General features: G+C 35.1%; 64 protein-coding genes and 1 tRNA gene. 54 read left to right on the forward strand and 11 right to left on the reverse strand.

Features of this window, described 5'->3' with window-relative positions; translation table 11 throughout:
- Positions 1-83 precede the first annotated feature (83 nt).
- The 4 genes from glyA to EKM79_RS06930 form a co-directional block, all read right to left on the reverse strand.
- Positions 84-1,313: a serine hydroxymethyltransferase gene (gene glyA / locus EKM79_RS06915; RefSeq protein ID WP_125567246.1), complete on the reverse strand. Its 1,230-nt coding sequence runs from the start codon at positions 1,311-1,313 to the stop codon at positions 84-86.
- A gap of 13 nt (positions 1,314-1,326) precedes the next feature.
- A complete protein-coding gene (locus EKM79_RS06920; RefSeq protein WP_125567247.1) occupies positions 1,327-2,145 on the reverse strand; it encodes a DNA/RNA non-specific endonuclease in 819 nt (272 codons plus the stop codon).
- A gap of 143 nt (positions 2,146-2,288) precedes the next feature.
- Complete coding sequence (htpX, locus tag EKM79_RS06925; protein WP_125567249.1) at positions 2,289-3,206, reverse strand: zinc metalloprotease HtpX; 918 nt, start codon at positions 3,204-3,206, stop codon at positions 2,289-2,291.
- 11 nt (positions 3,207-3,217) lie between these two features.
- Complete coding sequence (locus EKM79_RS06930) at positions 3,218-3,766, reverse strand: LemA family protein (protein WP_125567251.1); 549 nt, start codon at positions 3,764-3,766, stop codon at positions 3,218-3,220.
- Between the two features lie 184 nt (positions 3,767-3,950).
- Between EKM79_RS06930 and EKM79_RS06935 the strand changes: the two genes are divergently transcribed.
- From EKM79_RS06935 to EKM79_RS06955, 6 genes are all read left to right on the forward strand, one after another.
- Positions 3,951-5,069: a serine hydrolase domain-containing protein gene (locus EKM79_RS06935; protein WP_125567253.1), complete on the forward strand. Its 1,119-nt coding sequence runs from the start codon at positions 3,951-3,953 to the stop codon at positions 5,067-5,069.
- Positions 5,070-5,254: 185 nt separating this feature from the next.
- Complete coding sequence (locus tag EKM79_RS06940) at positions 5,255-6,079, forward strand: aldo/keto reductase (RefSeq protein ID WP_125567256.1); 825 nt, start codon at positions 5,255-5,257, stop codon at positions 6,077-6,079.
- A 236-nt stretch (positions 6,080-6,315) separates the two neighbouring features.
- Positions 6,316-8,088 carry an oleate hydratase gene (locus tag EKM79_RS06945; RefSeq protein WP_125567258.1) on the forward strand — a complete coding sequence of 591 codons (1,773 nt, stop codon included), beginning with the start codon at positions 6,316-6,318 and terminating at the stop codon, positions 8,086-8,088.
- A gap of 164 nt (positions 8,089-8,252) precedes the next feature.
- Positions 8,253-8,402, forward strand: a complete 150-nt coding sequence (locus EKM79_RS12405; RefSeq protein ID WP_281273215.1) for a DUF5945 family protein — start codon at positions 8,253-8,255, stop codon at positions 8,400-8,402.
- Positions 8,403-8,487: 85 nt separating this feature from the next.
- A complete protein-coding gene (locus tag EKM79_RS06950) occupies positions 8,488-8,868 on the forward strand; it encodes a VOC family protein (RefSeq protein ID WP_125567260.1) in 381 nt (126 codons plus the stop codon).
- A 23-nt stretch (positions 8,869-8,891) separates the two neighbouring features.
- Positions 8,892-10,655, forward strand: a complete 1,764-nt coding sequence (locus EKM79_RS06955; protein WP_125567262.1) for a hypothetical protein — start codon at positions 8,892-8,894, stop codon at positions 10,653-10,655.
- A 209-nt stretch (positions 10,656-10,864) separates the two neighbouring features.
- Here EKM79_RS06955 and EKM79_RS06960 read toward each other — a convergent pair whose 3' ends face one another.
- The 4 genes from EKM79_RS06960 to EKM79_RS06975 form a co-directional block, all read right to left on the reverse strand.
- Positions 10,865-11,995, reverse strand: coding sequence for a tyrosine-type recombinase/integrase (locus EKM79_RS06960; RefSeq protein ID WP_164506032.1), 1,131 nt, complete (start codon positions 11,993-11,995; stop codon positions 10,865-10,867).
- Between the two features lie 126 nt (positions 11,996-12,121).
- Entirely contained in the window at positions 12,122-12,751 is a 630-nt protein-coding gene (locus EKM79_RS06965) for a hypothetical protein (RefSeq protein ID WP_125567266.1), read from the reverse strand.
- A 59-nt stretch (positions 12,752-12,810) separates the two neighbouring features.
- Entirely contained in the window at positions 12,811-13,215 is a 405-nt protein-coding gene (locus EKM79_RS06970; RefSeq protein WP_125567268.1) for an ImmA/IrrE family metallo-endopeptidase, read from the reverse strand.
- On the reverse strand, positions 13,208-13,534 hold the full coding sequence (locus EKM79_RS06975) for a helix-turn-helix domain-containing protein (RefSeq protein WP_057766040.1): 327 nt from the start codon (positions 13,532-13,534) through the stop codon (positions 13,208-13,210). Before EKM79_RS06975 ends, EKM79_RS06970 begins: the two co-directional genes overlap by 8 nt.
- 275 nt (positions 13,535-13,809) lie before the next feature.
- Here EKM79_RS06975 and EKM79_RS06980 point away from each other — a divergent pair, with 275 nt between their 5' ends.
- Genes EKM79_RS06980 through EKM79_RS12480 form a run of 4 tightly spaced genes read left to right on the forward strand, consistent with a single transcriptional unit; the run spans position 13,810 to position 15,274 of the window.
- Positions 13,810-14,013, forward strand: coding sequence for a helix-turn-helix domain-containing protein (locus tag EKM79_RS06980; protein ID WP_125567270.1), 204 nt, complete (start codon positions 13,810-13,812; stop codon positions 14,011-14,013).
- Positions 14,014-14,031: 18 nt separating this feature from the next.
- The gene (locus EKM79_RS06985; protein WP_125567272.1) at positions 14,032-14,808 is read left to right on the forward strand and encodes a phage antirepressor; all 777 of its coding nucleotides are present in this window, start codon (positions 14,032-14,034) and stop codon (positions 14,806-14,808) included.
- A 3-nt stretch (positions 14,809-14,811) separates the two neighbouring features.
- A complete protein-coding gene (locus EKM79_RS06990; RefSeq protein WP_125567274.1) occupies positions 14,812-15,135 on the forward strand; it encodes a DUF771 domain-containing protein in 324 nt (107 codons plus the stop codon).
- Positions 15,136-15,148: 13 nt separating this feature from the next.
- The gene (locus EKM79_RS12480) at positions 15,149-15,274 is read left to right on the forward strand and encodes a hypothetical protein (RefSeq protein ID WP_274596047.1); all 126 of its coding nucleotides are present in this window, start codon (positions 15,149-15,151) and stop codon (positions 15,272-15,274) included.
- Between the two features lie 85 nt (positions 15,275-15,359).
- Here EKM79_RS12480 and EKM79_RS06995 read toward each other — a convergent pair whose 3' ends face one another.
- Positions 15,360-15,617, reverse strand: coding sequence for a hypothetical protein (locus tag EKM79_RS06995; protein WP_125567276.1), 258 nt, complete (start codon positions 15,615-15,617; stop codon positions 15,360-15,362).
- Positions 15,618-15,797: 180 nt separating this feature from the next.
- On the opposite strand from EKM79_RS06995, the gene EKM79_RS07000 reads away from it, so the two are divergent.
- The 40 genes from EKM79_RS07000 (at position 15,798) to EKM79_RS07175 (ending at position 42,863) form a co-directional block, all read left to right on the forward strand.
- Positions 15,798-16,052 (forward strand): hypothetical protein, encoded by a 255-nt coding sequence (locus tag EKM79_RS07000; RefSeq protein ID WP_125567278.1) that lies wholly within the window; start codon positions 15,798-15,800, stop codon positions 16,050-16,052.
- Positions 16,053-16,067: 15 nt separating this feature from the next.
- Positions 16,068-16,238: a helix-turn-helix domain-containing protein gene (locus EKM79_RS07005; RefSeq protein ID WP_125567280.1), complete on the forward strand. Its 171-nt coding sequence runs from the start codon at positions 16,068-16,070 to the stop codon at positions 16,236-16,238.
- Positions 16,213-16,407: a hypothetical protein gene (locus EKM79_RS07010; RefSeq protein WP_125567282.1), complete on the forward strand. Its 195-nt coding sequence runs from the start codon at positions 16,213-16,215 to the stop codon at positions 16,405-16,407. The genes EKM79_RS07005 and EKM79_RS07010 overlap by 26 nt, the downstream gene beginning before the upstream one ends.
- Positions 16,408-16,461: 54 nt before the next feature.
- Positions 16,462-16,941, forward strand: coding sequence for a siphovirus Gp157 family protein (locus EKM79_RS07015; RefSeq protein ID WP_125567284.1), 480 nt, complete (start codon positions 16,462-16,464; stop codon positions 16,939-16,941).
- A complete protein-coding gene (locus tag EKM79_RS07020; RefSeq protein ID WP_125567286.1) occupies positions 16,942-17,700 on the forward strand; it encodes an AAA family ATPase in 759 nt (252 codons plus the stop codon).
- Complete coding sequence (locus EKM79_RS07025; RefSeq protein WP_125567288.1) at positions 17,639-18,994, forward strand: DEAD/DEAH box helicase; 1,356 nt, start codon at positions 17,639-17,641, stop codon at positions 18,992-18,994. The genes EKM79_RS07020 and EKM79_RS07025 overlap by 62 nt, the downstream gene beginning before the upstream one ends.
- A 21-nt stretch (positions 18,995-19,015) precedes the next feature.
- Positions 19,016-19,540 (forward strand): DUF669 domain-containing protein, encoded by a 525-nt coding sequence (locus tag EKM79_RS07030; RefSeq protein WP_125567290.1) that lies wholly within the window; start codon positions 19,016-19,018, stop codon positions 19,538-19,540.
- Between the two features lie 11 nt (positions 19,541-19,551).
- Positions 19,552-21,882, forward strand: a complete 2,331-nt coding sequence (locus tag EKM79_RS07035; protein ID WP_125567292.1) for a phage/plasmid primase, P4 family — start codon at positions 19,552-19,554, stop codon at positions 21,880-21,882.
- Between the two features lie 442 nt (positions 21,883-22,324).
- On the forward strand, positions 22,325-22,672 hold the full coding sequence (locus EKM79_RS07040; protein ID WP_125567294.1) for a VRR-NUC domain-containing protein: 348 nt from the start codon (positions 22,325-22,327) through the stop codon (positions 22,670-22,672).
- Positions 22,673-22,693: 21 nt separating this feature from the next.
- Positions 22,694-23,182, forward strand: a complete 489-nt coding sequence (locus EKM79_RS07045; RefSeq protein ID WP_125567295.1) for a helix-turn-helix transcriptional regulator — start codon at positions 22,694-22,696, stop codon at positions 23,180-23,182.
- 10 nt (positions 23,183-23,192) lie between these two features.
- Complete coding sequence (locus EKM79_RS07050) at positions 23,193-23,471, forward strand: hypothetical protein (RefSeq protein ID WP_125567297.1); 279 nt, start codon at positions 23,193-23,195, stop codon at positions 23,469-23,471.
- Positions 23,468-23,653 (forward strand): hypothetical protein, encoded by a 186-nt coding sequence (locus tag EKM79_RS07055; RefSeq protein WP_125567299.1) that lies wholly within the window; start codon positions 23,468-23,470, stop codon positions 23,651-23,653. The genes EKM79_RS07050 and EKM79_RS07055 overlap by 4 nt, the downstream gene beginning before the upstream one ends.
- A 100-nt stretch (positions 23,654-23,753) precedes the next feature.
- The gene (locus EKM79_RS12225; protein ID WP_164506033.1) at positions 23,754-23,930 is read left to right on the forward strand and encodes a hypothetical protein; all 177 of its coding nucleotides are present in this window, start codon (positions 23,754-23,756) and stop codon (positions 23,928-23,930) included.
- Positions 23,931-23,985: 55 nt separating this feature from the next.
- Positions 23,986-24,420, forward strand: coding sequence for a transcriptional regulator (locus tag EKM79_RS07060; protein WP_125567301.1), 435 nt, complete (start codon positions 23,986-23,988; stop codon positions 24,418-24,420).
- Between the two features lie 505 nt (positions 24,421-24,925).
- Positions 24,926-25,102 carry a hypothetical protein gene (locus tag EKM79_RS12230; protein ID WP_164506034.1) on the forward strand — a complete coding sequence of 59 codons (177 nt, stop codon included), beginning with the start codon at positions 24,926-24,928 and terminating at the stop codon, positions 25,100-25,102.
- Positions 25,103-25,336: 234 nt separating this feature from the next.
- Positions 25,337-25,681: an HNH endonuclease gene (locus EKM79_RS07065; RefSeq protein ID WP_125567303.1), complete on the forward strand. Its 345-nt coding sequence runs from the start codon at positions 25,337-25,339 to the stop codon at positions 25,679-25,681.
- A 135-nt stretch (positions 25,682-25,816) separates the two neighbouring features.
- Positions 25,817-27,073 (forward strand): phage portal protein, encoded by a 1,257-nt coding sequence (locus tag EKM79_RS07070; protein WP_125567305.1) that lies wholly within the window; start codon positions 25,817-25,819, stop codon positions 27,071-27,073.
- Positions 27,063-27,767 (forward strand): hypothetical protein, encoded by a 705-nt coding sequence (locus EKM79_RS07075; RefSeq protein ID WP_125567307.1) that lies wholly within the window; start codon positions 27,063-27,065, stop codon positions 27,765-27,767. Before EKM79_RS07070 ends, EKM79_RS07075 begins: the two co-directional genes overlap by 11 nt.
- A gap of 2 nt (positions 27,768-27,769) precedes the next feature.
- Entirely contained in the window at positions 27,770-27,946 is a 177-nt protein-coding gene (locus tag EKM79_RS12235; RefSeq protein WP_164506035.1) for a hypothetical protein, read from the forward strand.
- Between the two features lie 59 nt (positions 27,947-28,005).
- The gene (locus EKM79_RS07080; RefSeq protein WP_125567359.1) at positions 28,006-29,403 is read left to right on the forward strand and encodes a terminase large subunit; all 1,398 of its coding nucleotides are present in this window, start codon (positions 28,006-28,008) and stop codon (positions 29,401-29,403) included.
- Between the two features lie 72 nt (positions 29,404-29,475).
- Positions 29,476-29,937 carry a capsid assembly scaffolding protein Gp46 family protein gene (locus EKM79_RS07085; RefSeq protein ID WP_125567309.1) on the forward strand — a complete coding sequence of 154 codons (462 nt, stop codon included), beginning with the start codon at positions 29,476-29,478 and terminating at the stop codon, positions 29,935-29,937.
- A 4-nt stretch (positions 29,938-29,941) separates the two neighbouring features.
- Complete coding sequence (locus EKM79_RS07090; protein WP_125567310.1) at positions 29,942-30,835, forward strand: phage major capsid family protein; 894 nt, start codon at positions 29,942-29,944, stop codon at positions 30,833-30,835.
- A 2-nt stretch (positions 30,836-30,837) separates the two neighbouring features.
- Positions 30,838-31,146, forward strand: coding sequence for a hypothetical protein (locus tag EKM79_RS07095; RefSeq protein WP_125567312.1), 309 nt, complete (start codon positions 30,838-30,840; stop codon positions 31,144-31,146).
- Position 31,147: 1 nt separating this feature from the next.
- Positions 31,148-31,564, forward strand: a complete 417-nt coding sequence (locus tag EKM79_RS07100) for a phage Gp19/Gp15/Gp42 family protein (protein ID WP_125567315.1) — start codon at positions 31,148-31,150, stop codon at positions 31,562-31,564.
- Positions 31,527-31,865: a hypothetical protein gene (locus tag EKM79_RS07105; protein ID WP_125567317.1), complete on the forward strand. Its 339-nt coding sequence runs from the start codon at positions 31,527-31,529 to the stop codon at positions 31,863-31,865. Before EKM79_RS07100 ends, EKM79_RS07105 begins: the two co-directional genes overlap by 38 nt.
- Positions 31,858-32,097 (forward strand): hypothetical protein, encoded by a 240-nt coding sequence (locus EKM79_RS07110; protein WP_125567319.1) that lies wholly within the window; start codon positions 31,858-31,860, stop codon positions 32,095-32,097. Before EKM79_RS07105 ends, EKM79_RS07110 begins: the two co-directional genes overlap by 8 nt.
- Entirely contained in the window at positions 32,097-32,429 is a 333-nt protein-coding gene (locus EKM79_RS07115) for a hypothetical protein (protein ID WP_125567321.1), read from the forward strand. The genes EKM79_RS07110 and EKM79_RS07115 overlap by 1 nt, the downstream gene beginning before the upstream one ends.
- 12 nt (positions 32,430-32,441) lie before the next feature.
- Positions 32,442-33,005, forward strand: a complete 564-nt coding sequence (locus EKM79_RS07120; protein WP_125567323.1) for a phage tail tube protein — start codon at positions 32,442-32,444, stop codon at positions 33,003-33,005.
- Between the two features lie 20 nt (positions 33,006-33,025).
- Positions 33,026-33,289 (forward strand): hypothetical protein, encoded by a 264-nt coding sequence (locus EKM79_RS07125; protein WP_125567325.1) that lies wholly within the window; start codon positions 33,026-33,028, stop codon positions 33,287-33,289.
- 11 nt (positions 33,290-33,300) lie between these two features.
- On the forward strand, positions 33,301-33,669 hold the full coding sequence (locus tag EKM79_RS07130; protein WP_125567327.1) for a DUF5361 domain-containing protein: 369 nt from the start codon (positions 33,301-33,303) through the stop codon (positions 33,667-33,669).
- The gene (locus EKM79_RS07135; RefSeq protein WP_125567329.1) at positions 33,669-36,371 is read left to right on the forward strand and encodes a phage tail protein; all 2,703 of its coding nucleotides are present in this window, start codon (positions 33,669-33,671) and stop codon (positions 36,369-36,371) included. The genes EKM79_RS07130 and EKM79_RS07135 overlap by 1 nt, the downstream gene beginning before the upstream one ends.
- Positions 36,372-36,375: 4 nt before the next feature.
- Positions 36,376-37,128, forward strand: a complete 753-nt coding sequence (locus tag EKM79_RS07140) for a hypothetical protein (RefSeq protein ID WP_125567331.1) — start codon at positions 36,376-36,378, stop codon at positions 37,126-37,128.
- The gene (locus tag EKM79_RS07145) at positions 37,125-38,822 is read left to right on the forward strand and encodes a phage tail spike protein (protein ID WP_125567333.1); all 1,698 of its coding nucleotides are present in this window, start codon (positions 37,125-37,127) and stop codon (positions 38,820-38,822) included. Before EKM79_RS07140 ends, EKM79_RS07145 begins: the two co-directional genes overlap by 4 nt.
- Positions 38,823-38,832: 10 nt before the next feature.
- Entirely contained in the window at positions 38,833-38,970 is a 138-nt protein-coding gene (locus tag EKM79_RS12240; protein ID WP_164506036.1) for a hypothetical protein, read from the forward strand.
- On the forward strand, positions 38,942-39,208 hold the full coding sequence (locus tag EKM79_RS07150) for a hypothetical protein (RefSeq protein ID WP_125567335.1): 267 nt from the start codon (positions 38,942-38,944) through the stop codon (positions 39,206-39,208). The genes EKM79_RS12240 and EKM79_RS07150 overlap by 29 nt, the downstream gene beginning before the upstream one ends.
- Complete coding sequence (locus EKM79_RS07155) at positions 39,209-40,831, forward strand: phage tail protein (protein WP_125567337.1); 1,623 nt, start codon at positions 39,209-39,211, stop codon at positions 40,829-40,831.
- Positions 40,831-41,235, forward strand: a complete 405-nt coding sequence (locus EKM79_RS07160) for a hypothetical protein (RefSeq protein ID WP_125567339.1) — start codon at positions 40,831-40,833, stop codon at positions 41,233-41,235. The genes EKM79_RS07155 and EKM79_RS07160 overlap by 1 nt, the downstream gene beginning before the upstream one ends.
- Positions 41,236-41,322: 87 nt before the next feature.
- Positions 41,323-41,616, forward strand: a complete 294-nt coding sequence (locus EKM79_RS07165; protein ID WP_125567341.1) for a hypothetical protein — start codon at positions 41,323-41,325, stop codon at positions 41,614-41,616.
- Positions 41,617-41,910, forward strand: coding sequence for a holin (locus tag EKM79_RS07170; protein ID WP_125567343.1), 294 nt, complete (start codon positions 41,617-41,619; stop codon positions 41,908-41,910).
- On the forward strand, positions 41,910-42,863 hold the full coding sequence (locus tag EKM79_RS07175) for a peptidoglycan recognition protein family protein (RefSeq protein WP_125567345.1): 954 nt from the start codon (positions 41,910-41,912) through the stop codon (positions 42,861-42,863). The genes EKM79_RS07170 and EKM79_RS07175 overlap by 1 nt, the downstream gene beginning before the upstream one ends.
- Positions 42,864-43,040: 177 nt before the next feature.
- Here the strand turns inward: EKM79_RS07175 and EKM79_RS07180 are convergent.
- Together EKM79_RS07180 and EKM79_RS07190 are read right to left on the reverse strand one after the other, a co-directional pair.
- Positions 43,041-43,113, reverse strand: a tRNA-Glu gene (locus tag EKM79_RS07180).
- Positions 43,114-43,388: 275 nt separating this feature from the next.
- Positions 43,389-44,066: a CPBP family intramembrane glutamic endopeptidase gene (locus tag EKM79_RS07190; protein WP_125567350.1), complete on the reverse strand. Its 678-nt coding sequence runs from the start codon at positions 44,064-44,066 to the stop codon at positions 43,389-43,391.
- A 93-nt stretch (positions 44,067-44,159) separates the two neighbouring features.
- On the opposite strand from EKM79_RS07190, the gene EKM79_RS07195 reads away from it, so the two are divergent.
- The 4 genes from EKM79_RS07195 to EKM79_RS07210 all read left to right on the forward strand — a co-directional run bounded on the left by EKM79_RS07195 (position 44,160) and on the right by EKM79_RS07210 (position 49,568).
- On the forward strand, positions 44,160-45,881 hold the full coding sequence (locus EKM79_RS07195) for an ABC transporter ATP-binding protein (RefSeq protein WP_125567352.1): 1,722 nt from the start codon (positions 44,160-44,162) through the stop codon (positions 45,879-45,881).
- Positions 45,881-47,761, forward strand: coding sequence for an ABC transporter ATP-binding protein (locus EKM79_RS07200; RefSeq protein WP_125567353.1), 1,881 nt, complete (start codon positions 45,881-45,883; stop codon positions 47,759-47,761). Before EKM79_RS07195 ends, EKM79_RS07200 begins: the two co-directional genes overlap by 1 nt.
- Positions 47,762-47,880: 119 nt before the next feature.
- Positions 47,881-48,519: an NAD(P)H-binding protein gene (locus EKM79_RS07205; RefSeq protein WP_125567355.1), complete on the forward strand. Its 639-nt coding sequence runs from the start codon at positions 47,881-47,883 to the stop codon at positions 48,517-48,519.
- A gap of 65 nt (positions 48,520-48,584) precedes the next feature.
- Entirely contained in the window at positions 48,585-49,568 is a 984-nt protein-coding gene (locus EKM79_RS07210) for a serine hydrolase domain-containing protein (RefSeq protein ID WP_125567357.1), read from the forward strand.
- Positions 49,569-49,663: the final 95 nt, after the last annotated feature.

A 49,663-nucleotide genomic window follows, 5' to 3' on the forward strand; every position in this document is an offset into this window, starting at 1 on the left:
AAAAGAACCATCAGAGAAATCCCATTAGATTTCTTTGATGGTTCTTTTTTTAGAGTCTAGAGTTTTGTCCCAGACTCTTTTTTTTATTTAATAAGGTGCTTATCAGTAAGTGCCTTTGTACGAGCATCTAATTCTTTTAGTTTATCAGCATCATCATGACATTTGATTGCTTCAACGATGATTTGTGCAACCTCGGCACAATCTTCCTCATCAAAGCCACGAGATGTGATAGCTGGTGTTCCTAAACGAAGACCTGAAGTGTACTTAGGTGGCAAAGGATCATTAGGAATAGCTTCTTTGTTAGATGTAATATGAATACTATCAAGTAAGTCTTGAACTTCCATACCATTCAATTCAGTTTCGGTTAATACAACGTTAAGAAGATGATTATCAGTACCACCAGTTAGGACCGACAAATTTTCTGAATCATTAATAACTTTTGCCATAGCAGCAGCATTTTTAATAACTTGCTCAATATAATCTTTAAATTGAGGTTGTAGATCTTCACCGAAAGCAACTGCTTTAGCAGCAATAACATGTTCAAGTGGTCCACCTTGTGTTCCGGGGAATACTGCTGAATTAATCTTTTTACCTAGTTCTTTCTTAGCAATAATCATTCCACCACGTGGACCTCTTAGTGTCTTATGTGTTGTTGTTGTAACAATATCAGCAACACCGACTGGAGTAGGGTGTAGTCCGACCGCCACTAGTCCAGCAATGTGTGCCATATCAACCATTAGCAATGCGCCAACTGAATCAGCAATTTCTCTGAATTTGTTGAAATCAATAGTACGACTGTAAGCTGAAGCACCAGCAACGATTAGTCTAGGTTTAACTTCTTCAGCAATTTTTTGAACATTATCGTAATCAATAAATCCTTCATCATTAACTCCATATGAGTGGAATTGATACATTTTACCGGAGAAATTAACCTTTGAGCCATGGGTTAAATGTCCACCAGCGTTAAGATCCATACCTAAAACTGAATCACCAGGTTTTAATACTGCTTGATATGCGGCAGCGTTTGCTTGAGAACCTGAATGAGGTTGAACATTTACATATTCGGCATTGAATAGCTTCTTAGCACGTTCAATTGCTAGAGCTTCAATTTGGTCGATGTATTCACAACCACCGTAGTAGCGGCGACCAGGATATCCCTCAGCATACTTATTAGTTAGAACAGAACCTTGAGCTTTTCTAACGTTATCAGAAACGATATTTTCAGAAGCAATCAATTCGATATTACGGTTTTGACGATCTTCTTCTTTACCGATTAAATCAAAAATTTCTTTATCACCTGAACTATATTGCATTCAAAACATCTCCTTAATTATTGTTAACCACACTAGTACCATTGGAATAATTAATCGTTACTCCATTTTCTATGTTAAAAATGTAAACATTAAAAGTAACTTGATTATCGTTATTTCCTTGACTATCAAGTGACTCAGCCATCATCTGAACTCCTCTAGCAACCAACTCGTTTCCTCGATAAATCGGTTTGACACGATATCTTATGAAATTACTTGGATTTTGTTTCAAATAATAAGCTATGTCATTTTCATGTTTCAACATTTCTGGAGAATTTAGTGATCTTGTGCCTGTCATTAAGTTCTTAGGATTGTTGTTTTGACCGGTTAACTGATAACCAATCAAATGAGAACGATTATATAACCAACCACTTTTGAGCCTTTTATTGTGCCAGCCTGTAGGATTGACATATAAAGGTTCGCGTTTGGCAGTAGGCATTAAGCTTTTATTTAATAGTGCATCTGCTTGAATTGCACGATTCAAGTTATCTAAGTTAGCGAAACTTTGCCATGCACCATTTGCAATACTCAAATCTGACTTATTAAATGTAGGCTTATTGTTGTTAACTTCGATCTCTTGTTGGTTGTGATAATCTTGGTAATTAAGACTTGCTAGATTGGTAGTGGAACTAGTTGTCGTTTTTTCTTCCTGTTTAGGATTATCGCCCAATAGGGAAGAATTACCTTGATAATTTTCGTAGATACCTGAGCCACCGACTACAATTAATAATAATCCTAATGAAACTAGACGACGGTGAACCCTTCTTTTGGGTTTCGTCATAAATGTGGTAAATAGAACAATGACCCCTAACAGGGTCAGTAGTAACATATACATAAAATTTCCCCTCAACTCAAAGATTTATAAAAAATCTTCAATTGTCATTTTATCATATAACAGAAGTATTTCTTAGCCAGAACATTGGTAAATTAGTAATTCGATATTCAAATAAAAAAGATTCAATCATTATGGATTGAATCTCACATGAAAGTCTTTTTCAATGCTTCGATACGATCATCCAATGGTGGGTGAGTATCGAATAACCCTGAAAAATGTTTTTTCTTCTTATTTGGGTCATCAATATATAGTGCGGAACTGGCATCGTCAACTTTTTTCATCGGTTTTGTACTTGCTTTTAATTTTTCCAAGGCATTTATCAATCCTTGAGGATTACGAGTCAATTCAGCACCAGATACATCGGCAAGATATTCACGATTACGAGACACAGCTAACTGGACTAAGCTTGCAATAAAAGGACCTAGAATCATAAATATAATTCCAATTAGCCATAGTGCGGCTCGAATCGCGAACCAACCACCATTATTAGAATCTCTGTCATCGCGGTCAAATGGTAATACGAAACGATACGCATTACCAATTAGATAACTAAGAAAAATGATTGCGGAAGATAGCGCTAGTGAAATTGTTGAAACACGAATGTCATAGTTTTTAACGTGGGATATTTCATGTGCAAGAACACCTTCAAGTTCCTCACGGTTCATCATTTTGTACAATCCACTTGTTACGGCCACGGCGGCATGTTCTGGATCTCGTCCGGTTGCAAAGGCATTAGGACTGTCATCCTTGATGATATAAATATCGGGTAAAGGAATATTTGCGACCATTGATAGATCCTCAACAATGTGCCATAAGTCGGGGGCCTCTTCAGCTGAATTTAGTTTTTTGGCACCATTCATTTGCATTACAATACTGGTAGATTGAAAGTAAGTTATCAGTGTATAAACTAGGGCAACAATTAAAGCAATTATAATGCCACCCCAAATATTGTCCATAAAGAATTCGCCAATGAAGCTTCCAATACCAGCCAAAATAATGAAGAAAATTGTAAAAATTAAATATGTTTTACGTTTATTCCTATCAATTTGCTGGTAGATCATAATTTAACTCCCTAGAATTTAACTTTAGGGGCTTCTTTTTCCGCTTCAGGAATTTGCAAGAAGTCCATTTCTTTAAATCCATGAATTTTTGCAACAATATTTCTTGGAAATGTTTCAAGTGCAGTATCATATGCCTGAACTTGACTGTTGTATGCTTGGCGTGCGTAAGCAACTTTATTTTCTGTATTAGACAATTCTTCCATTAATTTGCCGAATTCTTGATTAGCTTTTAAGTCAGGATAATTTTCTGCAAGAGCAAACACTTGTCTTAATACACCAGTCAATTGGTTATCAGCATCTACTTTTTCTTGTAGTGAGTCAGCATTAGCAACGCTGTTTCTTAGCTCAACCACTTTAGAAAGCGTCTCTTTTTCGTGAGTAGCATATCCCTTTACTGTTTCGACTAGATTTGGAATCAAGTCTGTGCGTCGTTTCAATTGAACATCAATTTGTGAACTGAATTCTCGTGCACGATTACGGTATTTAACTAGGCCGTTGTACATTGCAGCATATGCAATCACAAGTAAAACTATAATAACAACAATAATTATTGTGGTCATAAATTTCTCCTTTGAACTTTTATTAACACCAATTTTACCATATCTACATATAACAACCTATATTTCAAACTTATTGACAAATTGGATATTTAGACTTTATCACTATTTGATTTATTTAAAATAATTTATAATTTGATTCATAAAAGAAATATAATTATAAAGTAATTCTTTGAGAGGTACGCCTATGAAAAATAGAATTAAAGTATGGTTGATCTCATTTCTTTGTACTACTATATTAATCCCAACACTGCCTATAAGTTCTATTAGTGCAGATGATACAACTGGTGCAAATGAGTCGACTGATGTGAGTGAGAATATTGATCAAGATGAATTTGCCAGTAAAGTAGACAATTTGTTAACTCAAAAGGATTTTTCGGGGACTATTTTAGTTATTAAAGATGGAAAAGTTCTTTATCAAACTAGCCGAGGCTATGCTAACTTTGCTAAGGGACGTATGAATACTGAACATACAGCTTATGAAATAGATTCAATACAAAAGGCTTTGACGGCTGCTCTTTTAATGAAACAAGTGGAAAAGGGTAAATTGAAATTAAGTGATAAATTATCTAAGTTTTATCCCGATGTACCAGGCAGTAAGAAAATAACAATTCGTCAAATGCTCGATATGAAATCTGGATTGGTAATGTCAAATCAAATAGGCCCAGATTCAGTTATGTCAGATGATCACATTTTGAATAACGATATAAAAAAGTTACATTTTTCTAGAATTTACTATAATAGATGGTTTTATTCACCAATTAATTATAATTTGTTGAGTGGTGTGCTAGAAAAGGTAACTGGGAAATCTTATCGCTATTTGTTTACAAAAGCTTATATTGATAAATTAAAATTGAAGCATACCATTTTTGCATATGATAGATCACCTCAAATTGAAAAAGCTGCAGGATATAGCAATGTTGATCCTCTATCCCCAAGAGCAAATTATCATAATGCTTTTAGAACCAATCGTTATTATACATATGATGAATTGGGAACAGGGCAGGTTTATATGAGTGCGATGGATTTATATAAAGCTGAGCACTATATAGTTTCGGGTACTATGTTATCGAAAAAATCTAAAAAAGAATTATTTAAGTCTGGCAGTAGCAGTTCTTATGGTGGTGGCTTCTACAATGGAAATAACAATAAATTTGCTAATGGTTGGGGATACGGGTTTCAGACAGTAGTTCATATTTCAGATAATGGTAAGGATTCAGTAGTTGTTCTAGAAAATTATCAAAGATTGGCTGCAGATATTAAGCCAACAGCATCACAAATTTATAGCATGTTAAATAATAATTAGCTATTTATCTATGAAACGTGTATTATTAATAGAGCAGGTAGCCTACCTGCTTAAGGGTTATCTTATACATTCCAAAGATTTACTGTAAGATAACTTTCAAGACTTTCTGTCACGGATTGATGGAAGGTCTTTTTTTGTGGATTTTTTTTAATTGGTGTAGCTTATTCATTAGGGAGGTTTTATTAATGTATAAATTAAATGATGGTCAAATGATCCCAGAAATTGGTTTTGGAACATACAAACTAAATGGCAATAAGGGTTCTCAAAGCATAGTTTCAGCAATCAATAATGGATATCGTATGCTAGATACTGCATATAACTATGAAAATGAGGGTGCGGTTGGTCATGCAATTGAGCGTACACCAATTCCACGTACTGAATTAACAGTGACATCAAAATTGCCTGGCCGTTATTATCATTACGACGATGCAATTGAAAGAATTCAGGAGTCACTCTATCGTGCGCACTTGGATTATTTTGATATCTATCTATTGCATTGGCCAAATCCCAAGCGTGATATGTATGTAGAAGCATGGAATGCTCTAATTGATGCTCAAAAGTTTGGACTTGTAAAATCAATTGGTGTCTGCAATTTCTTGCCAGAACATCTTGATCGACTAGAGAAGGAGACTGGTGTTATACCAGCAATTAATCAAATTGAGTTACATCCATATTTTAATCAAAAAGAAATGCGTAAGTATGATTCAGAGCATGGTATTGTTACCATGGATTGGAGTCCATTGGGGCGTGCTAGTTCAGTTTTAAAGGATCCTAATTTGATTGAGTTGGCTAATAAATATAATAAGTCAGTTGGACAAATTATTTTAAGATGGGAACATCAAATTGATACTTTACCGATTCCTAAGTCAGCTAATCCAAATAGACAGATGGATAATATTGATATTTTTGATTTCAGCATTTCTGATGAGGACATGCAGAGAATTAATGCTTTGACAAAAGTTAACGGAAGAGTTAATAATCAAGATCCTGCTGAATATGAAGAATTTTAGTCTTTAACGATTCAATAAATTGATTGTTGTTAATAATTAGTTATTTAGAGAGCAGAGTTAATATCTAATTCTGTTCTTTTTTGTGGCAAAAATGCAGGTCAAAAAGTAATAAATAATTACTCAAAAATAGAATCAAAATATTCATATATTTTTATTGTAGTTTTAAGGTATGAGAACTATATTGTATGTGTAAATACTTACAAAACGTGTTAATCATAATTCAAGAGGTGGTTCTTATGTATAGAAGTAACGGTAATTATGAAGCATTTGCACATCCAATGAAGCCAGAAGGTGTTGACAACAAGTCGGCATACATTGTTGGTTCTGGATTAGCTGGATTGGCTGCAGCAACGTTCCTTGTACGTGATGGTCAAATGAAAGGTGATAAAATTCATGTTCTTGAAGAATTAGGACTTCCCGGTGGAAGTATGGATGGAATTTGGAACGAACAAAAAGGTTATATTATTCGAGGTGGTAGAGAGATGGAACCACATTTCGAAACACTTTGGGATTTATTCAGATCCATTCCGACACTTGAAAATCCTGATGTATCTATTCTTGATGAATTCTATTGGTTGAATAAGAAAGATCCAAGTTATTCAAAGGGTAGAGCTATCCAAAATCAAGGTAAGGATATTGATACACCTGATAAATTAACTTTGACACCAAAGGCAGTTGAAGAATTGTTACATTTGGTATTAACACCTGAAAAAGATCTTAATGATAAGAGAATTGACGAAGTATTTACAGATGAGTTCTTTAAGTCAAACTTCTGGCTATATTGGTCAACTATGTTTGCCTTTGAACCATGGGCAAGTGCCATGGAAATGAGACGTTATTTGATGAGATTTGTTCATCATATCGATTCGTTACCTAACTTGTCATCATTGAGATTTACAAAATATAATCAATATGAATCTTTGATTTTGCCAATCGTTAAATTCCTAGAAGGCAAAGGAGTACACTTCGAATACAATACTCATGTTGAAAATGTTGAAGTAGACACTTCCAATAATGAAAAGGTTGCTAAGAAGTTAGTAAAGACAACTGATGGCAAGGACACATCTGTTGACTTGACAGTAAATGATTTGGTCTTTGTAACTAACGGTTCGATTACTGAAAGTACAACATACGGTGATCAAACACATCCAGCACCAACAGAACATGAGTTGGGTGATAGTTGGAGGCTTTGGGAGAACTTAGCTAAGCAAGATCCAGCTTTTGGTAATCCTGATAAGTTCTGTAAAAATATTCCAGAAGCAAATTGGGTTATTTCCGGAACAATTACTTTGACAGATGATGAAGCTGTTCCATATATTGAAAAGATCAGTAAAAAAAATCCACATAGTGGCTCCATCGTAACTAGCGGCCCTGTAAGTATTAAGGATTCGAATTGGCTATATGGATATTCAATTAGTCGTCAACCACACTTTAAGGCACAAAAACCTAATGAATTAGTTGTTTGGGTATATGGATTATTCTCAGATAAACCTGGTAACTTCGTAAATAAGAAGATTACTGAGTGTAGTGGTGAGGAACTATGTGAAGAATGGTTGTATCACATTGGTGTTCCTACTGATAAGATCAAGGATATTGCAGAAAATCATGCAAGTACTATTCCAGCACATATGCCATATATCACTTCGTACTTTATGCCTAGAAAGATTGGAGATTGTCCATTAGTAGTGCCAGAAGGATCTAAGAACTTGGCATTCATAGGCAACTTCTCTGAAACTGAACGTGACACAGTCTTTACAACTGAATATTCAGTACGTACGGCTATGGAAGCTGTCTACACATTGTTAGACGTTGATCGTGGTGTCCCTGAGGTATTTGCTTCAGCCTTCGATACACGTGTATTGATGAAAGCTGCATACTACTTGAATGATCAAAAGGGCTTGAAGGATATCAAACTGCCATTTAAAGATCGTATAGTAGAAAAGCAAGTTCTTGAAAAGATTCATGGAACTTATATTGAAGAATTGATGAAAGAAGCAAAGCTTCTATAATATATAATCATTTTTAGTTAAAGCAACCTCAAGCGAGGTTGCTTTTTTGTATTGTTTAGGCAAATAACTAATCAAAGGCTTCTGAAGGTCGTAAACTACAGTTATCAAGTGTAAACTTGACATTCTCGATAAAGCTAGTATAGTAAAGAGTTAAAAATTCGAACGTGGAGGTAAACAATATGAAAAAATATTCTGTTTCAATGGACAAAAAGAAGCATCTGTTTACCGTCGTAGAGAAAAACAATAAAAAAGTTTCTGCATGCGGTAAATCGATCGAAGAGGCCGTTAATAAATTGATTAAGAAAAGTGCATAGATAAATGAAAGTGGTGATTCTCCTAGTTGAGAATCACCACTTTTTTGTTACACTTAAACCACGACAAATTATTTAGAGGAGAGCCATGAGAAAAGGAATTGAATTGGATATGGTAGTTTCTGATGCGTTGACATCAGTTAAGACTTTTGAAAAAGTATTTAAGGTTGAGATTTTAGAAATTCAAAGTACTGTCAAGGAAAATGATACTGTCTTGGTCGATATGGAGGGAATGCACATTCATTTTTTAAGTAAAAATGAAGAGGTGGGCTTTAAAACTCCAACTAGTACCCCAGAATCAATGTGGGTAAACGTGATTGTTGATGATATTGAAAGAACTAAGGATGCTGCGGTTGATGCAGGATTAGAATTGATTATTCCAATTACTAAGGAATCATACGAAGGCATGTTGTATATGCTCTTGAAAGATAGGGATAATTATCAATGGATGGTTTATGAAGCAGAATAAATTTTAGTTATGGGGGATGAAGCATGTTTTTACTATTTATATTACTAACACTTGAATTTACAGTATTATCGTATTTTCCATTTGTGTATGCTTTGGTCAAGAATAAAAACTCCAAATTAGGGGTACAGTTACATATTGCAATTCAGATAGCTTTGTTCTTGGTTTCTTTGTTTGTTGTTTATTTTATTGGACCTGATCAAACTTGGAAATCAGTTTTAGAGAACAACCTATTGATGCTAGCTATATCAGCGGCTTTGCATGGTGTTGTTTTAGCTATTTCAAAACGCTCAACACATAAATTTGAAGGGAAACTTTTGTTTACCGCAGTGGGTTCTGCCCTGTCATTAGGAGTTGTAATAGTTGTGATTATTATAGCTGGTTATGCAACGACTAAGTCAGTTGCTAAAATTACTGATGTGACTGAGAATTCAACGACGAAAACTGCGCCGATGCCACTTATTAATTCAAAAAGTAAAGAAGTTCCAGTTGTTAATTCATATAAGACTGTCCGAAATCAAATGCAAAATTCGTTGTCGAATGTTCCAGATTCAAATGTTTACTCGTTGAATCACGCGCGAGTTCAGTTTTATCACGATAAGTTAGTGTATGTTGCACCATTGGACTTTGATGGTTCGTTCTTTAGATACAACCATTATAAAAAGGTGCCTGGTTACTTTATTGTTGATGCGACTTCTAAAAATGCTAAACCAAAATTCATCAGTAAGAGTATGAAATATACTCCTTCGGCATACTTTGGGCATGATGCTGGTCGAAGAATTTATGCTTCAATCGTTGGACGCGGTTTAGTTATTTCTGGTAATGCGCCACAACTTGAAATCAATGAATCAGGGCATCCTTATTATGTGCAAACTTTGTACAAGCAATATGGGATGTCTCAACGAAAGAATTATCGAAAAATTTATGTAGCTGTTTTAGATTCAGTCACTGGTAAAGTAAATATTTATAAACAAGGTGAACAACCAAAATGGATCGATGTTACTTTTGATCCTAATATTGCAAGTGACAAGATTTATTCTTATGCGACTGAACGTAACGGTTGGTGGAATGCGCATGGATTCGGTGGTTCGCGTTTAGGAGTTATGAAGTCAGTTGATAACGTTGGTACTGAGGGTAAAGATGACATCTTTACACCGATTGCCTATAAGAAGGATATTTATTACTTTACTTCAATGACAAGTAATAATAAGAAACAGACGTCAGTTCTAGGCTACATGTACGTTAATGCTAAGACGGGCAAGACTTATTATTATCGTGAAGAGGCAGACGCAATGACACCTAATCGTGCTGATAGTTTGGCCGAAAATCGGATGAAACAGACACAATGGAAGGCTAATATGCCGCTGCTATATCGTATCGATGGTAAGCCTACTTGGGTCGTTTCGATGATTGATGATAATGGTGCTTTCATGTCATATGTTTATCTGTTAGCAAATGGTAATGGTACTCAAGATACTGTTGCTGTGGGAACTGATGCTAAGTCTACTTTGCAAAAATATCGTAATTTATTCAATTCTGACTTGGGTACAGCAAGTTCTTCATACTCAGGTAAGAAGCAGAAGTTTGGTGGCACTATTAAGCGTGTTGTCAAAGTTAATAATAGTGAAGTTGCCTTTCTGATGAATGATAAAGAAAATGTCTTCTATGCTTCAATCAAGGATTATCCTCGAAATATGTTTGTTCAAAGCGGAGATGAAGTTAGTTTTACTGGATATAAAGATGGTAAGACGGTTGTTGTTGTTAAAGATATTAACAATAAGAATCTTTAAAAAAGTGCTATTAGCGATTTTGCTAATAGCATTTTTTTGGAATTCACAATTAAATTAGATACTAAAAAAGCCGCAAACACAAGGCTTACGGCTTTACTAGTATTACAATAATTCACAAACTATCACCCGTATGGGAATATATAGGCGACCTAAAAGACTGGTATCACTGACTTTCTAACTTGTTTGTGCCCTATTTGTGCCCCAAAATATCATCCTAAGTTTTCATCTAATATTTGGTTAGTTTTTTCTTCTTGTTCTTTCTTACCATTTTGAAGAAGGTGAGCATAAGTGCTTAAAGTTATAGCTATATTCTTGTGACCTAATCTTTGAGAGACATAAGCTATATCTACGCCGTGAGAAATTAGAATTGATGCGTGTGTATGTCGTAATCCATGGAAAGTGATAATAGGTAATATCTCCAGTTTTTTTAATTTATCCGATAAAGCCTGATTGGCAGCACTATCAGAAATGATATTAAAATTAGAATTTTTGAATACTAGATTCTGTTCGTCTCTGTATCCCTTTTTTAAAAATAGCTCTTGTTGTTCTTTTTTTAGTTGTTTAAGTATTGTTATGAGTGAATTTGAAATAGCAATTTCACGATCAGAAGTTTCAGTTTTTACCTTTTTGAAATCCTGAACTTTTGAATAATCAAATCCATGTTTAATATAAACAGTTTTCTTTTTAAAATGAACATTATCCCATGTCAATCCAGAAACTTCACCAATACGACATCCAGTCATTAATGAAAATATTATCTCATAATTAACCATCTTATTCATTGAAGCATGTTTTAAACAATCTGATTTTAAGGCTTTAGCATCATTTTCATTGATGTATTTGGCTTCCTCAGGTTTACTTGCTTTTTGACTTGCTATAGTAACGCCGTGAGTAAAGTCAGTATAAATAATACGTTCTTGAATAGCATCTTGAACAATTGCCCGAATTCGACTATTTAATTTAGATATGCTCTCTTTGACGTGAGTTTTACCATACGTGTTAAGCATCTTTTGATATCCCATTTTGGTAACATCTTTTAATTTTGTATCTTTAAAATGATTTTCAATTTCAACGGGTATTAAAGAATATATATAATAGCTATGCTCAGTAATATTTCCTTTTTTATAAGTTTCTATCCATTCTTTTGAATAAGCTACAAATGAAACATTTTCTTTTTTTGAAATGCCTGACTGAAGGTGTTTCGTCTCTACATCAATACCTGCTATTTTAGCTTCTTTTGAAGTGGAAAATCCAGATTTAGATATTGATTTACGTTTACCTTCAGAATCATAGTATTTGACTCTATACGTCCAAGTTTTGCCACGTTTATATACTTCCATGAGTATTCCTCCAGTATGGTATACTAAAGGAGCTAAAAGGGTACAGTAGTCCCATTTAGTATAGATTTCGTTTAAGTCATATCCCATCTACTTTGGTCGGTGAGGGATATGGCTTTTTTTTTTAATTTAATTAATTTTAGGCAATGATTCACTTTGCCAATATTCATCAACGAATACTGGTATCTTAGTAGAATCAAAGTTTTTAACATTTAAATCATTCAGTTTTGAACCATTAATTTTAGCAGTGGCTACAATTTCATCTTTTGTATTGCCACCCGAATCTGTCATTGGTAACTTTGCAAATATTTCAATATTTGATAATTGGTTATAATCAAATTTTTGCTTTGTTGTTTTTAAAATGTCGGTCATTTCCATAAGGATTCCACGAACGGCCATTTTTTCAGTGATTGCAGATTTGAGTTTGAAATTAACAACCGCAACATTTTTTCCACTATCATCAGGTGATATTGATATATTTTCGTATTTAACATCTGGTGAATTATTGACAATAGCTTTTTTATAAGTGTCACTTGTCAATTTTAATGGTAGTGTCTCTTTTTTTTCTTTTGGTTTTACTTTAGCCTTAGGTTTCACAGTTTCCTGCTTAGTAGTGGATTTATTACTACTTGCACTATTATCTTTTGACGGATTTAAACTGCCATAAGCCCATAATGCAAGGACCACAATAACCCAAAACCAAATCCTTTTATAAAAGGGTTTCTTCTTATTGCTATCTTCTTTCTTTCCCTTAACCATATCTATTCCTCCAATAACATTTTCAGCTTTTAAAGTCGTTCAGCTTGTTGGACTTAAAATTAATAATTCTTGTAAAATTCTTCATTAACAACTGATTCTAAATACTGTGGTATTTTAAATGCTCTCATAAAATCAATACTGTTAAATTCTTCTATCCGTTTTTCATACGTATAATAGGGCAACAATAATTTGATTGCCTGTACATTTGCTCGTCCTTCAATTCCGTATTTAGAAGGAGAGAAGTACAAACAGTTGGAATCATCTTTATTTATAAGATGTCCCATTTCATGGGCTAGCTGAAGTGGCAATTGTTCTGGGTCGTGCCAACTTCCGTTAACTACGATTGTTTTTGTATACGGATTAACAGCAGATGGTGTACGGCTAGAAAATCTATTATCGACTATGACACTATAGCCAAAGTCCATGGCTTTATTCATTAAAGAAGCCATTATGTCATTAATCATTCTTTTCCCCTCCACGCAATAAGCGTTTCATTAATTCAATATCTTCAGGTGGTATTGGACGTCCTTCAAACGTCATAATCACATCATTATCGGCAAGGTCAACTTGTTTTTTCTTATCGGTATCAGATGTCTCACCAGTAAGATATTCAACGGTCACACCTAAAGTATTTGCGATTGCTCTCAATGAATCGTACTTAGGATTTACTCCTTGATTGTACCTATAAATAGCGTTGGTACTCATTCCAGATTTTTCAGCGACTTGTTTTAAAGTAAGTCCTCTTTCTTTAGAAACTTTTTTAATTCTTTCAAACGTTGTCATATCGGTCCTTCTCCACGTTCGATGAAAAAACAATACAGTAAAATTACACAAAAGTATTTACAAATTACACAAAAGTATTTACAAATTACACAACTGTGTTATTATTAATTCATCAAGTAATTGAGCAACAAAAACACAAGCGGTTGTTGATAAGCTTTGGCGAGCAGGAATCAACAAACGTTAATAAAGGTTTATTTGCTATGCCTTTATAGTACACAACTGTGTTATTACTGTCAACAACTTGATAAACAAATAACAGTAAAGGAGTTGATTACATGCCAGAACAACAATTCGCAAAGGTAGCACATGACGTTGAGCGTTCAATTAAGGTCGCATTGCTTAATCGAGATATGACTCAAAAAGAGTTAGCTGAATTAATTCATGCTAATCCACAACAATTGAATAGAGCTATTAAAGGCGACATGACACCTAAGTCACGTGAACTACGTGAACAAGTAGCACGAGTTTTAAATCTATAAAAAAGAAGGCGAGAAATAATGAACAACTTACAAGAATTTAATTTTAAAGGAAACAATGTACGGACAGTGCAAATTGACAGCAAACCTTATTTTGTGGGTAAAGATGTGGCTGACATTCTTGGCTATAAAAATGGAAGCCGAGATATAAATAAACATGTAGATGATGACGATAAGCTGAAGTACCAAATCAGTACCGCAGGTCAATTACGTGAACAAACAGTTATTAACGAATCGGGGTTATATAGTTTAATTCTTTCTAGTAAATTACCGGCTGCAAAAGAATTCAAACGTTGGGTTACATCAGAAGTTTTACCCACTATCAGAAAGCATGGTGCTTACTTAACTGATTCCGCAATTGAACAAACGTTAACTGATCCAGATTATTTAATCAAATTAGCTACACAGCTTAAGACAGAACGTGAGGGTAGGTTGATTGCTGAACAGCAAGTTGCGGAAGACAGACCAAAAGTTACTTATTATGACAAAGTTCTCGCTAATCCATCATTAGTAACTATAACTATCATTGCTAAAGATTACGGGATGAGTGGTAGAGAAATGAATGCCAAACTTCATGAACTTGGAATTCAATATAAACAAGGTAAAACGTGGTTACTTTATTCTAAATATCAACATAACGGTTGGACTCATTCAGATACAACGATGGTCAAACGAAAAGATGGAACTGAAAAGGCTGTTTTAAACACTAAGTGGACTCAAAAAGGACGTTTGGGACTATATGAAGTTCTTAAACAGCACAATATTTATCCTATGATTGAACAACTTATGGAGGTCTAGCCAATGCCACAAACTATTAAGGCTGAAATTGTGATTGAAGTACCAGATGATCATGTCATTATTTCAACTGCAGAATTTAATGAATACCAATCGTTAAAAGATGATGGGCGTTGGTGGACTTCTAAAGACATTGAACAACGATACAACCACAAAATGGATTGGTTCAAACAAAAAATCTTGTATGTTCCCAAGTTTAAAAAGATTTTAGATTCCAAAAATGGTGGTTTCGTTCACTATTCCGATTTAGATGATGGACGTTATTGGAGCTTTGAGCCGAAACGATTCAAAAAATTTATGGAAGATAATTTTGCTGAAATTAATTCTTAAGGAGCAAAGTTTTATGAGAAGTATTCCAGTACCAATGATTATATGGTTACCAATCTTAGTCTGGTTCGTGACTTACCAGCTTACTAAGGCTGGTGGATTAAAAAAGTGGCTAAAAAAATATACAGATTTCTATATGTAAAGGAGGGATGTTATGAGTGCATTAAAAAAAGCCATCTCATGTGGTGATGAGATAACTTTAAAAAACGTAAGGTTCAAAGGTTCAATTATTTCTGGTCAAACATCGATTCCTTTAAACCATAATGTTCTGCAACTTGTTTACAAGAATCTAAGTAAAATTCTTCATGCAATGAAGCTTTGAAATTATCTAAAAGTAAAGAAGTTAGGGCATCGGAATTAACTTTTAAAAACTTATCAATTAGTTCTGTTGCAGTCGGATTAACTAATTGATGATCTGTTTCATTGAACTTAAATTCTCTTAATGTTTTAGACATTGCAGTGTCTAATGCTTTCTGAGCGTTCACATTGTTATTAATATGAATATTTTCCATTATTATCACTTCCTTTCTCAAGAAAAATTATATCAAAGAAGGAGAAATTTAAATGGACAACTTAGAAATTAAAACTGACGCCGATTATGATCCAAATGGCGATTGTGAACCTTATGATGTCATGGTTGACGATAAATTAACGGAGGAAAACGAATGACTATTAATAAAGACATATTAGCAATCAACGAAGCACTTGATCAATTTAGTAAAGCTAGTGAATCAGTTGGATATGCTAACGGATCAATCGGTGAATTACTAGAGATAAGAGATGCCACATTAAACAAAGATGATCGAGATGCCTATAGTTCTCAAATTGAACGTATGGATTGCAGATTAGATGTTTTAAGAAATGAGCAGATAAGAGCTAGAGAAGACGTGCAAAAAGCTTTTGAACAATACTACTCATAGAAGGGAGGTGAGCACATGAACCGAATTAAAGAGCTACGTAAAGAAAATCATTGGACACAAACAAAGTGGGAGCGTGGATATGCAAATCCACCGATCAATGATTTCCACACGTTAGCACAGATTTTTAAAGTATCAATGGAATATTTAGGAGGTTACAGCAATGAACGCAATAGACGTGATAACTGATGCATATTATGCAAGGTACCAGTGGGAAATATTCAGAGATCGAATAGCACACCACGAAAACCTGTATTCAAACATTATGCATGATTACTGGATAGTAGTCAGACAGAAGCATGAAGCTGAAGCTAGACTTTCAGAATACAAAAAAACTCTTAACCACGCCTATGGCTAAGAGCACAGAGAAATAATATTTACATTCAAATTATAACACGGAGGAACGTTAATTATGGCAACACTTTATGAATTAACTGGTAATTACTTGAAATTACTAGAATATGCAGAAGACACTGATCCAACTTTATATCACGACACAATGGACTCAATTACAGACGCTATCGAGGATAAGGCCGTTGGTTATGCGAAAGTAGATAAAGAATTGGCTAAAGACGAACAAGCGCTTAGAGATGAAGCGCAGCGCTTACGAGAAAGAGCTACATCTATTGGTAACAACCGTAGATATTTGAAACAAAATCTACAGGAAGCTATGGAAGAAACAAATAAAAAGAAGATCAAAACTCCTGAATTTACTATTTATGTTCAGAACAATCCAGAATCATTGAAACTAATTGACGAAAGTAAGATTCCAGCATATTTAACTAAGACCGATATTGTTCCCGACAAAACTCGAATCAAGCAACTATTAAAGGAAGGAAAAGATGTACCAGGTGCAGAGTTAAGTACCAGTTCATCTTTACGGATTAGATAAATGGAAATAGTAAAAGCTTCGGATGTCAGTAAAGGAAAAGATTTTTCAGCTCTAATCTATGCTCAACCAGGTTCAGGAAAAACTACCACGGCTAAATATTTATCCGGTAAAACATTAGTAATCGATGTAGATAGAACAACGAATGTTCTAGCTGGATTAGATAATATCGATATCGTTTATCTTGATACCATTCACCCAGCCCTCAAGACTAAAGAGTTGCTGAAAGATATTCACGACAATTACTTAGATAAGTACGACAATGTTTTCTTTGATAATTTATCAGAGTTTGAACAGTCATGGTTCGGTGAGAAAGCCAATGAGAGTAAGACAAAAGCTGGTAAAGATATGGGTACCCCACAACAAGGTGACTATAACCAATACACGTATTACCTCCACGATATGATCCAATATATTAACAGTTGGAAGAATATTAATAAAATTTATACAGCTTGGGAAGGGAATAGAGAAATCATTTCTCCCGAAGGCCAATCATTCACTCAGCTTATTCCCGACATTAGAGAGAAGTCAGTTAATAAAATCATGGGCCTGATGAATGTTGTTGCGAGATTAGTTATTAATGATGAAACAAAAAAGCGTGGTTATTTATTAGCACCGACACCAGCTTATTACGTTAAGAATCAAATTGATAATCGTTCATTTGCATTACAAGGTGATCTATTTAAGTGGGGTGATACAGATGTACAAACTCCACGATTATCAAACGAAGCTAGTGGATCAAGCAAGACAAAAGCTAAGTAGTGGTAAGAAATCGGTATTGATAGTTTCACCTGCTGGCTCTGGTAAATCAGTTGTAATCGCTGAAATAGCACGTCTAGCACTTCTTAAACCCAAAGGACAGGTAATGTTTACGGTTCATCGTAAAGAACTTGTAGAGCAAATAACACAGTCATTTAAAGCTAATGAAGTTGACCTATCACGTTGCACGATCATGACCGTTGGCAAGATTGCTCACAGGTTAGATAAGTTACCAAAACCAACTTTAATTATTACTGATGAGACACACCACTCACTCGCTAAAACTTATAAAAAAATCTATGAATATTACGAAGATATTCCAAGACTAGGCTTTACAGCAAGTCCGTGGAGGTTATCAGGCAAAGGACTAGGCAATGTATACGAATCGATGGTAGAGGGCCCAGATGTTAAGTGGTTGATTGATAATCACTATTTAGCGCCGTATGACTACTATTCTGTAAAACTAATTGATGATACAGCACTAAAACGTTCATCTACTGGTGACTATACGAATAAATCAATCGATGATGCCGTAGGAAAAGTTGTTTATGGGGATGTTATTAAAACCTATAAAGAGAAAGTCAATGGTCAGAAAGCCATTGTATATGCTCACAGTATCGAATTCAGTAAGAAAGTAGCTCAAGAATTCAATGAAGCTGGAATATCCGCTGAACATGCTGACAGTAAAACGCCCACTAAAGAACGTGAAAAAATAATGTCAGACTTTAAGACTGGCAAGATCAAAGTTCTATGCAATGTGGACCTAATAAGTGAAGGCTTTGATGTTCCAGATTGCACAGTAGTAATAATGCTACGTCCTACTAAAAGTTTGGTGTTAGACATTCAGCAATCAATGCGCTGTATGAGATATAAGCCGAATAAGAAAGCAACAATTATTGATCACGTTGCTAACTATAAAAGATTTGGTTTGCCTGATACTCCTAGAACATGGAGTTTAGAGGGCAGGGATAAGAAGAAAAAAGCAAGCGGTAGTGATGTACCAATTAGAACATGTCCACATTGCTTCGCAGTTATCTCAGCAGCTTATAGCACTTGCCCTATATGTGGCTATGAAATTGGAGTAGAAAGCAAAGAATTAAAAGTAGACAAGTCAGCGAAAGTTGAAAAGATTGGTAAAGATTTTCACTTTAAAACTGACTATGAAAAAGTTAGATATAGTCAGATGAAACCAGAAGACGCAACTAGTTTTAGAGATTTACAAAAGATTGGTAAAGCTCGTGGTTATAAACCGGGCTGGTCATTCTTTCAAGCAAAAGTACGTGGATTCGTACATTAAAATTAAAGGAGACAAATTAAAATGTCATTTATTAAAACAGATTACTCAAAGAACGAAGAAAGCAATTTTGAACCACTTCCAAGTGATAACTACGAAATGATTATTCAATCAGCTCAAGAACGTGCAACTAAAAACGGTGCTGAATCACTTCAATTAAAACTAATTGTCAGAAATGATTTAGATGGAGTTAGTGACAATCAAAAGAAGTATCATAATCGAATTGTATTCATGGATAACTGGAAGCGTAAAGCTACTAATCAATACGACATGCAAGGCTTTCAATACATTTTAGACGCTTGTAAGATTCCAGAAGGTACTGATATTCCAACTGTCCAAGCGTTTATGGACATGATTACTGGTAAGCCAGTCAATGTGTACGTAAAGAAAGAAGAAAATGAATACAACGGTAAGACTACCGAAATCAATCAAGTCTCACCATGGAACATTCAAGAAACTAAATTTCCTGATGTTCAACACAAATCTAAAGATCCAAATCCAACTAATGAAAAAGCACCGGAAGTGTCAGACAGCGACCTTCCGTTCTAGGAGGTCAGCATATGACAGAAAAATTAGTAACAAGTTACGATCAGATTCCGCAAGAATTGCGTGACTTGAAACAATGGGGCCTGTTCAAATTGAAATGGGTACCCGAACGAAAGAGGAATACTAAAATTCCTTTTAATGCAATTGATGGTAACAATGCTAAAAGTAATGATCCTAGTACGTGGACGACGTTTGACCATGCAATCGAGGAATTGAAACTCAATAGTAAAGATTTCGATGGATTATCATTCTTCTTTGCTAATGGTTATGCGGGTATCGATGTGGATCATGTCGAAAGTGACATCATGAGATACCGACAAGGCGATTACGAAGACAATATTGTTTCAGAATTTATGAATGTAACTCGCTCATACACAGAGGTAAGTCAATCAGGTACAGGAATTCATATCATATTCAAAGGTGAAATACCTGGCTCACATAGGCGTAAGAATAACATAGAAATGTACGATGAGGGCCGTTTCTTTGCCCTTACAGGAAAGAGTTTAGGAAGTAATAAAGTTATAAGCAAAGCTGATATAAACGTCTTATACGACAAGTATTTAGCTGAAAAAAAGGTTGTCCCTATAAGGACTTCCACAGAGGTAGAACCAAATAATTTATCAGAATTTGAAATTATCAAGCAAGCTATAAATAGTAAGAGCGGAGACAGTTTCAAAGCTCTTATGTATGGTGGCTGGGAAAAACTTTATGGTTCGCAGTCAGAGGCGGACTTAGCACTTGCTAACTATCTAGCCTTTTGGACGGGTAGGGATTTTGGTAAAATGGATGCCATTTTTAGACAGTCTGTTTTATATCGTGATAAATGGGATGAGAAGCACGGGAAAACAACGTATGGCGTGGCAACTTTAAACAAAGCTATCAATGATACGAACAATGTTTTTACTAATCCTGAACACAGAACAGTTAAGCATTACAACCTTGAATTTATGAAAGAGCCTGACAAGAAATTGCCAAGACGTTCGTGGGATGATACTGGCGAAACCGATAGGGTTATTGATCAGTTCGGTGATGTAATTAAATATTCCTACATTAATAAATGTTGGTACATATTTAATGGAAGCTACTGGGAAGTTGACCAGTCAGGCAAAATACATCAATTAATTGATGCTATGACAGAAAGTATTGGAAAAGAGAAAATTGAAATCCCAGCTAATGCAGAGGAAAAAGAAGAAGCTGCTATTAAAAAAGCGTTTGATAAGTTTGTAAAACATTCACGTAGTAATTCGGCTAAAAAAGCTGTTATGGATGAATTAAAACATAGAGTATCGGTAGCACCGAATGAGTTTGATATTGATAAAACACTATTAAATGCAAGTAACGGTTATATCGATTTAGCAAGTGGAGAGCTACATGACCATGATATAAATAAATTGTTTAGCAAAGAAGCAAATGTAGAGTATTCCGACAAAGCAAGCTGTGATGAGTGGATAAAATTCTTAGATCAAATATTTAATCATGATCAAGAGTTGATTGACTATGTTCAAACGGCTGTTGGTTACTCAATGACTGGTTCAATCAAAGAACAAATCATGTTTATTCTTTATGGAAACGGTCGAAATGGTAAGTCAGTATTCCTAGAAACAATCAGCAATATTTTAGGAACATATGCAAAAACTATTCAAGCAAGTTCAATTATGATTAAGCAGAACTCAGGCGGTCCTAATTCTGATATTGCAAGACTAGCAGGAGCAAGACTAGTAACCAGTTCTGAACCTAACGAAGGTTTAAGAATGGATGAAGGATTAGTAAAGCAATTGACTGGTGGAGATAAAGTCGTAGCACGTCAATTGTACGGTAAAGAATTCGAGTTTGAACCTGAATTTAAACTCTGGCTGGCAACTAACCACAAACCTATTATCCGTGGTACTGATGATGGTATATGGAGACGTATTAGATTGATCCCATTTTTAGTTCAAATTCCAGATGATAAAGTCGATAAAGACTTGAAGTACAAACTTGCTCGTGAATCAATCGGAATTCTTAATTGGGCTGTTGATGGTGCATTAAAGTGGCAACAACATGGCCTCCACACTCCACGAGTGATAGAGAGTGCGAGTGAAGGATATCGTGAGGAAATGGATGTATTAAGTCAATTTGTTTCCGAGACCTGTGATACAGGTACCGAATACACGATAAATGCTAGTCAGTTATACAAACTTTATAAATCATGGGCAGAAGACAACGTTCAATATCAAATGAGTAATACGAAGTTTGGTAGAGAAATGACTAATCGATTTAAGAAAGTTCATACCCGTGTAGGAGCAATCTATAAAGGATTAAAAGTTAAAAGTGACGCCAGATTGAACTGGATGGATCAAAAATAAATATGTGACGGGATTGTGACAAGTATGTTTCACGGGCTATCGGTTGGTACTGTAGGTGTTTCACAACTATATATATACTGTGACGGGTTACTCTACTTTAAGTAATAATAAAATAATATATATATATATATATAAGAACACATATATATAAGCATAAAATAAAAAGATTTTGAGTTACCCGTCACATATAAAAAAATATGGTCTGAAACCTTACAGCTGTAAGGCCCGTGGACGTTTGATTACCCATCACCAAACACGTCACATTTTCACGATTGGAGACTATTAATGGATTTTAAAAGTGAAACTGGTTTATCAACAAGAGAAATAGTAGATAAATTGTATTACGACTATGGATATATTATTTATCCTCGACAATTAAATGCAGTTTTAAGAGGAAACACGAAACCAGATTTGGAATTAAGGGGGTATTTGGCAAATATACATGAACAAAACGGAAGAACACGAAATTCAATCAAAAATTATGATCGATGTAAGTAAACATCACTGTCATATTTTTAGAACTAATACAGGCACTGTTGAAATGAAACGAGGAGGATATTTCAGAGCTGGACCACCGTCCGGGTTTCCCGACCTTACTGGTTTCAAAGATAGCAACGGAAAAGTATTTTTCATCGAAGTTAAAAAACGAACTGGTCGTGCACGTGAAGATCAAATTCAATTTCATTACATGCTATCGAACCACAATATAATCCACGGTATAGCACGTTCACCAGAAGATGCATTAAAAATTATTGATGAGGAGTTGGTGGGCTATGGATTTAAATCATGATGATTGTGGAGGAAATAGAAAATGACTAATTCAGTAATAAAAATGGTTCAAGCAATTGAAGCTGATTATGGAACGGTTAACTGTAAAGAGGCTTCCAATGATCCTCGTTTGAAAGCATTACAAAGGCGTTTCTCTGATCCAGTTGAGCAAAGCAACCAACTAAGTAAGGAACAGCAGCTGCACAAGGTAAAACGACTACGTAAGGCACAACGACTACTTGATACTACTGACCTACCTAAATATAAAATTGCCGATCAAGTCGGTTACAACAAAGATTATTTCAGTGCATTATGTACAGATGGATATTTAGATGACACTAAGTGGTATATCAGTCGGAAACATCTACACCATTACGAGTACTATTGTGACGGCAAACTAATTGCTAAAGGAACAATCAATCAAATTGCAATTTTAACGGGCAAGGTTCCTTCATCAATCCGCTGGTGTACATCAAGCAGCTATAAGAAATATGAGCATAAGCATACTTACAGATTGGTGAAAGTTAGATGAGGTAGAGACAATGAATAAAACAAAAATTATGAATCGACACGTCAAGCCTGTCATGCCTAAAGTTTTTGATGAATGGTATAAAGATGTAATTGAATCATATGGTGGAACAAACACTAGAAAAACTCTTTCCATAGCTTTTAATACTTTATTAACTGTAGAGTCTAGTATCTATGACGAATTCGAATCAAGTCTAAAAGGCTGGTTTGTAGAAAGTGATTCAATAGATGATTTAGATAGAATTTCAAAATGCATTGACGCCATTCGATACGGTTATGAGGTGGAAGAATGAAAGTATTAAAGACCATATACGGAATTATGTTTGATATTTTAAGTATTCCATTCGTACTACTAATTCTTATTGCAATGGTGGGATTATGGGCCGTCATTAACTTATTCCTATTTGCAGTTAGACAAAAGTGTTATGTACCACTAAATAGAGTACTTATTGAATATGGGTTTACAAATGAGTGAATTACAAGGTGGAAAAATGACTGAAAAAGAAGAAAAATTATTAAAAGCAATTCAAGTGAGTGAAAGCAAAATCTATTAGGTGTAGAAATGAGGAAGAATAATGAATAAAGATGAATTAAAACAATTAATAAAATTGCAAATGAAGCAAGCTGATGAATTATTAGATAAAAATGTTGAGTCAGGTTGCTGGAGTAATGATAGAGCTACATTATTTCAAGTGTTGAAATCCATTCGTAAAAATTCAATTGAATTTGAGAAAAAGGCTTATAAATATTAATTACTGAGAAGAATAAAAACAATTTTTATAGACACACATATTATAATTAAGGAGAGTGAGCATTATTAGATCAGGAACGAAGAAACGAATTGAAGAAATTCTACGTGACTATCCTAAGATGGATAGATATATCCATGATAGAAGAGAAGAATTAATGTTCCCAACCAAATCAGAAGATGACAATGTAGGTGGTGGCAAGTCATCTAAGATTTCTAAGCCGCAAGAACAGATGCTTATTACTATTGACGAGGACAAGCAACTAAAAGCCTTAGAACGTGAGCAAGAAGCAGTAGCGATCAGTTTAGCTGATAGTGATGCCGACACTAACGTTATCGCTGAAGAATTATATTTCAAGGAATATCCAAAGTATCAAATGGATGGATTGATTGAAGACGAGCTAATATATTGCGGACGTACTCAAGCATTCCAAAAGAAGTCTAAATTGATTAGAAGAATTGCAAAAGAAATGGGACTATATGATCCCTATTAAACCGTACTAATTGCGTACGCACAGACCCTATTTAAGAGTTAAATTAGTAGTATAGATGATTGACAGAGATGCTGACCGTCTAAATAAAATACAAGATATGTCCCTCAAACTTTTTTAAACGACATTGTAAGACGTGTGGAAAGCGTCTTACTTCTGTGAGAACGCATGGGCGAATCGGCAGAGATAAAACGATAGATATAATTGCTCATGCCGATGTTAGGTTCGATTCCATGCCTGGCTATATGGTGGGAAAGTTAGCACTTAGTTTGCTCAATAGCAACGAGGATTAAGTGGTAGGTAGCTACTACAGGGGAGCTAGCGTGGTGTGTTAATTGGTGAGACGTATACTAGTAAATGCGTTGGTAGGTTCGACTCCTGCACATGCTGTTTAATAATAGATCGCGTGCTTAGTACGTCACTAGCGGATGGATATTAATCCATCTGTTTTTTATTTTGCATTAAACGGAGAAATAGAAATGACATTTGATTGGGAGGTAATTGAATAATGTTCACACTATTTACCTTAGTATTTTTTATGGCCAAAATTTTAGGCTATATTAGTTGGTCGTGGTGGCTTGTGTTTAGTCCAATGTTGATTTTAGTGGGATTATTTGCCGTGACGTATGGAATTGCTGGAATAATTGCTATTGTTGATGCACACAAAGATTTTAAAAATCATTGATCAAGTAGGACTTTAAAAATGGGAAGAAGCCGAAAAAGATTATTTAGCTAGGATAACCATATCCCCCCCCGTACTTATTAAGCACATTGTTTTAATTAAGACCCCCACGCCTCAACATCCCCGGTGTGGTGGTCTAGTTTTATGCCCTCATCTAACAAATAGTACCCACCCTAATAAATAAGACCCCCCATACTATTTAAATACTCCCACCCATATAGAAAGGAGCCTACCCATATGGCAAAGCGTAGAGCAGACCAGACAGGACAGCATAGAGTTGCATTCGATAAGAACAAGAAGATAATCCTTAAGACACAGAATGTCTGTGGCATTTGTGGAAGACCAGTAGACAAACGTTTGAAGTCTCCTGATCCAATGAGTCCAGTTATTGATCACATTATACCGATAAGCAAAGGCGGACATCCATCTGACATAGACAACCTACAGCTCGCTCACTGGTCATGCAACAGACAGAAGTCAGATAAGCTGTTTAACAATAAAGAAATTAACTTAAAAGATAGTAAAGTGGTTGGTAACCGCAATTTGCCACAATCAATTAATTGGACCTCCTATCATTCATGACGGATTTTAGGAGGTTTTAAAGGATTGAACGTTGTGACGATTAGAAGGGGGTATGAGTCCCCCTACGGCGCCTCAGCCGGACTTCACGCCGTCACTGTACATTTTTTCTCATGAATTTATTAAGGAGTTGATATATTGGAATATAAAGGAATTGATTATCTTAGAAATAAGCTGTCTAACCGGCGTTCTAGGGTAAATATGAGATATAAACAATACGCAATGAAATGGCAAGATTTAGATCCAGGCGTTACCATTCCGCTTGAAATTAAATCTAAATATCGTTCAGTTTTAGGCTGGTGTGCTAAAGGTGTGGACAGTTTGGCGGATAGACTAGTATTTAGGGATTTTGATAATGACGATTTTGAGGTTAACGAAATTTTTGAAGCTAATAACCCTGATGTGTTTTTTGATTCTGCAGTTTTATCAGCGCTCATTGGTTCATGTTCATTCATTTATATATCAAAGGCTAATGACCAGGTTCGACTACAAGTTATTGAAGCAAGTAATGCAACGGGAATCATTGATCCAATTACCAATTTACTAACTGAAGGATATGCGGTTTTGAAGCGTGATGACTTTGGAAATCCAATTTCCGAAGCCTATTTTTTACCAACTGAAACTAGATTCTTAATTAATGGCGTAGAATCGGTAGTTCCTAATCCAACAAATCATCCATTATTGGTTCCAATTATCCATAGACCTGATGCAGTTAGACCATTTGGACGTTCAAGAATAACTAGGTCAGGGATGTATTATCAGCGATACGCAAAACGTACTTTGGAAAGAGCAGATATTACTGCTGAATTTTATTCATTCCCACAAAAGTATGTTCTTGGAACTAGCCAAGATTCTGAACCAATGGATTCATGGAAAGCCACTGTTTCAAGTATGTTGGAATTTACAAAAGATTCCGACGGAGATAAACCCGTTGTTGGACAATTCACAACTTCAAGCATGACACCGTTCACGGAACAGCTTAAAACTGCAGCAGCTGGTTTTGCCGGTGAAACGGGATTAACCATGGACGATTTAGGATTTGTTTCTGATAATCCATCAAGTGTGGAAGCCATTAAAGCTAGTCATGAGAACTTTCGATTAGCTGGTAGAAAGGCACAACGATCACTTGGTTCTGGTTTTCTCAATGTTGCTTATTTAGCTGCTTGCTTACGTGATAATCTTTCATATGAACGTAAAGAATTTGTTAAAACCGTACCAAAATGGGAACCATTATTTGAAGCTGATGCTAATATGCTTTCACTAATTGGAGATGGAGCTATTAAATTGAATCAAGCAATACCTGGATTCATGGATAAGGAAACAATTCGTGAAATAACAGGTGTGAAAGGTTCTGATTCTGCACCGATAGAAGTGAGTGATGATAATGGACACTAAAGATATTGTTCCAGGACTTTTAGCAGCTATTGATCAATACTTCATTGAAACGAATGCTAATTCTAAGGAATTAAAACGATTGGTTGAACTTCAGAAAAAAGGAAAAGCTGACTACAAACAAGTAAATGAATTAGCGATTGAAATTGGTAAAAACATGAGTAAGGCATTAAAAAGATATATTAATGCTGAATCATTACCAGATGAGAAATTTTATTTTAATATCGCTAATCGATTAATTAGTACATCTTTGAAAACTAACTTTGATATTGTTTCTGGATATTCTTTGGACGTGCAAAAATCTTTGAATGAACGAGCTAATATTCATTTAAAACCGCAAGTTCCCGAATTTAATCAAGAAAAAGCAAAAGGTTTAGTTGAAAAACTAGTTCATGCTGAAAGCTTTGATGATGTCGCTTGGTTACTTGATGAACCAATCGTAACTTTTACACAATCTATTGTTGATGATTCAATTCAGAAAAATATTGAATTTCAATCTAAGGCAGGATTAAAACCGAGAATCACAAGAACATTGGTTGGCAAGGGATGTGATTGGTGTCGAAATTTAGCCGGTTCGTATTTGTATAGCGAAGCACCAGACGAAATTTACCACCGGCATGAAAGATGCCGTTGCATTGTGAACTATCATCCAGGTGACGGAAGAAAACAAGATGTATGGTCTAAGAAATGGAGTTAAAAATGGATAAAAATTTAATTATTTACACCTATGATTGTGAACGTCGTTTCAAATATATTGGTGATATATATGAAGATGATGATAATTTAGAATTTGCATTCATTGATGAAAAAACTGGTAAAAAGTTTCAAGCAATTTTTAAGATGTCTGAAATTATTGGATATGTGTATCAAGAATAATTAATTTTGACCCAAGCAAGTCGTAAAAAGGCGGGTATTAAGATTGAAAGGGGAAGATGATGAATACTTCAGTTAGATTAGGTAATCAGATTCCCACTCAATCGGTAATTCTTCCATTTACTAAATCCTTATATAAAAATGCGATTGAAAATTATGAGAAATCAGGACGAAAAGCTCAAGAATGGCAAGTAGAACTTGCTAAGGATTTATTTGCAGTCAACGATGATGGTCTTTGGGTTCATACTAAATTTGGATATTCGATTCCACGACGTAATGGTAAGACTGAATTAATTGTGATTCGTGAAATTCAAGGACTTCTGAGCGGTGAACAAATTCTTCATACCGCTCATAGAACCACAACTAGTCATTCATCTTGGGAGCGAGTTCTAAAACTGTTGGATAAGGCTGGTATTAAATACAAGTCTTTGAAAGCGGTAGGACGTGAACGGATTGATGTCCCTGAAACTGGTGGACGTGTGGAGTTTAGAACTCGTACTTCTACCGGTGGACTTGGTGAAGGTTTTGATTTACTTGTGATTGATGAGGCTCAAGAATATACGACTGATCAAGAATCGGCATTAAAATATGTTGTTACTGATAGTGATAACCCACAAACCATTTTCTGTGGAACACCGCCAACACCACTTTCTTCAGGAACCGTTTTTGTCGATTTTAGAAATAGTGTTTTGGAAGGTAAAACAGAAAATGCCGGATGGGCTGAATGGTCAGTTGAGGACCAATCAGATGTTCGTGACCGTGAGCTTTGGTATAAAACTAACCCATCTTTAGGAACAATCTTTACGGAACGTTCAATTCAAGATGAAGTTGGTAGTGATGAAGTCGATTTTAATATCCAACGACTTGGCTTATGGATTAAATACAATCAAAAGTCAGCAATTTCAGAGAATGAATGGCGTGAATTGAAAGTTCGCTCATTACCCGTTTTTCAAGGACAATTGTATGTTGGAATTAAATACGGCAATGATGGTGCTAACGTTGCTATGAGTGTGGCAGTCAAAACACTTTCTAATCATGTGTTTGTTGAATCGATTGACTGTCAATCAGTCAGAAATGGAAATAGTTGGATAGTCAAATTCTTGCGAAGCGCCGATATCAAACAGGTGGTAATTGATGGTGCTAGTGGTCAAAATATCTTGGCAAGTGAGATGAAAGACTTTAGGTTAAAACCACCAATATTACCAACCGTCAAAGAAGTTATCAATGCTAACAGTATGTGGGAACAAGGGATTTATCAGCAGTCGATTTGTCATAATGATCAACCATCATTAACGTTAGTAGTAACTAACACTGCCAAAAGAAATATTGGCTCAAGTGGTGGATTTGGCTACAAGTCGCAATTTGATGATATGGATATTAGTTTAATGGACAGCGCTTTATTAGCACATTGGGCTTGTGCTAATGACAAGCCTAAGCAAAAACAACAGGTGAGATATTAAGACGTTTAAGACGTTTTTTTATTGCCAAAATTACCGAACCACCGGGAATAGTGGGAGAAAGGATATTTAATTATGTCAGAATTTAAACCTATTGAAACACAAGAGGATTTGGATAAAATCCTCCAAGAAAGATTGAACCGTCAAAAGGAAAGCTATGAAAAAAAACTTTCTGATTATGACAGTTTGAAGAAAGAAAATGCTTCACTTCAATCAGCCATTAACGAAAATAAGGAAAAGTATGCAAACTACGATAAGAATCTTGAAGAATTAAATTCCAAGATTTCAGGATATGAAATGGATAATCTTAAAACCAAAATTGCTATGGAAAACAACATTCCTTACAACCTCGCTAATAGATTAGTTGGTGACGATGAAGAAAGCTTAAAGGCTGATGCTGAACGTTTATCAGGATATATGAAGCATGGTGAACCAGAACCACCATTAAAAACTACTGAATCTGGTAAAGATTCTGTATCAAAAGAAAATGAAGCATATGCAAATATGCTAGACAATTTAGATTTAGAAGGAGAATAATATAATGGCACTATCAAAAGAAAAGAATTTTGAACCACAATTAGTAAGTGATTTGATTACAAAAGTTAAAGGTAAGAGTTCAGTGGCTGCTTTATCGAATCAAGCGCCTATTGCTTTTAACGGTCAAAAAGAATTTACCTTTACCATGGACAAGGATATTGATATCGTTGCTGAAAATGGTAAGAAAACTGAAGGTGGTGTATCAATTGCACCATTAACAATTGTTCCAATCAAAGTTGAATATGGTGCACGTGTATCAGATGAATTTATGTACGCTGCAGATGAAGAAAAGATTGATATCTTGAAATCATTTAATGATGGATACGCCAAGAAATTAGCACGTGGTTTAGATTTGATGGCATTCCATGGTATTAATCCAAGAACTAAAGAAGCATCTGCTGTAATTGGTGATAATCATCTTGATAAGAAAGTTACACAAACTGTTGATTTTACAACAGGTAATCCAGATGCAAACATTGAAACAGGTGTATCGCTTGTTCAAGGTGCAGAAGGTGCAGTTTCTGGTATGGCCATGGATCCAGCATTTTCTGCAGAATTAGCACAAATGAAAACAGCAACTGATAATAACGTTCGTTTATTCCCAGAATTGGCTTGGGGTGCAAACCCCGGCTCCATCAATGGACTACAAACAGATATTAACAACACTGTTTCTGGTGGCACTGATGATTTAGCTATTCTTGGTGACTTTACAAATGGGTTTAAGTGGGGCTATGCAAAACAAATTCCACTTGAAATTATTAAATATGGTGATCCAGACAATTCAGGATTTGACTTGAAGGGATATAATCAAGTTTATCTTAGTTCTGAAACATATCTTGGCTGGGGAATTATGGATGCTAATAGTTTTGCCCGTATTGTTAAACCTGCGGAGGCCTAAAGATGGAATATAGAAATTTAAAGACTGGTGCTGTTATCAATGTGAGTTCTAAAATTTCTGGTGAAAATTGGGCTTTAGTTGAAAACGAAAAAAAGCCAACTAATAAGAAACCAAGTCCAAAAAAAATACCACCTAAAAAGGTGGTTGCCAAAAAAGAACCAGTTAAAAAAGTGGTTGCTAAAAAAGAGCCAGTAAAGAAAAACGAAATCACTAAAACCAAAATTATGCAAGAATTGGATGCGTTTGGAATCAAATATGATTCTAAATCTTCCAAGGATGAACTATATCAACTCATGATTGAAGGTGGTTAATATGTCTGATTTTGCGACTACAGAAGACTTAGAAATATTGTGGAGAACTTTAAAACCAGGCGAAGAAGAACGTGCTAAGAGCCTTTTAGAAGTGGTTTCCAATTCACTAAGAGTTGAAGCGCAAAAGTATAATAAAGACCTTGATAAAATGGTTGAAGATGATGCTTATGCTAGTGTTGTGAAGTCAGTAACCGTGGATGTTGTTGCAAGAACTCTAATGACATCAACTGATCAAGAGCCAATGACACAAACATCTGAAGCTGCTTTGGGATATTCTTGGAGCGGTTCATATTTGGTTCCAGGTGGTGGCTTGTTTATTAAAAATTCCGAACTAGCCAGATTAGGTTTTAAACGTCAAAGAATGGGAGTGATTGAACCTTATGACACGAATCCACGGAATTACGGTTACTTTATTTGATAAGGTCAAAACTGGTTTAGACGGCTTCGGAGAACCTATTTATGAAGAACGTCCTATTAACGTTGATAATGTTTTAGTTAGTCCGGCATCAACTGATGATGTTACTAATCAGCTTAATTTGACGGGGAAGAAAGTCATTTATACTTTGGCGATTCCTAAAGGCGATAATCACGATTGGACTAATAAAGTGGTTCAGTTCTTTGGTCAAAGATGGCGAACAGTCGGAGTTCCACTTGAAGGAATTGAAGATATGATTCCTTTAAATTGGAATAAGAAAGTGACGGTTGAAAGATATGAGTAAGAAGTTCAAATTTAAACTTAATCATGCGGGTGTAGGACAACTTCTTAAATCATCAGAAATGGTTGATGTTTTGGAAGAAAAAGCCACGGGAATCCGTAATGGTGCCGGTAGTGGTTACGCTCAAGATACTTATATTGGTAAAAGCCGTGCTAACGCTATGATTTATGCTGATACTTATCAAGCTAAAAAGGATAATTTCAAAAATAATACGCTACTAAAGGCGGTGCATTAATGATTGAGAAAACGATTAAAGATTACTTAGACGGTCACTTAAATGTGCCGTCTTTTTTAGAGCGTCCAGAAAATCCACCAGAGACATATGTTCTATTTGAAAAAACTGGTGGGGCTGAAAGTAATCATATTGATTCTGCAACAATTGCATTTCAATGTTATGCAGAAAGTCTTTATGAAGCAGCTAAGTTAAATTTAAAACTTAAAGCATGTTTAAATGAAATGATTTATTTCACAGATATCAGTAAAGCTAAATTGAATTCAGATTATAACTTTACGGACCCAGAAACAAAAGAATATCGCTATCAAGCGATTTATGATTTTACATTTTAGGAGGAAGAATAAATGTCAGATACACAAAATGTTTCAACTGCTAAACCAAAAATTGGTGGTGCTGCATATACGGCACCTTTAAATACTGCACTTCCCACAGATGCCATTAAAGATTTGACTGATGATTTTAAACCATTAGGTTATATTTCAGAAGATGGACTAACAAATACAAATAGCCCTGATTCTGATTCAATCAAGGCTTGGGGTGGTGATACTGTCTCTATCGTTCAGAAGGGTAAGGAAGATACATTTCAATACACTCTAATCGAATCAATGAATATTGATGTGTTAAAAGAGGTATATGGAGAAAAGAACGTTACTGGAGATTTAGAGACAGGAATTAAAATTAACGCCAATTCAGATGAATATAAGCCACATATTTTAGTCTTTGACATGATTCTAAAAGGTGGAGTATTAAAACGTATTGTTATTCCTAACGGTACAATTTCTGAAATTGGGGATATTACATATGGAGATGAAGACGCTGTTGGATTTGAAACAACGTTTACTGCCTCGCCAGATAAAGTTGGAAATAATCATTACGAATATATCAATAAACCAGAAACACAAGAATAAGATAAGGGAGAGTAGTTAATATGATTAAGGGAAAGACTAAATCAGGGTTTAGTTATTTAATTCCTGAAAAAAGATTAGATAATTATGAATTATTAGAAGCCATCGGTGATATTGAAACTAATCCACTAATTATGCCAAAAGTTTTAAAACTTTTATTTGGTGAAAAACAAACCGAAAAACTAAAGAAACATTTGGCAGACAAAGAAGGGTTGATTTCTATGGAAAAAATGACCGCTGAAATTCAAGAAATCTTCGAAAGCCAAACTCAAGTAAAAAACTCTTAATCCTTGCCTACATGTTGAAATTTGATAAGGATGCACTTTTGTGTGACTTAGCAGAGACATATCAAATATATGACTTTAAACAGTTACCTTTAACCAAGGTAGCTGTTTTTTCTTTAGGTTTAAAAGATGATTCGAGAATCAAAATGAAATTAAGAAATCAAAAGTTGAACTTAGAAGAAATGCTTATGGTGTCTATTGCGGACAGCTTGAAATTACTTCTTTGGTCCAAAACTAAGGATGCTCAAAAAAATAGAAATAGACCAGTTCTTTGGTCATCACTATTTGAAAAACCTAAAGAGAAAAAAGAAGCCGTATTTAGTTCAGGCAAGGATTTTGCAAAAGAGCGTAAAAAGTTATTGATGAAAGGAGGAAATAATTAATGGCAACCGAATTAGGAAAAGCATATGTTCAAGTTATTCCATCAGCCAAGGGCATTAGTGGTGCACTAAAAGGTCAATTAGATCCAGAAGCAGCAGCCGCTGGTTCAAGTGCAGGTGAATCATTGAGTAGTAAATTGATATCAGTTGTGAAAGGTGCAATTGTTACAGCAGGTATTGGTAAGGCTATTGGTGCATCTATTAGTGAAGGTGCCAAGCTACAACAATCACTTGGTGGTGTTGAAACCATCTTTAAGAAATCTGCTAGTAAGGTAAAGCAATATGCTGCACAAGCCTATAAAACTGCGGGTATGTCTGCTAATGACTATATGGAAAATGTAACTAGCTTTTCAGCCAGTCTGTTGCAATCACTAGGTGGTAATACTGGCAAAGCGGCTAAGGTAGCTAATATGGCTATGATTGACATGTCTGATAATGCTAATAAGTTTGGTAGTAATATGGGTGATATTCAGAATGCTTATCAAGGTTTTGCCAAACAGAATTACACCATGTTGGATAACTTGAAGTTAGGCTATGGTGGTACTAAGGAAGAAATGGAACGACTTCTTAAAGATGCTACTAAGTTGACTGGTAAGAAGTACGATATTAGTAATCTTTCAGACGTTTATAATGCGATTCACGCAATTCAAGGCAAACTTGATATTACTGGTACAACCGCTAAAGAAGCTGCTACTACATTTAGTGGATCTTTTGATTCTATGAAAGCTGCAGCACAAAACTTTTTGGGTAATATCGCATTAGGTAGAGATATCAAGCCATCGCTAAAGGCATTGGCAAAAACTACATCTAACTTTATATTCAATAACTTTATTCCAATGGTTGGTAATATTCTTAAAGCATTGCCTGGAGCATTGGTTACTTTTATTGATGCTGCGATTCCATTAGTCAAATCTGGAGTCAGTAACATGTTTAAAAGTGCATTCAGTGGCTCAATTGATTTTGCTAGTTATTTAAAACCTGCTTTAGCGGTATTGGGAGCTTTTACAGTACCTGCAGGTTTGAAATTACTTGGTGGTGTCTTTAGTAAATTAAGTTTTGTGGTTAAACCACTAGGTGGGATTTTTTCAGGATTTGGTTCAGTACTAAAACCAATCGGTGGAATCTTTACTGGATTAGGTGGAATCGTTAAAACTGTTGCAAGCAGTTTTTCATCGTTTGCCACATCAATATTAAAAGTCGGAGCTGGTATTGGTGCCGCTACATTAGGTATGTCTGCACTTGCTTTTGGTATCACTGCTTTAGCTAGTACTGGTACAGCAGGAATAACTGCAATGGCGGCGTTTGGCTTGACTGTTGGTGGACTAACTGCGGTATTTGCTTTAGCAGCACCCGCCTTACAATCTGGCGCTTTGGGTATTGCAGCATTTGGTGCAGCATTGCTTTCAGCTGGTGTTGGTATTGGTGTTGCTACTGCTGGAATCAGTTTGATGGTTGGAAGCTTTGCTTTATTGAATCAATCATTTGTTCAGCTAACGACTGTATCGAGCCAGTTAATCCCAATGTTTACTAATTTGGGCTTAGGATTAAGTGCTATGATGACAAGTTTTCTAACTTCAGTCATTACTAACATGCCTTTAATTGTTCAAGCATTTGTTACGTTAGGAACCGGTATTTTAAATGCAATTAATACTTTAATGCCACAATTGATAACTACCGGTATGAATATGATCATGTCACTTTTGAATGGAATAAATTCAAATATTGGACAGATTATATCTGTATCAATTCAAATCATCACCAAGTTTATTGGTGGTTTAGCTAACGGATTACCACAAATTTTAGAAAAAGGTGTCGAATTTATCGTTAACCTATTTAACGGTATTGCCCAGAATTTAGGGAAAATTATAACTGCAGCAGTGAATGTCATTGTGGCCTTTATTGGTGGAATTGCTGATAATTTGGGGAAAATTGTTGCTGCAGCGCTTGATTTAATAACAAAATTCGCACAGGCAATAATTGATAATCAATCTAAAATGGCGACTGCCGCTACTAAAATAATTCAAGCATTTGTAACATCAGTAGGTACGGCAATGGGAACCATCATTGGTTCCGGAAGTAAATTAATTGGCTGGTTCGTTGATGGTTTGCTTAAAGGATTAGGTAAGTCACGAGGAGCCGGAAAGAAAAATGCTAACGCCGTTAAGACTGGTGCTGTTACTGATTTATGGTCAAATGGTAGTGCAATTATGAACAGTTTTCTGCGTGGTTTAAAGTCAGTGTGGGGAAATGTTAAAAATTTTGTTTCTGGTATTGGTACATGGATCAAAAACCATAAGGGACCAATATCTTATGATAAAAAGTTACTAATTCCAGCCGGTCAAGCCATCATGGGTGGTTTAAATAATGGTTTAAGTGAAGCATTTAAAGACGTTAAATCAAACGTTAATTCAATGTCCGGCTTTATCAATGATGAAGTTAATGACTCAATCAATGATATTGGTGTTAATCCCGGTCGAATAAGCAAAGTTTCAAGTGTGAAGTTTGATGATATTAGTGCTAAGAATGATTCAACTATTGTTGGCCAATTAAATGAAGTCATGTCACTTTTAAATGGTTTGAATGATAAAAACCAAAATTATCAAGTTGTTTTGGACAACAATGTTTTGGCTGGTGAGTTAACACCTAATATTGATAGAAATTTAAGTGATACTTGGCGTAAAAACGATGGAAAGATAGGTAGGTGATAATTTGATTGATAGATATTTTACTTTTAACGGTAGAACTTCAAAAGATTTTAATTTATTGATCCAGAATAATTTTGAAGTTGAACCAGGTGGAACAGATATCAGTTATACTTCCATCCCTGGAAGAAATTTGGATATTGTTAATCCTAATAATAGGTATAAAAACGGAACTTTAAAATATGAATGTTTCGTTGATATTAGATGGTTCAATCACTCATTTTATAAGGATTTATCCGAATTAAAACGTGATTTAGTTTATTGGTTAGAAGTTAGTGAGAATTACAACGGCTATTCAAAATTAATTGATAATTTAGATGAAAATTATTACTATCTTGCACGTTTATCCAAAACACCTACGCTTTCTTATCAAAGCCCTGAATGTGCAACATTAACAATTGAATTCGATATTGGACCAACAAAATTCAGAGTGGATTCACAGAATTATCAACCAATTGTATCTGGAGATATGATTTTGAATCCTGAACCACTTTCTAGCTATCCAATAATCAAAGTAGAAGGAACTGGATCGTTTGATTTAACTTTGAACGGTGTAACTTATAAGATTACCGAACTTGGTGGGTTAACGTATATTGATTCAACAAAGCACCGAGTTTATGACGATTCAAAACTAAAAAACAATGTAGCTATTTTTCCTAACTATTCTTATCCGGTTTTGAATTATGGGAAGAATACGATTAGTTGGGATAATGAATCAGCTGAAGTTTCGATACTGATGAATTGGAGGGCGCTAATATGAGTTATCTTCAATATCCAGTATTATTTGAAAGTTCTGAATCAGACTTCACAACGCAAGGCATTGGCGTTTTAACCGATTGTTTGAATGTTGAAGTGACTAATGAATTTAATGAGTTGCCAGAATTAAAGTTAGATTATTTGGCAACTGGTGATATTGCTAATGAGTTAACCAAAGATAGAATTATTATGGCTGATGTTGGAGAAGGCTATTTAAAACAGCTTTTTAGAATCGATAGTGTTAAGAAGTCGATTGATAACAAGATTGAAGTTACAGCTAGTCATATTTTGAATGATTTGAGTTATAACACCTTAAAACAAAATATTAATGCTTCAGCAGTTACCCCGGTAGCTGCTTTTAATTTGCTCAAAAATAACTTGGAACAACCTGAACTAAAACTAAAAATGATTTCATCAATTAATGGTACAACCAGTATTAGTTGGAATATGGCCAAAATTGATAATGCTAAAAAAGCCTTGGGTGGTGCTGATGGTTCACTGCTTCAGATGTTCAAGGGTGAATACTTATTTGATAACTATACGGTGCATTATGAACGAACTATTGGGACTAAAATCGGGAAAGTAATTGAATATGGGAAAGATTTGGTTCAAGCCAATCAAGAAGAAAATATTGAAGAAACCTATTCAGCAATCAAACCATTTTCTAAAACGGGTTCTGGTAATGATGAAAAATTAATATATCTTCCTGAACGAATTATTAAAACGTCTAATGCTGCTAATTTTGAAAAGCTACGAATCTTAACCAAAGATTTTTCACAAGATAAAATCGAAACCGTTGATCAATTACGTTCCAGAACTAATCGATATATTTCTGATAATAAAGTGGGCATCCCTAAAGTTTCTTTGACGTTTGAAATTGCAGATATAAAAGATGATTTAGGATTTGTTGATGAACTGAAAATGGGCGATGAAGTCACCGTTTTCTTCGCTAATCTTGATATTGATACCACCGCCAGAGTTATCAAAACGGTATGGGATGGATTGCTTCATAGATACAAAACTGTATCGATTGGAGATAAACCAACGACGACATCTGATTATCAAAGTAATCAAAATGAACATATTGATACCGTTGATAAGAATGTTACTGAAGTATCTAAAGATGTTTCTGATTTACAGAGTGCCGATAAAGATAAACAACAACTGATGGACGAATTGAAGGAAAATGTCAGTAATACTAGGGATGACATGTTGGATTATATCAATGGAAGTGGTCGTGATGTAATAAGATTCCTTCCCGATAGAGAAAACCCAACAGATATTGTTGCTAGTGAAAACGGTGGTAACTATGGAATGCGTTGGAACTCTAAAGGTATCTATTATGATGGAAAAGGTACGGTAGCTATTGATAACCGTGGTAACGTCTATGCGGATAATTTTGTAGGTCAAAATATCACTGGTGTTTATATTCGTGGTGGAGAAATTAGCGGAGTAACTATCAGTGGTGATACAGATATATCACTTGGTTCTGGATCAACCAGAACATCAGTTACTAGATATGGTATTTCAACGCCAAATATGACTGTGTATCAAATCGATGGTTTAAAGCGTATGGATGTCTCACAATACGCAGACATTGGTGGCGCTAATTTATGGGGTGATGGTTCAGGAAAGCTTTACATTGGGCCATATAACAATTTTAGTAATTCGGTAAGGGTAGTAACCGAAGCAATATAGGAGGAGCCAAATGGCGGACGCTGGAAAAGTGATTAAAGATTTATCTTCAAAAATTGCAGATTTAGAAGTTAAAAATTCAATACTGACTATTGAAAATGAAGAATTAGAGGCGAAGTTGAATGGCGATGATTTACATAAAAACAAATGATTTGGGAGCAGTCACAGATTACTTAAAAACTGATGATGGAGCGGTTAAACAATTCGACGATTTTAAGCCAGATGAAAAAATTATCAATCAAGGCTATATCTATGTCCATCTGATTGATTTGGAATATCCATTATTTGAAAAATTGCATGACTACTATACATATTTTGATGGTCAGCTTCACAGACCTTACAACTTTGATAGAAAGATAATTGAAAATATTTTGAATGGAGGTAATTAAATGAGCTTACAACCAATTGTTTTAGATACAGACAAAACAGCGCCAATTTACGAGTTACCTTTAAAGATTCGTCAAGGCGATACAGGCGACGAGCTACAAGTAACACTTGGGAAATCATTCGAAAAGTACACTGATTTATCTACGGTTGACGTTGAACTCATCGCCAAAACACCCGACCAACGACTGATTAAGCAAACTGTGACTGATAAGTCAGGAAACACGTTCAAGGTCAAGTTTCCAGATGAAATGTACACAAATGTTGGTGTCTTCAGAAACATGTATTTCAAAATTGGAGACGATTCCACATCAAGCGTGAAGCTGGTCGTGCTGCAAGGGATCGGATCAATCAAAGAAGCTGGGAGCTATATTGATGACTTTGAAACCTTAACTAAGGAAGCCGAATCTTATGTTTTAGCCTTAAAAGACTTTTCCGATACCGGAAACGCAAAGATTGATGATAAGGTTGCAGAATTAACTGGCAAGATGCAGAGTTTTGTGGATCAGGCTCAAAAAGATTTGAGTGCTGCTAAAAAGGCGTGGAACGCATTTCAAAGTAGTTCAGAGACAGCATTCACAACTGCTCAAGATAAACGAACAAGTGATTTTAATAGCCAAAAAGCAGGTTTTGAAACTGATTTCGGCAAGCAAAAAGCAGACTTCGAAAATAGATTTAAAGCACTGTTGGCAACGTTGCAAGGCGACTATGACAGCTTCAAAGCATTAATCAATAAAGACGTTGCAGATTTCAATACATCTTTAGATAGTTTAGATAGTCAAGCAACAGACGTTAAAAATAAATTCGATGCTTTGAAAGCTCAATTGGATTTAGCTGCTCAAAATATTAGTGGTGTCAGGACTAACTTGTTATTGAAAACCTATGAACCATTCAGCATGACAGGTAACAATACAGTTAACCAAGTACGATCAATGTATGCACTAAGTAGAAGAATAGAAAAAGGCACTACAGTAACTATAAGTTTTGATGCTGTTTCTACAGCTCCCGCAACCTTTTATGTCCTAAATATTGGCTTGGGTGGAGGAACTTGGCAAAGCTACATTAATGATGTGGTTGACACCACAAAGAAGCATTATGTAGCAACAATCACTTTAGATGGATTTTCAGCCCATGGTCTCAATTTAAGATTTGATAATGTTCCTTCGACAACCGTTGTCACAGTTTCAAATATGAAACTTGAAAAAGGACCAACAGCGACTGATTACTCGCTCAACCCTCAAGATATTGCGACTAACGATGACGTTCAAACGGCTATCACAAATGCCTTAGACAAAGCCGACTATCCCACAACTGCCGAGGTCGACAGCAAAATTTCTACTGGTGTTGGACAAGCCAAAACATACGCTGAACAAAGTATCAAGGATATTATCGGTGCTGCTCCCGATACGCTAGACACTATTGCGGAACTAGCCGATGCCGTAACTAAAAATAAAGACGGTGTTCAAGCTATCAATGAGGGAATCACGAAGAAAGCCGACAAGACTGAGCTGGCTAACTATGAATCGAAAGCAGAAGTGATTAGTAAAACTGACTATGAAGCCAAGAAAACAGCCGGAACCTTGGAAAATAAGTTTTATATAGTAACTGATGATACGGAGGCAAGCTAATGGCGGAATTAAAAGTTGGAGGTAATGACGTGAAAATTATGTATGGCGACCGAGAAATTGGTGGCGCAACTAAATTGGAACCGGGTACGGGTTTGTATATGTCTGAGAAATTGGAAAGCAGTTTTAAAAGCGTACACTTGTCAAGCACTACAAAGGATTGGAATAACATTAATGGCATTAATGTGGGGTTTTATGATCGCGATACTTTAAAAAAATTAGTTGTCGTCAATATTACTAGTGATGATTTTAAAAACTTAGATAAAGCAAAATCTTTTTTCATAGAAACTTATTTTGTGACAATAACTGTATCAAGATCAATTGTTGATGGAGAGTATAGGCTAAACGTTTCGACTAATTTTAAATACCATTCCTATACTTTCATCTTCGCAATTACAGCTATTTAAACTTGGTATAGGAGATATAAAAATAACTAAAATCACAGCCTTATAGGCTTATTTTTTATGAAAAAATGGGGAGAGGAGGAGTGATAGATGCCACCAGTCCCAATATTTATTAATAATTGGGTGGCGTGGATTGCTGCTGTTACAGCTATTTCGGTAGCATTGTGGCAAATTGTTAAATTAGTTATTACGATTACAAAATTCACTCAAACCGTGGACGAATTAACGATTTCAGTTCAGGAATTGACTAAAAGCAGCTCAAGCGACCACAATAAAATTTTTAGAAAACTTAAAACACATGACAACATGCTACACGATCATGGATTACGGCTTCGTGACATTGAGCATGATGTAGAAGACATTAAAAATAAAGGAGATAACTAAATGGATATTTTACAAGGTTTGCAACTTATGAATGTCACAGAATTAACGATTATTATTTTAGTCTGCTACCTATTAACCGCAGCAGCCAAGAAATCGAAATTAGACAACAAATACATGCCATTTATCAGCATGCTAGTCGGCTTGCTAGTTGGCTTACTAATTGCATTAGTATTTCATGATACAGAGCTAGGAAAAGCGGGATTGACAGGATTCCTAGCTGGTGGATATACAGCAGGGCTATTCACAGGAATAAAAGGAATTTCAGGAGGATATATTAAGAAGGAGGACAAATAATGAAATTTAATGTCGATAATACTTTTGCATTAGGAACTTATGAAGGTTCATCCACACGAACAGCCAACAAATTTATTGTTTTGCATGAGACAACTAATATTGGTGCAGAAGCCAATGCAAGCTATTTTAAGCATAATTGGGCTACTACACAAACTTATGTCCAATACGTCATTGGTGACGGTGGAAAGATTTATCAAGTCGGTGCTGACGGATATCAAGCGTGGGGAGCTGGTAGCTATGCTAATGCCAATTCACCAGTACAAATCGAGCTTGCTCGTACGACCGATAAAGCAACTTTTAAGAAAGACTATGCAACTTTCGTTAACTTCGCTCGTTCTAAAGCTAAACAATATGGTATTCCTTGTACATTGGATGGTTCAGGTAATGGAATTAAAACACACAAATGGATTTCAGAAAATATCTGGGGTTCACATACTGATCCAGTTGAAAGCTATCTAGAGCCGTTCTGGGGTATTACACAAGAACAATTGGCACATGATATTGCGGTTGGTATTGAAGATGTGGTAGAGCCTAAAAAGACGTTTACTAACATTAATAATGTTGTCACTGTATTAAACGGCAATATTAAAGGCTATACGACATATAAGAAAGATGGTTCAGCCAATGCTACTACTAATATTGCCCCTAACACAGGTTGGATTTCAGCCGGTATTGAGATGATTAATGGAGAACCACAATATTGCATCGGTGGAAATATTTACATTCCACAATCAATTACAACCTTTAAAGGTAAAGTGCTAATTAATTCAGACATCCCTGTACACGCCGTTAATTTAAAAGGGGAAGTAGTAGGTACTAATTTAGATGGTGGTTCAGCTTGGAAGTATGCAACAGTTGTTAATGTTCCTAAAGTTGGTTATTGCTACAAGATTGCCACGGATATGTATCTACCACTCAAATATGCACAAGGTTCAGGATTTAAAGGTGAATAAGGAAGGGCCGTCAATCTATTCAAATAATAGATTGATGGTCCTTTTTTTGTGCCCCGTTTGTGCCCCATAGATACAAAACGTTAGAATTACTTAGAGTTCTTGAAAAACAAAAAAGCCGTAAACTCAACGTTTACGACACTTTTATAATTATAAAATATAATGGAGTTTGGTACAAAATCACCCGTATGGGAATCGAACCCATAACTCCACCTTGAGAGGGTGGCGTCTTAAACCATTTGACCAACGGGCAATCAAACAACAAATATCATTTTACCTGTAATCATTAGGTTATGTCAATAAAGATTTACCGTTTTTTTGATGATTTTAAGATAAAAGATATATAAAACAGAATAACAACCAAGATTATTGTATAAACAACACTGGCTAATCCTGCAAATTCCATTATCATCCATCCAGTAACTTTTGAGGTTGCTAATAGTAACATGGATAAGACACCCCAGATCACTACCTTACGGAGGACATTTTGATATTCTTCATTAATTTTTTTTCGATCGTGTTCTTTCATTATAATATACCTGATAATATGGCAAGAAAATTGTTCAAAAAATGAACTGTAATACTTGCTTTGATATTTTTTGTTCTTACATAAACTGCTGCAAGGATTATTCCCAATAAAACTTTCGATAACGCATATACCCAATCGGTACTTGGAGAAAAGGGTGCATGTGCATATCCAAACGCAATTCCACTTATTAGCACTGAAACTAAAGGATTATTAACAAAAAACCAATTCATAAATATTCCTCTAAAAAGTATTTCTTCCAATATTGGAGCGACAATAATGGTAAAAAGGACTAGAATAAGCATGTTATTTTTGGCAATCAATTCTAACGCAGCAACATTATCGTTTGTAGTTTTCATCATTGGCACGGTAATTAGATTGACTGCAAATACTAAAATTGATGCTATTCCAATTATTATCCAAGTGGTCTTGTTAAATTGTACTGATTTAAATTTTTGAGCGCGTTTAAAAACGATCCACAAAATCGCTACTGAGATTGTTAAGAGGACTAAGGTAATTAATGGGGCAATTTTTAAATAACTTGCATATTTTGGACCTAGGTCTTTTTTTGTTAAAGTAAGTATACTTAATGGTATTTGTTCTGCTAAAAATAGTAATATAAATGCTATAATACGAAACAGCCCTCTAATTGGATTTAGAGTATTAATTTTATTATTCAATGGGAAGACCACCTTATTGATAATTATTATTAGTATTTTGATTAAATAAGTGCTTTAATACTATAATGAGTTTTTTATAAAGGAGTGAATGGATTGTTTAAGATTGCCCGTGGCAGGATAAACATTTGGCAAGTACTTGGTGCGGTTCTATTTATGACTGTACAAGTTGTTACCACTTTATATCTGCCAAACATCACATCTGATATTGTTAACAATGGTGTTTCAACCGGTAATACTAATTATATTATACATGCCGGTATAAAAATGGTCTTGATTTCAATTGTCAGTGTTATAGCAGCTGTTGGTAATGTTCTAATGGCTGCGCAAGCATCACAGGGGTTAGGTAGAAAATTAAAATCCGATTTATTTAGAAAAATATTATTTTTTACAAACGATGAATTTGACAAATTTGATACTTCATCATTAACAACAAGAACTACTAATGATGTTATTCAAATTCAAAATGTAATGATTATGATGCTTCGTATGATGATTATGGCTCCAATTATGTTGATAGGTGCCAGTATTATGGCTTACCAAAAGAATGCGGAAATGACAAAAATATTTTTGATCTCGATTCCAATTTTGATTGTTCTAGTTGGTTTGGTCATGTTCTTTGCTGTGCCATTATTTAAGGCCATGCAGAAGAAGACTGATAGATTAAACCTTATCTTTCGTGAAGGATTGACAGGTGTACGTGTTATTAGGGCATTTCGTCAGGATACCTTTGAGCAAGATCGTTTTAAGGAAGCAAATGCCGACTACACGAACAATGCTATCAAGGTATTTACTATTGTAGCATTGATGTTCCCAATCGTAACACTTGTTATGAGTGGAACTAATGTAGGGATTACTTGGTTAGGTGCAAAATATATTGCTAATCAATCAATGCAAGTTGGTAATTTAATTGCATTTATGACATATGCAATGCAAATTCTAATGAGTTTTATGATATTGTCATTGGTGTTTGTGTTTGTTCCTCGTGCTTCTGCTTCAGCTGCACGTATTCAAGAAGTATTTGCAACTGAAAGTACAATCGATACAATTGCTAAACCAGCTAAGATCAAGGATGAACCTTCCCTTGGTTTCAGTGATGTTAACTTTAGATATGATGGTGCTGAAAATTTAGCACTGTCTAATTTAAACTTTAAAGTGGATGCAGGTCAAACTTTAGCAATTATTGGTGGTACTGGTTCTGGTAAGAGTACATTGATCAATATGATACCTAGATTCTTTGATTCTGAGACTGGTGTCGTTAGTTTGAATGGTACCGATGTCAAGGCATTAAGTACTGAAGATATCAATAAAAAGGTTGCTATGGTTCCACAAAAGGCCGTTTTGTTCAAGGGAACAATTAGAACAAATATGATTTATGGTAAGGATAATGCAACCGATGATGAAATTTGGCATGCTCTAGAAGTAGCCCAAGCTGCGGACTTTGTAAAGGAATTAGATGGGCAACTTGATGCCATAGTTGAACAAGGTGGAGATAATTTCTCTGGTGGTCAAAAGCAGCGTTTGGCGATTGCACGTGCTTTGGTCAAGGATGCTTCTGTATATGTCTTTGATGATTCGTTCTCTGCTCTTGACTTCAAGACTGACTTGAATTTAAGAACAGCACTTAAGTCTGATGAAAAAATCAGTAAGAGTGTTGTTGTAATTGTTGGTCAAAGAATCTCGACTGTTGCCGATGCTGATCAAATAGTTGTCTTAGATGATGGTAAGATGGTTGGCCTTGGAAATCATGAAGAGTTAAAAGAAAATAATAAGACTTATCAAGAAATTATCAAGTCTCAAATTAAGGAGGCTAAGTAATGGCTAAAGAAGATACTAAGACTCAACAACCGACAACTGGCGGTCATGGTCCTGGTGGACATGGCCCCGGGTTAGTTGTTAAACCAAAGAATTTTTGGAAAACGACTGGAAGACTAGCCAAGTATATGTCTTCTTATGTAATTGGGATTACAATTGTTTTGGTACTAGCTGTTGCTTCAGCTATTTTCCAAATCAGAACTCCTAAGATTTTAGGTGAAGCCACAACTGAAATTTATAAGGGTGTCATGACTGGTGCCGCTCAACAAAAAGCAGGTATTCAAGTAAGTCAGTTGCCAATTAATTTCAATAAGATTGAACATATTATTCTTATTGTTATGTTGATGTATTTGGCTTCGGCTTTATTCACTTTCTTGCAACAATTTACTATGACTCGTATTTCACAGAAGACAGTTTATAAGCTAAGACGTGATTTGAAGTCAAAAATGGAACGTTTACCAATCAGTTATTATGATTCACATTCAAACGGTGATATTATGTCACGTGCCATTAATGATATGGATAATATTGCCGGTACTTTGCAACAAAGTGTTACACAAATCGTTACAAGTACGGTTACCTTCATTGGTGTACTGTGGATGATGTTTACCATTAGTTGGAAATTGACGTTAATTGCTTTAGCAACTATTCCCGTCAGCTTGTTGGTTGTTGGTGTTATTGCACCACAATCACAGAAATTCTTTAAGAGACAACAAAAGTCATTGGGATTATTAAATAATCAAGTTGAAGAGAACTATGCAGGTCACGTGGTCGTTAAAAGCTTTAACCATGAAGGTGATTCAATTGAAGTTTTCGAAAGCGAAAATGAAAAATTGTACAAGGCATCGTGGAAGGCTCAAATGATTTCAGGTATTGTTATGCCATTGATGACGTTCTTAAATAACCTAGGTTATGTTTTTGTAGCAATGTATGGTGGTATTTCTGTTGCAAATGGTAATTTGCCACTTGGTGATATTCAGGCATTTCTACAATATATGAACCAGTTCTCGCAGCCAATTTCACAATTAGCCAACTTAACTAATACAATCCAAGCTACTATAGCTTCAGCTGAACGTATTTTTGAAATTATCGATGAGCCTGAGATGCAAAATGACAAAGTCGATGTTCCAGATGAAGAAACTGATGATAAGGTTACATTGGATCATGTTAAGTTTGGTTATGAAGGTAAACCAACTCTACTAGAAGATTACAATTTACATGTTAAACCAGGTGAAATGGTCGCAATTGTTGGACCTACTGGTGCAGGTAAGACAACCATTATTAACTTACTAGAGCGCTTCTATGATGTTAGTGGAGGTTCAGTTAAGATTAATGGTCGAGATGTCAGAAATATGACTCGTGAAGAAGTTAGAAGTCACTATGCAATGGTTCTTCAGGACACTTGGCTCTTTACGGGATCAATTTACGACAACTTAAAATATAGTAATGAAGATGCTACTAAAGAGGAAATTATCACTGCTGCTAAAGCTGCCCATGTTGATAATTTCGTAAGACAACTTCCAGATGGATATGACACGATTTTGAATGAAGAAGCATCGAATATTTCTCAAGGACAAAGACAATTGATTACAATTGCCAGAGCGTTTGTCGCTGATCCGGAGATATTGATACTTGATGAAGCTACTTCCTCAGTTGATACTAGAACGGAAGTACATATCCAGCATGCCATGGAAAGATTATTAAAGAATAGAACAAGTTTTGTTGTTGCACATAGATTGTCAACAATTAGAGACGCTGACAGCATTATTGTTATGAATCACGGTTCAATTATTGAAACCGGAAATCATGATGAGTTAATGGCTAAGAATGGCTTCTATGCTGATCTTTATAATTCACAATTTGCTGGAAATGTAGCAATGTAAATAAAAATCTCTTACTTCGAAATTTTTTGAAGTAAGAGATTTTTTTATCTTATTAATGTTGACTTAAAGTCTACTTTAAGTAATATGATGTTTTCGTATTAAATGATGGGAGATATAAAATGAAAAACATATTAATTTTAGGTGCCAATGATCAAATAGCGAAATTAGTAAGAGATCGATTACTCGAAGAAACTAATGATAATTTAACTTTGTATTTACGTAATTCCACTAGAATACAAATTAAAGATTCGAATAGAGAAAGTATTGTTGACGGTGATGTCAATGATACCGATAAATTAATTAAAGTTATGAATGGACAAGATGTTGTGTACGCAAACCTGGGTGGTAGATTTGAACCTATGGCGCAAAGTATTGTAACGGCGATGGATAAAAGTAATGTTAAGAGATTGATTTATGTAACTGGATTAGGTTTGTATCATGAATTACCAAAGAAGTTTGAAGAATGGAACGAGAGTGTTATTGGTCATGATGTTATGGAGGATACGCGTCGTGCTGCTAAGATAATAGAAACATCGGATATCAATTTTACTATCCTTCGCTGTGCCTATATGACTAACGAAGATAAAATTGATTATGAATTAACCGAGAAGGGTGAAGAATATAAAGGAACTATCATTTCTCGAAAAAGTATTGCAGATTTAATTGTTAGGGTTATTAAAAATCCAAAAATATATGAATTTTCTAGTTTAGGCATTGATCAACCTGGTACTGATGGAGACAAGCCTGTTGGTTATTAATCGTGTTGATTGGTTATTTTTACGATACAATTAAGGCATTAATAATTGTGGAGATAGATAATAGCATGAAAAAATTCCAACAAACAGAAGCACAAATTTTGGACTTAGTTAATAAGCAGATAGTTCCAGGAGTTAGTTATGGTTTCATTAGTAATCATAGCAACAGTAATATACAAACAAGTTTTGATGAATCCAATTATGTTGGAGATAAATCTTGGGTGCCAGATATTACAAGATTAAATGGTGATGAATTGTATGATTTAGCTTCGCTTACAAAAGTAATGGGAACAGTTCCAATTATTTTAAAGTTAATTGACGAAAAGAAGCTTGATATACATGATCCAATAAATAAATATTTGCCACAATTTAAAGATGACCGTGTTGAGATTTTTCATTTATTGACACATACATCTGGTATTGCTGGATATATTCCAAACCGTGATAGTTTGGATGATCAACAGCTAATAGATGCATTATTTACTTTACCTGTGACCAATAATTTTAATAAAAAAGTAGTCTACACTGATACTGGAATGATTTTTTTAGGATTGATTATCGAAAAAATATATCATGAACCTGTTCAAAAAGTCATTAAGGAGTTTATTCAAAAAACGTGGGGGCTAACAGATACAACATTTGATCCTGAAATTAGCCGTTGTACGCCGACGTATGAGGTTAATGGCAAAATGCTTATCGGAATACCTAATGATCCTAAAGCACGCCAATTAGGTGAACACTGTGGTTCTGCGGGCATGTTCTCTAGCCTGATAGATGTTATGCAATTTTCAAGAGCAATGTTACAAAGAGAATATAAGTTTTTGTATAAGAACTTTACTGATTTGAATCCAGGTCGTTCACTGGGGTGGGATATAAAACCAGGTAATATATTATTCCATACTGGTTATACTGGTCATTTCATAGCTTTAGATTACATTCATCAAAATGCAATGATTGTTTTAACAAATCGTGTGCATCCTGTTGAAAATAATCAAGTATTTTTGGAGCGTCGTCAGACTATTTTGGATAGTTTTATAAACGAGAGCAAATAAAAAGGCGAGGCCGTTAGGTGAAGTGCAAGACAAAAGTTAGACAAAATTAAATATTTAAGCTGCTAAAGCATGTTCCCGGTATTCTACTGGTGACA

This window comes from Companilactobacillus insicii, from assembly GCF_003946015.1.
In the GTDB taxonomy this organism is placed as follows: Bacteria; Bacillota; Bacilli; order Lactobacillales; family Lactobacillaceae; genus Companilactobacillus; species Companilactobacillus insicii.

Coding starts and splice junctions, on each gene's coding strand:
- EKM79_RS06935 (WP_125567253.1), top strand. CDS start 3,951: ATGAAAAATAGAATTAAAGTATGGTTGATCTCATTTCTTTGTACTACT.
- EKM79_RS07120 (WP_125567323.1), top strand. CDS start 32,442: ATGTCAGATACACAAAATGTTTCAACTGCTAAACCAAAAATTGGTGGT.
- EKM79_RS06975 (WP_057766040.1), bottom strand. CDS start 13,534: ATGACAACGTTTGAAAGAATTAAAAAAGTTTCTAAAGAAAGAGGACTT.
- EKM79_RS07135 (WP_125567329.1), top strand. CDS start 33,669: ATGGCAACCGAATTAGGAAAAGCATATGTTCAAGTTATTCCATCAGCC.
- EKM79_RS07020 (WP_125567286.1), top strand. CDS start 16,942: ATGGAAATAGTAAAAGCTTCGGATGTCAGTAAAGGAAAAGATTTTTCA.
- EKM79_RS06940 (WP_125567256.1), top strand. CDS start 5,255: ATGTATAAATTAAATGATGGTCAAATGATCCCAGAAATTGGTTTTGGA.
- EKM79_RS06960 (WP_164506032.1), bottom strand. CDS start 11,995: ATGGAAGTATATAAACGTGGCAAAACTTGGACGTATAGAGTCAAATAC.
- EKM79_RS07115 (WP_125567321.1), top strand. CDS start 32,097: ATGATTGAGAAAACGATTAAAGATTACTTAGACGGTCACTTAAATGTG.
- EKM79_RS06945 (WP_125567258.1), top strand. CDS start 6,316: ATGTATAGAAGTAACGGTAATTATGAAGCATTTGCACATCCAATGAAG.
- EKM79_RS07165 (WP_125567341.1), top strand. CDS start 41,323: ATGCCACCAGTCCCAATATTTATTAATAATTGGGTGGCGTGGATTGCT.
- EKM79_RS07005 (WP_125567280.1), top strand. CDS start 16,068: ATGAACCGAATTAAAGAGCTACGTAAAGAAAATCATTGGACACAAACA.
- EKM79_RS07205 (WP_125567355.1), top strand. CDS start 47,881: ATGAAAAACATATTAATTTTAGGTGCCAATGATCAAATAGCGAAATTA.
- EKM79_RS06965 (WP_125567266.1), bottom strand. CDS start 12,751: ATGGTTAAGGGAAAGAAAGAAGATAGCAATAAGAAGAAACCCTTTTAT.
- EKM79_RS12240 (WP_164506036.1), top strand. CDS start 38,833: ATGGCGGACGCTGGAAAAGTGATTAAAGATTTATCTTCAAAAATTGCA.
- EKM79_RS06955 (WP_125567262.1), top strand. CDS start 8,892: ATGTTTTTACTATTTATATTACTAACACTTGAATTTACAGTATTATCG.
- EKM79_RS07125 (WP_125567325.1), top strand. CDS start 33,026: ATGATTAAGGGAAAGACTAAATCAGGGTTTAGTTATTTAATTCCTGAA.
- EKM79_RS07155 (WP_125567337.1), top strand. CDS start 39,209: ATGAGCTTACAACCAATTGTTTTAGATACAGACAAAACAGCGCCAATT.
- glyA (WP_125567246.1), bottom strand. CDS start 1,313: ATGCAATATAGTTCAGGTGATAAAGAAATTTTTGATTTAATCGGTAAA.
- EKM79_RS06980 (WP_125567270.1), top strand. CDS start 13,810: ATGCCAGAACAACAATTCGCAAAGGTAGCACATGACGTTGAGCGTTCA.
- EKM79_RS07130 (WP_125567327.1), top strand. CDS start 33,301: ATGTTGAAATTTGATAAGGATGCACTTTTGTGTGACTTAGCAGAGACA.
- htpX (WP_125567249.1), bottom strand. CDS start 3,206: ATGATCTACCAGCAAATTGATAGGAATAAACGTAAAACATATTTAATT.
- EKM79_RS06970 (WP_125567268.1), bottom strand. CDS start 13,215: ATGATTAATGACATAATGGCTTCTTTAATGAATAAAGCCATGGACTTT.
- EKM79_RS07065 (WP_125567303.1), top strand. CDS start 25,337: ATGGCAAAGCGTAGAGCAGACCAGACAGGACAGCATAGAGTTGCATTC.
- EKM79_RS07145 (WP_125567333.1), top strand. CDS start 37,125: ATGAGTTATCTTCAATATCCAGTATTATTTGAAAGTTCTGAATCAGAC.
- EKM79_RS07010 (WP_125567282.1), top strand. CDS start 16,213: ATGAACGCAATAGACGTGATAACTGATGCATATTATGCAAGGTACCAG.
- EKM79_RS07030 (WP_125567290.1), top strand. CDS start 19,016: ATGTCATTTATTAAAACAGATTACTCAAAGAACGAAGAAAGCAATTTT.
- EKM79_RS12235 (WP_164506035.1), top strand. CDS start 27,770: ATGGATAAAAATTTAATTATTTACACCTATGATTGTGAACGTCGTTTC.
- EKM79_RS07170 (WP_125567343.1), top strand. CDS start 41,617: ATGGATATTTTACAAGGTTTGCAACTTATGAATGTCACAGAATTAACG.
- EKM79_RS07105 (WP_125567317.1), top strand. CDS start 31,527: ATGACACGAATCCACGGAATTACGGTTACTTTATTTGATAAGGTCAAA.
- EKM79_RS07045 (WP_125567295.1), top strand. CDS start 22,694: ATGACTAATTCAGTAATAAAAATGGTTCAAGCAATTGAAGCTGATTAT.
- EKM79_RS07035 (WP_125567292.1), top strand. CDS start 19,552: ATGACAGAAAAATTAGTAACAAGTTACGATCAGATTCCGCAAGAATTG.
- EKM79_RS07210 (WP_125567357.1), top strand. CDS start 48,585: ATGAAAAAATTCCAACAAACAGAAGCACAAATTTTGGACTTAGTTAAT.
- EKM79_RS06930 (WP_125567251.1), bottom strand. CDS start 3,766: ATGACCACAATAATTATTGTTGTTATTATAGTTTTACTTGTGATTGCA.
- EKM79_RS06985 (WP_125567272.1), top strand. CDS start 14,032: ATGAACAACTTACAAGAATTTAATTTTAAAGGAAACAATGTACGGACA.
- EKM79_RS12225 (WP_164506033.1), top strand. CDS start 23,754: ATGAATAAAGATGAATTAAAACAATTAATAAAATTGCAAATGAAGCAA.
- EKM79_RS12480 (WP_274596047.1), top strand. CDS start 15,149: ATGAGAAGTATTCCAGTACCAATGATTATATGGTTACCAATCTTAGTC.
- EKM79_RS12230 (WP_164506034.1), top strand. CDS start 24,926: ATGTTCACACTATTTACCTTAGTATTTTTTATGGCCAAAATTTTAGGC.
- EKM79_RS07080 (WP_125567359.1), top strand. CDS start 28,006: ATGAATACTTCAGTTAGATTAGGTAATCAGATTCCCACTCAATCGGTA.
- EKM79_RS07095 (WP_125567312.1), top strand. CDS start 30,838: ATGGAATATAGAAATTTAAAGACTGGTGCTGTTATCAATGTGAGTTCT.
- EKM79_RS07075 (WP_125567307.1), top strand. CDS start 27,063: ATGGACACTAAAGATATTGTTCCAGGACTTTTAGCAGCTATTGATCAA.
- EKM79_RS07055 (WP_125567299.1), top strand. CDS start 23,468: ATGAAAGTATTAAAGACCATATACGGAATTATGTTTGATATTTTAAGT.
- EKM79_RS07025 (WP_125567288.1), top strand. CDS start 17,639: ATGTACAAACTCCACGATTATCAAACGAAGCTAGTGGATCAAGCAAGA.
- EKM79_RS06920 (WP_125567247.1), bottom strand. CDS start 2,145: ATGTATATGTTACTACTGACCCTGTTAGGGGTCATTGTTCTATTTACC.
- EKM79_RS07050 (WP_125567297.1), top strand. CDS start 23,193: ATGAATAAAACAAAAATTATGAATCGACACGTCAAGCCTGTCATGCCT.
- EKM79_RS07100 (WP_125567315.1), top strand. CDS start 31,148: ATGTCTGATTTTGCGACTACAGAAGACTTAGAAATATTGTGGAGAACT.
- EKM79_RS07110 (WP_125567319.1), top strand. CDS start 31,858: ATGAGTAAGAAGTTCAAATTTAAACTTAATCATGCGGGTGTAGGACAA.
- EKM79_RS06950 (WP_125567260.1), top strand. CDS start 8,488: ATGAGAAAAGGAATTGAATTGGATATGGTAGTTTCTGATGCGTTGACA.
- EKM79_RS07090 (WP_125567310.1), top strand. CDS start 29,942: ATGGCACTATCAAAAGAAAAGAATTTTGAACCACAATTAGTAAGTGAT.
- EKM79_RS07040 (WP_125567294.1), top strand. CDS start 22,325: ATGAACAAAACGGAAGAACACGAAATTCAATCAAAAATTATGATCGAT.
- EKM79_RS07150 (WP_125567335.1), top strand. CDS start 38,942: ATGGCGATGATTTACATAAAAACAAATGATTTGGGAGCAGTCACAGAT.
- EKM79_RS07160 (WP_125567339.1), top strand. CDS start 40,831: ATGGCGGAATTAAAAGTTGGAGGTAATGACGTGAAAATTATGTATGGC.
- EKM79_RS06990 (WP_125567274.1), top strand. CDS start 14,812: ATGCCACAAACTATTAAGGCTGAAATTGTGATTGAAGTACCAGATGAT.
- EKM79_RS07175 (WP_125567345.1), top strand. CDS start 41,910: ATGAAATTTAATGTCGATAATACTTTTGCATTAGGAACTTATGAAGGT.
- EKM79_RS07085 (WP_125567309.1), top strand. CDS start 29,476: ATGTCAGAATTTAAACCTATTGAAACACAAGAGGATTTGGATAAAATC.
- EKM79_RS07200 (WP_125567353.1), top strand. CDS start 45,881: ATGGCTAAAGAAGATACTAAGACTCAACAACCGACAACTGGCGGTCAT.
- EKM79_RS07000 (WP_125567278.1), top strand. CDS start 15,798: ATGACTATTAATAAAGACATATTAGCAATCAACGAAGCACTTGATCAA.
- EKM79_RS07015 (WP_125567284.1), top strand. CDS start 16,462: ATGGCAACACTTTATGAATTAACTGGTAATTACTTGAAATTACTAGAA.